56 protein-coding genes and 1 riboswitch (2 of these 57 cut by a window edge) are annotated in these 55,468 nt (G+C 63.3%); of the genes, 29 read left to right on the top strand and 27 right to left on the bottom strand.

Annotated elements, in window-relative coordinates; translation table 11 throughout:
• Positions 1-451 carry the start of a thiamine/thiamine pyrophosphate ABC transporter permease ThiP gene (gene thiP, locus ASD63_RS25020; protein WP_257785172.1) on the bottom strand. The gene continues 1,175 nt to the left of window position 1, outside the view, so the window shows 451 of its 1,626 coding nt (coding positions 1-451); it begins with the start codon at positions 449-451; its stop codon lies off the left edge, out of view.
• Positions 452-458: 7 nt separating this feature from the next.
• Positions 459-1,487 carry a thiamine ABC transporter substrate binding subunit gene (gene thiB / locus ASD63_RS25025; RefSeq protein ID WP_034802881.1) on the bottom strand — a complete coding sequence of 343 codons (1,029 nt, stop codon included), beginning with the start codon at positions 1,485-1,487 and terminating at the stop codon, positions 459-461.
• A 51-nt stretch (positions 1,488-1,538) separates the two neighbouring features.
• Positions 1,539-1,657: riboswitch (TPP riboswitch) on the bottom strand.
• A 135-nt stretch (positions 1,658-1,792) separates the two neighbouring features.
• Here thiB and ASD63_RS25030 point away from each other — a divergent pair.
• The 5 genes from ASD63_RS25030 to ASD63_RS25050 all read left to right on the top strand — a co-directional run bounded on the left by ASD63_RS25030 (position 1,793) and on the right by ASD63_RS25050 (position 6,735).
• Entirely contained in the window at positions 1,793-2,278 is a 486-nt protein-coding gene (locus ASD63_RS25030) for a GNAT family N-acetyltransferase (RefSeq protein WP_034802878.1), read from the top strand.
• Between the two features lie 84 nt (positions 2,279-2,362).
• The gene (locus ASD63_RS25035) at positions 2,363-3,013 is read left to right on the top strand and encodes a thiamine diphosphokinase (protein ID WP_034803166.1); all 651 of its coding nucleotides are present in this window, start codon (positions 2,363-2,365) and stop codon (positions 3,011-3,013) included.
• 3 nt (positions 3,014-3,016) lie between these two features.
• Positions 3,017-4,843 carry an ABC-F family ATP-binding cassette domain-containing protein gene (locus ASD63_RS25040; RefSeq protein ID WP_034802875.1) on the top strand — a complete coding sequence of 609 codons (1,827 nt, stop codon included), beginning with the start codon at positions 3,017-3,019 and terminating at the stop codon, positions 4,841-4,843.
• Between the two features lie 159 nt (positions 4,844-5,002).
• Positions 5,003-5,506, top strand: coding sequence for a MarR family transcriptional regulator (locus ASD63_RS25045; RefSeq protein ID WP_034803154.1), 504 nt, complete (start codon positions 5,003-5,005; stop codon positions 5,504-5,506).
• The gene (locus ASD63_RS25050; protein WP_034802873.1) at positions 5,503-6,735 is read left to right on the top strand and encodes a multidrug effflux MFS transporter; all 1,233 of its coding nucleotides are present in this window, start codon (positions 5,503-5,505) and stop codon (positions 6,733-6,735) included. Before ASD63_RS25045 ends, ASD63_RS25050 begins: the two co-directional genes overlap by 4 nt.
• A 99-nt stretch (positions 6,736-6,834) precedes the next feature.
• Here the strand turns inward: ASD63_RS25050 and ASD63_RS25055 are convergent, their stop codons facing one another.
• On the bottom strand, positions 6,835-8,052 hold the full coding sequence (locus ASD63_RS25055) for an argininosuccinate synthase (RefSeq protein WP_034802869.1): 1,218 nt from the start codon (positions 8,050-8,052) through the stop codon (positions 6,835-6,837).
• A 171-nt stretch (positions 8,053-8,223) separates the two neighbouring features.
• Here ASD63_RS25055 and ASD63_RS25060 point away from each other — a divergent pair, with 171 nt between their 5' ends.
• Positions 8,224-8,865: a LysE family translocator gene (locus tag ASD63_RS25060; RefSeq protein WP_034802866.1), complete on the top strand. Its 642-nt coding sequence runs from the start codon at positions 8,224-8,226 to the stop codon at positions 8,863-8,865.
• 63 nt (positions 8,866-8,928) lie between these two features.
• Here ASD63_RS25060 and ASD63_RS25065 read toward each other — a convergent pair whose 3' ends face one another.
• From ASD63_RS25065 to ASD63_RS25095, 7 genes are all read right to left on the bottom strand, one after another.
• On the bottom strand, positions 8,929-9,723 hold the full coding sequence (locus tag ASD63_RS25065; protein ID WP_034802864.1) for an ABC transporter ATP-binding protein: 795 nt from the start codon (positions 9,721-9,723) through the stop codon (positions 8,929-8,931).
• Positions 9,720-10,598, bottom strand: a complete 879-nt coding sequence (locus ASD63_RS25070; protein WP_034802862.1) for an ABC transporter permease — start codon at positions 10,596-10,598, stop codon at positions 9,720-9,722. Before ASD63_RS25070 ends, ASD63_RS25065 begins: the two co-directional genes overlap by 4 nt.
• A 209-nt stretch (positions 10,599-10,807) precedes the next feature.
• Complete coding sequence (locus ASD63_RS25075; RefSeq protein WP_060529996.1) at positions 10,808-11,761, bottom strand: ABC transporter substrate-binding protein; 954 nt, start codon at positions 11,759-11,761, stop codon at positions 10,808-10,810.
• A gap of 139 nt (positions 11,762-11,900) precedes the next feature.
• Positions 11,901-13,136, bottom strand: coding sequence for a 23S rRNA (adenine(2503)-C(2))-methyltransferase RlmN (gene rlmN / locus ASD63_RS25080; RefSeq protein WP_034803143.1), 1,236 nt, complete (start codon positions 13,134-13,136; stop codon positions 11,901-11,903).
• 232 nt (positions 13,137-13,368) lie between these two features.
• Complete coding sequence (locus tag ASD63_RS25085; RefSeq protein WP_034803141.1) at positions 13,369-13,872, bottom strand: invasion associated locus B family protein; 504 nt, start codon at positions 13,870-13,872, stop codon at positions 13,369-13,371.
• Between the two features lie 397 nt (positions 13,873-14,269).
• On the bottom strand, positions 14,270-14,647 hold the full coding sequence (locus ASD63_RS25090; RefSeq protein WP_034802857.1) for a YkvA family protein: 378 nt from the start codon (positions 14,645-14,647) through the stop codon (positions 14,270-14,272).
• 86 nt (positions 14,648-14,733) lie between these two features.
• A complete protein-coding gene (locus ASD63_RS25095) occupies positions 14,734-15,051 on the bottom strand; it encodes a 4a-hydroxytetrahydrobiopterin dehydratase (RefSeq protein WP_034802855.1) in 318 nt (105 codons plus the stop codon).
• A gap of 85 nt (positions 15,052-15,136) precedes the next feature.
• Here ASD63_RS25095 and ASD63_RS25100 point away from each other — a divergent pair, with 85 nt between their 5' ends.
• Complete coding sequence (locus ASD63_RS25100; RefSeq protein WP_060529997.1) at positions 15,137-15,613, top strand: low molecular weight protein-tyrosine-phosphatase; 477 nt, start codon at positions 15,137-15,139, stop codon at positions 15,611-15,613.
• Here ASD63_RS25100 and thpR read toward each other — a convergent pair.
• Both thpR and ASD63_RS25110 read right to left on the bottom strand, forming a co-directional pair.
• The gene (gene thpR, locus ASD63_RS25105; protein ID WP_060521463.1) at positions 15,550-16,140 is read right to left on the bottom strand and encodes an RNA 2',3'-cyclic phosphodiesterase; all 591 of its coding nucleotides are present in this window, start codon (positions 16,138-16,140) and stop codon (positions 15,550-15,552) included. The genes ASD63_RS25100 and thpR overlap by 64 nt on opposite strands.
• A gap of 114 nt (positions 16,141-16,254) precedes the next feature.
• Positions 16,255-16,857, bottom strand: a complete 603-nt coding sequence (locus tag ASD63_RS25110; RefSeq protein ID WP_234798767.1) for an arylesterase — start codon at positions 16,855-16,857, stop codon at positions 16,255-16,257.
• 105 nt (positions 16,858-16,962) lie between these two features.
• On the opposite strand from ASD63_RS25110, the gene ASD63_RS25115 reads away from it, so the two are divergent.
• From ASD63_RS25115 to ASD63_RS25130, 4 genes are all read left to right on the top strand, one after another.
• Positions 16,963-17,688 (top strand): ABC transporter ATP-binding protein, encoded by a 726-nt coding sequence (locus tag ASD63_RS25115; RefSeq protein ID WP_034803135.1) that lies wholly within the window; start codon positions 16,963-16,965, stop codon positions 17,686-17,688.
• On the top strand, positions 17,685-20,237 hold the full coding sequence (locus ASD63_RS25120; RefSeq protein ID WP_051659631.1) for an ABC transporter permease: 2,553 nt from the start codon (positions 17,685-17,687) through the stop codon (positions 20,235-20,237). The genes ASD63_RS25115 and ASD63_RS25120 overlap by 4 nt, the downstream gene beginning before the upstream one ends.
• A 221-nt stretch (positions 20,238-20,458) precedes the next feature.
• Positions 20,459-21,205 (top strand): Bax inhibitor-1/YccA family protein, encoded by a 747-nt coding sequence (locus tag ASD63_RS25125; protein WP_034802850.1) that lies wholly within the window; start codon positions 20,459-20,461, stop codon positions 21,203-21,205.
• A gap of 123 nt (positions 21,206-21,328) precedes the next feature.
• On the top strand, positions 21,329-21,883 hold the full coding sequence (locus ASD63_RS25130; RefSeq protein WP_034802847.1) for a GNAT family N-acetyltransferase: 555 nt from the start codon (positions 21,329-21,331) through the stop codon (positions 21,881-21,883).
• A 118-nt stretch (positions 21,884-22,001) separates the two neighbouring features.
• Here ASD63_RS25130 and ASD63_RS25135 read toward each other — a convergent pair whose 3' ends face one another.
• The 3 genes from ASD63_RS25135 to acnA form a co-directional block, all read right to left on the bottom strand.
• On the bottom strand, positions 22,002-22,406 hold the full coding sequence (locus ASD63_RS25135) for a DUF2794 domain-containing protein (RefSeq protein WP_034802844.1): 405 nt from the start codon (positions 22,404-22,406) through the stop codon (positions 22,002-22,004).
• A gap of 314 nt (positions 22,407-22,720) precedes the next feature.
• Complete coding sequence (locus tag ASD63_RS25140) at positions 22,721-23,494, bottom strand: thioredoxin family protein (RefSeq protein WP_034802841.1); 774 nt, start codon at positions 23,492-23,494, stop codon at positions 22,721-22,723.
• A gap of 205 nt (positions 23,495-23,699) precedes the next feature.
• Positions 23,700-26,390, bottom strand: a complete 2,691-nt coding sequence (gene acnA, locus ASD63_RS25145; RefSeq protein WP_034802837.1) for an aconitate hydratase AcnA — start codon at positions 26,388-26,390, stop codon at positions 23,700-23,702.
• Between the two features lie 271 nt (positions 26,391-26,661).
• Between acnA and ccmA the strand changes: the two genes are divergently transcribed.
• The 5 genes from ccmA (at position 26,662) to ASD63_RS25170 (ending at position 29,748) form a co-directional block, all read left to right on the top strand.
• The gene (ccmA, locus tag ASD63_RS25150; RefSeq protein ID WP_034802834.1) at positions 26,662-27,312 is read left to right on the top strand and encodes a heme ABC exporter ATP-binding protein CcmA; all 651 of its coding nucleotides are present in this window, start codon (positions 26,662-26,664) and stop codon (positions 27,310-27,312) included.
• Positions 27,313-27,375: 63 nt separating this feature from the next.
• Positions 27,376-28,035, top strand: coding sequence for a heme exporter protein CcmB (gene ccmB / locus ASD63_RS25155; protein ID WP_034802831.1), 660 nt, complete (start codon positions 27,376-27,378; stop codon positions 28,033-28,035).
• Positions 28,036-28,199: 164 nt separating this feature from the next.
• Complete coding sequence (locus ASD63_RS25160) at positions 28,200-28,970, top strand: heme ABC transporter permease (RefSeq protein ID WP_034802828.1); 771 nt, start codon at positions 28,200-28,202, stop codon at positions 28,968-28,970.
• Entirely contained in the window at positions 28,967-29,143 is a 177-nt protein-coding gene (ccmD, locus tag ASD63_RS25165) for a heme exporter protein CcmD (RefSeq protein ID WP_082566526.1), read from the top strand. The genes ASD63_RS25160 and ccmD overlap by 4 nt, the downstream gene beginning before the upstream one ends.
• Positions 29,140-29,748 carry a DsbE family thiol:disulfide interchange protein gene (locus ASD63_RS25170; RefSeq protein WP_034802825.1) on the top strand — a complete coding sequence of 203 codons (609 nt, stop codon included), beginning with the start codon at positions 29,140-29,142 and terminating at the stop codon, positions 29,746-29,748. Before ccmD ends, ASD63_RS25170 begins: the two co-directional genes overlap by 4 nt.
• Positions 29,749-30,009: 261 nt before the next feature.
• Here the strand turns inward: ASD63_RS25170 and ASD63_RS25175 are convergent, their stop codons facing one another.
• The 6 genes from ASD63_RS25175 to ASD63_RS25200 all read right to left on the bottom strand — a co-directional run bounded on the left by ASD63_RS25175 (position 30,010) and on the right by ASD63_RS25200 (position 36,462).
• A complete protein-coding gene (locus ASD63_RS25175) occupies positions 30,010-30,594 on the bottom strand; it encodes a DUF2585 domain-containing protein (RefSeq protein ID WP_034803129.1) in 585 nt (194 codons plus the stop codon).
• Positions 30,595-30,599: 5 nt separating this feature from the next.
• Positions 30,600-31,232, bottom strand: coding sequence for a septation protein A (locus ASD63_RS25180; protein ID WP_089044390.1), 633 nt, complete (start codon positions 31,230-31,232; stop codon positions 30,600-30,602).
• Between the two features lie 108 nt (positions 31,233-31,340).
• A complete protein-coding gene (ftsY, locus tag ASD63_RS25185; RefSeq protein WP_034802818.1) occupies positions 31,341-33,155 on the bottom strand; it encodes a signal recognition particle-docking protein FtsY in 1,815 nt (604 codons plus the stop codon).
• Positions 33,156-33,173: 18 nt separating this feature from the next.
• The gene (gene mtaB, locus ASD63_RS25190; protein ID WP_034802815.1) at positions 33,174-34,448 is read right to left on the bottom strand and encodes a tRNA (N(6)-L-threonylcarbamoyladenosine(37)-C(2))-methylthiotransferase MtaB; all 1,275 of its coding nucleotides are present in this window, start codon (positions 34,446-34,448) and stop codon (positions 33,174-33,176) included.
• Positions 34,445-35,356, bottom strand: a complete 912-nt coding sequence (gene dapF, locus ASD63_RS25195; RefSeq protein ID WP_034803126.1) for a diaminopimelate epimerase — start codon at positions 35,354-35,356, stop codon at positions 34,445-34,447. The genes mtaB and dapF overlap by 4 nt, the downstream gene beginning before the upstream one ends.
• Positions 35,357-35,448: 92 nt before the next feature.
• Positions 35,449-36,462 carry an MBL fold metallo-hydrolase gene (locus ASD63_RS25200; RefSeq protein WP_034802812.1) on the bottom strand — a complete coding sequence of 338 codons (1,014 nt, stop codon included), beginning with the start codon at positions 36,460-36,462 and terminating at the stop codon, positions 35,449-35,451.
• Positions 36,463-36,540: 78 nt separating this feature from the next.
• Between ASD63_RS25200 and ASD63_RS25205 the strand changes: the two genes are divergently transcribed.
• The 6 genes from ASD63_RS25205 to trmD all read left to right on the top strand — a co-directional run bounded on the left by ASD63_RS25205 (position 36,541) and on the right by trmD (position 41,007).
• Complete coding sequence (locus ASD63_RS25205; RefSeq protein ID WP_034802808.1) at positions 36,541-37,023, top strand: MarR family winged helix-turn-helix transcriptional regulator; 483 nt, start codon at positions 36,541-36,543, stop codon at positions 37,021-37,023.
• Positions 37,024-37,278: 255 nt separating this feature from the next.
• The gene (gene ffh / locus ASD63_RS25210; protein WP_034803123.1) at positions 37,279-38,844 is read left to right on the top strand and encodes a signal recognition particle protein; all 1,566 of its coding nucleotides are present in this window, start codon (positions 37,279-37,281) and stop codon (positions 38,842-38,844) included.
• Between the two features lie 14 nt (positions 38,845-38,858).
• Complete coding sequence (locus ASD63_RS25215; protein ID WP_034802805.1) at positions 38,859-39,194, top strand: chorismate mutase; 336 nt, start codon at positions 38,859-38,861, stop codon at positions 39,192-39,194.
• Positions 39,195-39,231: 37 nt separating this feature from the next.
• On the top strand, positions 39,232-39,594 hold the full coding sequence (gene rpsP, locus ASD63_RS25220; RefSeq protein ID WP_034802802.1) for a 30S ribosomal protein S16: 363 nt from the start codon (positions 39,232-39,234) through the stop codon (positions 39,592-39,594).
• Positions 39,595-39,739: 145 nt separating this feature from the next.
• A complete protein-coding gene (gene rimM / locus ASD63_RS25225) occupies positions 39,740-40,303 on the top strand; it encodes a ribosome maturation factor RimM (protein ID WP_034803120.1) in 564 nt (187 codons plus the stop codon).
• A gap of 11 nt (positions 40,304-40,314) precedes the next feature.
• A complete protein-coding gene (trmD, locus tag ASD63_RS25230; protein WP_034803117.1) occupies positions 40,315-41,007 on the top strand; it encodes a tRNA (guanosine(37)-N1)-methyltransferase TrmD in 693 nt (230 codons plus the stop codon).
• Here trmD and ASD63_RS25235 read toward each other — a convergent pair.
• Positions 40,989-41,735 carry a sulfite exporter TauE/SafE family protein gene (locus ASD63_RS25235; RefSeq protein ID WP_034803114.1) on the bottom strand — a complete coding sequence of 249 codons (747 nt, stop codon included), beginning with the start codon at positions 41,733-41,735 and terminating at the stop codon, positions 40,989-40,991. The two genes, trmD and ASD63_RS25235, sit on opposite strands and share 19 nt — an antisense overlap.
• Positions 41,736-42,062: 327 nt before the next feature.
• On the opposite strand from ASD63_RS25235, the gene rplS reads away from it, so the two are divergent.
• The 5 genes from rplS to ASD63_RS25260 all read left to right on the top strand — a co-directional run bounded on the left by rplS (position 42,063) and on the right by ASD63_RS25260 (position 46,669).
• Complete coding sequence (gene rplS / locus ASD63_RS25240; protein ID WP_034802800.1) at positions 42,063-42,581, top strand: 50S ribosomal protein L19; 519 nt, start codon at positions 42,063-42,065, stop codon at positions 42,579-42,581.
• A 126-nt stretch (positions 42,582-42,707) separates the two neighbouring features.
• Positions 42,708-43,517, top strand: coding sequence for a transporter substrate-binding domain-containing protein (locus ASD63_RS25245; RefSeq protein ID WP_034802798.1), 810 nt, complete (start codon positions 42,708-42,710; stop codon positions 43,515-43,517).
• Between the two features lie 9 nt (positions 43,518-43,526).
• Positions 43,527-44,348, top strand: coding sequence for an amino acid ABC transporter permease (locus ASD63_RS25250; protein WP_034802795.1), 822 nt, complete (start codon positions 43,527-43,529; stop codon positions 44,346-44,348).
• A 243-nt stretch (positions 44,349-44,591) separates the two neighbouring features.
• On the top strand, positions 44,592-46,001 hold the full coding sequence (gene leuC / locus ASD63_RS25255) for a 3-isopropylmalate dehydratase large subunit (RefSeq protein WP_034802792.1): 1,410 nt from the start codon (positions 44,592-44,594) through the stop codon (positions 45,999-46,001).
• A gap of 131 nt (positions 46,002-46,132) precedes the next feature.
• Positions 46,133-46,669, top strand: a complete 537-nt coding sequence (locus ASD63_RS25260) for a histidine phosphatase family protein (protein ID WP_034802788.1) — start codon at positions 46,133-46,135, stop codon at positions 46,667-46,669.
• 18 nt (positions 46,670-46,687) lie between these two features.
• On the opposite strand, the gene ASD63_RS25265 is transcribed toward ASD63_RS25260, so the two are convergent.
• Positions 46,688-47,236 (bottom strand): L,D-transpeptidase family protein, encoded by a 549-nt coding sequence (locus ASD63_RS25265; protein ID WP_034802785.1) that lies wholly within the window; start codon positions 47,234-47,236, stop codon positions 46,688-46,690.
• A 143-nt stretch (positions 47,237-47,379) separates the two neighbouring features.
• Here ASD63_RS25265 and ASD63_RS25270 point away from each other — a divergent pair, with 143 nt between their 5' ends.
• Together ASD63_RS25270 and ASD63_RS25275 are read left to right on the top strand one after the other, a co-directional pair.
• Entirely contained in the window at positions 47,380-48,063 is a 684-nt protein-coding gene (locus ASD63_RS25270) for a response regulator transcription factor (protein WP_034802783.1), read from the top strand.
• A 123-nt stretch (positions 48,064-48,186) separates the two neighbouring features.
• On the top strand, positions 48,187-48,642 hold the full coding sequence (locus ASD63_RS25275) for a cyclic nucleotide-binding domain-containing protein (protein ID WP_034802780.1): 456 nt from the start codon (positions 48,187-48,189) through the stop codon (positions 48,640-48,642).
• A 19-nt stretch (positions 48,643-48,661) separates the two neighbouring features.
• Here the strand turns inward: ASD63_RS25275 and ASD63_RS25280 are convergent, their stop codons facing one another.
• The 4 genes from ASD63_RS25280 to ASD63_RS25295 form a co-directional block, all read right to left on the bottom strand.
• Positions 48,662-50,845 (bottom strand): TonB-dependent siderophore receptor, encoded by a 2,184-nt coding sequence (locus tag ASD63_RS25280; RefSeq protein WP_034802777.1) that lies wholly within the window; start codon positions 50,843-50,845, stop codon positions 48,662-48,664.
• Between the two features lie 234 nt (positions 50,846-51,079).
• Entirely contained in the window at positions 51,080-51,886 is an 807-nt protein-coding gene (locus tag ASD63_RS25285) for an exodeoxyribonuclease III (RefSeq protein WP_034802774.1), read from the bottom strand.
• A gap of 180 nt (positions 51,887-52,066) precedes the next feature.
• A complete protein-coding gene (locus ASD63_RS25290; RefSeq protein WP_034803111.1) occupies positions 52,067-52,729 on the bottom strand; it encodes an outer membrane lipoprotein carrier protein LolA in 663 nt (220 codons plus the stop codon).
• A 206-nt stretch (positions 52,730-52,935) separates the two neighbouring features.
• A protein-coding gene (locus tag ASD63_RS25295; RefSeq protein ID WP_060529998.1) for a DNA translocase FtsK crosses the window boundary here: on the bottom strand, positions 52,936-55,468 show its 3' portion. The gene runs 125 nt beyond the window's last position; only the last 2,533 of its 2,658 coding nucleotides appear in the window; the start codon falls outside the window, past its right edge — the gene reads right to left on this strand; the stop codon is at positions 52,936-52,938.

Below are 55,468 nucleotides of genomic sequence, written 5' to 3' on the forward strand. Positions count from 1 at the left end.
GCGGCATGTTGAAGAAGACGTGGGCAAGCAGGATGCCGAACAGGCCGTAAATGCTGACGGGCTGCGCGAGGCCGAGCCAGCGCAGGCCGGAATTGAGGAAACCCTGCCGCCCCCAGATCTCGATCAGCCCGAGTGCGCCAACCAGAACCGGCAGTCCGAGTGGCAGCGCCATCAAGCGCAGCAGCCAGATGCGGCCGGGGAACTGCGGCCGTCGCGCCAGCGCCCGGGCGACGGGGATGGCAAAGAGCACCGACAGCAACGTCGAGAGGGTCGCCTGCAGCAGCGTGAAGCGGGTGACGCGCCAGATGTAGGCGTCAAACAGCGCATCGTCGCTTGCGCCGCCCGTCAGGCTCAGCAAGGCGACGATCGCAAGACCGACGAAAAGGACGAAGACGCCGAGGCAGGCTGCCCCGGCGACCACTGTCATGCGATTTTCGCGCAGTGCGAACAATCCGGCCTCAGTTCTTGCTCATGGCGGCAAGCCATTCGTCGATCCAGGCCTTGCGGTTCTTGGCGACTTCCTCCGAGGGCAGGAGGAAGGTGTTTTCCGGCTTGACCAGCTTATTGAAGGCGTCCGGCAGCGGCTCCTTGGTCGCTGCGACCGGCATCATCCAGTTCGTCGTCGGGATGATCGACTGGAAGTCCGGACCGGTCATGAAGGCGAGGAACTGCTTTGCCAGTTCCGGCTCCTTGGCGTTCTTGGTCATGCCGGCGACTTCGATCTGGATGTAGTGCCCTTCGGAGAAGGCAGCGGCCTGGTAGCGCTCGGTGTTTTCCGCGACCATGTGGTAGGCCGGCGACGTGGTGTAGGACAGCACCATCGGCGCCTCGCCCTTGGTGAAGAGGCCATAGGCTTCCGACCAGCCGGGGGTGACGGTCAGAACGCGGTCCTTCAGCTTCGTCCAGGCGGCACCCGCCTCATCGCCATAGACGGCCTTGACCCAGAGCAGGAGGCCGAGGCCCGGCGTCGACGTACGCGGATCCTCGATGACGATCTTCTGCGACGGATCGCCTTCCACCAGCTCCTTCAGGCTCTTCGGCGGCGTCTTCAGCGTCTCGGTGTCGTAGACGACGGCGAAGTGGCCGTAGTCATAGGGCAGGAACGTGTCGTCCGAGAAGTTGCCGGGAACGGTGACGCCGGTTGCCTCGACGCCGTGCGGCACGAAGAAGCCCGTTGCTTTGGCTTCCGCAACGAGGTTGGTGTCGAGGCCAAGCACGATGTCGGCCTTGGAAGCCTCGCCTTCGAGCTTCAGGCGGGTGAGCAACTCGACGCCGTCGGCCACGCCGACATAGTTGACCTTGCATTCGCAGGTCTTCTCGAAGGCTTCTGCGACCTTGGCGCCCGGGCCCCATTCGGTGATGAAGCTCTCATAGGTGTACACCGTCAGCGTCTTGTCGGCGGCGGTCGCGGCGCCGGAGAAAACAAGGCTCGCGGCCGTCGCAAGGGCTAGCCGGCTAAAGAATTTAAGTTGCGATGAATTGGACATGGCGAGGACCTCTCTCCCAAAGTTCGTTGTTGCATGGGAAAAGGGCGTATCGATCCGATCGCGTCTAATCCCTCCGCCGGTATGAGCCGGATCAGGTTCCGCGGGTTGGCGTTTTGACGCCTCTCAGCCTCCGGCCGCAATGCGGTCGGGAGGCACCCCGTTAGAGCGGCAAGAGATTTACCGCTGCCTCGGTCCCATGGCAAGCGATGTTTACGGCGAAGCAAGGGGACGCTTGGCCAGCACAATGGCTCGTGTTTGCGTATGCCGCCAACTGCGCTACACAACGGCAGCGAGGAGGAAATGTCATGCCCGATATGCTTGTTCGACTTTATGCCCTGCCGGCTGAACCTCAGTCGAAGCTTGGCCTTGGCATCAGCATTCGCCGCGCCATGGCGCCGGAGCGCCGCCTGGTTGTTTCCTGGATCGAAAGGACTTTCGGTGCCGGATGGGCGGGCGAGGCGGAAGCCGCCTTTTCCTCCACCCCTACGCGCATGCACGTCGCTGTCCATGACGGAAAGATCGTCGGCTTTTCCTGCCACGACGTAACGGCACTCGGCTTCTTCGGTCCGACCGGCGTCGACGAAAGCATGCGCGGGCAGGGGATCGGTGAGGCGCTTCTGCTTGCAAGCCTCACGGCGATGCGCGAGGCCGGCTATGGCTACGCGATTATCGGCGGCGTCGGGCCGGCGAAGTTCTACGAGCGGGTGGCCGGCGCCGTCGAAATTCCGGATTCGACCCCCGGCATTTATGCCGGCATGCTTTTCCCCGATCCGGTGCCCGAGGGGCATTGATGGTCTGACCAAAATATCGAGAACCGCTCGTTCGACGGTTTTCTTCGTTTTCCTTCGGCGGTCCTTTGCGCTATGGGCTTTGCCATGTCTCGATCGACCTTCACCATTCTGCTTGGCGGCGCCCTTTCGCTGACCGACCGGCTGGCTCACCAGCTGGCCGCAAGTCGCTTCATTGCGGCTGACGGCGGCATGCGCCATGCCCGATTGCTCGGCATCGTGCCGGATGTCTGGGTCGGTGATTTCGACTCGACCGAGGAAGCCCTTCTTGCGGACTACGCCTCCGTCCCGCGCGAGCCCTATCCGGCGGCGAAGGCCGCGACGGACGGGGAGATCGCGGTCGAGGCGGCGCTGTCGCGTGGAGCCGACCGCCTGATTTTCGCCGGCGCACTCGGCGGCACCCGCAGTGATCACGCCTTCATGCACCTGCTGCATGCTGTTGCCCTTGCCGAGCGTGGCCTTTCCGTGTTGATGACCTCGGGCGAGGAAGAGGCCTATCCGCTGCTGGCCGGCTCGCTCGACCTTGATTTGCCGAAGGGCTGCCTCTTCTCGGTGCTCGGGTTGACCGAGCTTACCGGTCTTTCGATCGTCAATGCGCGCTATCCGCTCGACGATTTCACCTTGCCGTTCGGCTCGTCCCGAACCGTTTCCAACGTTGCGGAGGGTCCCCTTCGCTTCACTCTCCAGAGCGGTCGCGCCATTGTTCTCGCCCGCCCCTATGATCTTTCCGGAGCCTGAGCCTTGGCGCCTCCCATTCTGAAACTCGACGACATCTTCCTCACCTTCGGTGGCGCGCCGCTGCTAGCCGGCGCCAATTTTCAAGTCGAACCGGGCGACCGCATCTGTCTTGTCGGCCGCAACGGCTCGGGCAAGTCGACGCTGATGAAGATTGCCGCGGGTCTGGCCGAGGCGCAGTCGGGCGAAATCTTCCGCCATCCCTCCGCGACCATCCGCTATCTGCACCAGGCGCCGGATTTCGACGGCTACGACACCGTGCAGGCCTATGCCGAGGCAGGACTCGGCCCGAGTGACGATCCCTATCGCGTCGCCTATCTGCTGCAGCACCTGGGGTTGACCGGCGAGGAAGACCCGAAGCGCCTTTCGGGCGGCGAAGCGCGTCGCGCGGCGCTTGCCCGTGTCATGGCGCCGGAGCCGGATATCCTGCTGCTCGACGAGCCGACCAACCATCTCGACCTGCCGACGATCGAATGGCTGGAAGACGAACTGATCCGCAGCCGTTCGGCGCTCGTTCTGATCTCGCACGACCGGCGCTTCCTGGAAAAGGTCTCGACCGCGACCGTCTGGCTCGACCGTGGCCAGTCGCGGCGGCTCGACCGCGGCTTTGCCCATTTCGAGGCCTGGCGCGACGAGGTGCTGGAGGCCGAGGAGCTGGAGCAGCACAAGCTCGGCAAAGCGATCGAGCGCGAGGAACATTGGCTGCGCTACGGCGTGACCGCACGACGTAAGCGCAACATGCGCCGCCTCGGTGAGCTGCAGACCATGCGGGCGACCTATCGCGGCCACAAGGGGCCGCAGGGAACGGTACAGGCGACGGCCGCCGACGCCAAGGAATCGGGCAAGCTGGTGATCGAGGCGGAGAAGGTCACCAAGGCCTATGGCGAGCGTACCATCGTCGCGCCGTTCTCGATCCGCGTGCACCGCGGCGACCGCATCGGTCTGGTCGGCCCGAACGGCGCCGGCAAGACGACGCTTCTGAAGATCCTGACCGGGCAGATCGAACCGGGTACGGGTACGGTCAAGCTCGGCACCAATCTCGAAATCGCGACGCTTGACCAGAAGCGCGAAGACCTCAATCTCGACGAAACGCTGGCGCACTACCTGACCGACGGGCGCGGCGACAACCTGCTGGTCAATGGCGAGCAGCGCCACGTCACCGGCTACATGAAGGACTTCCTGTTCCAGCCGGAGCAGGCGCGCACCCCGATCCGCGAGCTTTCGGGCGGCGAGCGCGCAAGGCTGATGCTGGCGCGCATCCTCGCGCGCGCAACCAACCTTCTGATCCTCGACGAGCCGACCAACGACCTCGACATCGAGACGCTCGACCTCCTGCAGGAGATCGTCGCCGGTTTTGCCGGAACGGTGATCCTCGTCAGCCACGATCGCGACTTCCTCGACCGCACCGTCACCTCGACGATTGCGCCGGCCAATCCGGAGGCGCCGGATGGACGCTGGATCGAGTATGCCGGCGGCTATTCCGACATGATGGCGCAGCGCAAGGGCGCGATCGAGGAGAAGCGCAAGGCCGAGAAGGCGGAAAAGGCCAAGGCCGAGGCGGCGGCCCCTGTCGCCGAAGCGCCGAAGGCTGCCAAGGGTAAGCTTTCCTACAAGCAGAAATTCGCGCTCGAAAACCTGCCGAAAGAGATTGCCAAGGCGGAAGCCGAGGCTGCCAAGCGCGAAGAAAAGATGGCGGACCCCAATCTTTTCACAAAAGATCCAAATGCTTTTGCGAAGCTGGCGCAGGAGCTGGAAAAGCTGCGTGCCGACCTCGCTCGCATGGAAGAGGAATGGCTGGAGCTCGAAATGCTGCGCGAGGAGCTTGAGGGCTGAGACACAACAAAGACGGTCCCGCGCGGGATTGCGAAGGTAATACGTTGAATCCTTGCGAGTTTTACCGTTAAACTGGCAAGGGAAAGATGGCCTTCCGCGTTGAACGTTTTCACAGGGTATGATAAGTAAAACTTATTATATCACCTGTGAACGATCATGATGCCCTTCAAGCTAGAATCCGAAACCATTGGAATGCTTCTGACCGATGTCTCGCGCCTCTTGCGCGGGGCCTTCGACCGCAAGGTTAATGCCATGGATCTGGGCATCACGCCTGGCGAGGCGCGCACGCTGATCCAGGTGGCGCTCACCGAGGGCATCAAACAGGCCGAAATCGCCACACGCATGGGCATTGAGCCGATGACGCTGTCGGCCTATCTCGACAGGCTGGAGGCGAACGGGCTCGTCGCCCGCGTTCCCGATCCGGCGGATCGCCGCGCCAAGAATGTCGTCATCACCGAAAAGGCCGGTCCGTTGTTCAACGAGCTGATGACCGGTCTTCGCGAAATGATGGATGCCTATACGGAAGGGCTGGACTCGGAAGCGCGCGCGCTTCTCTGTTCCAACCTGCGCATCCTGCGTGACAATTTGCGTCAGCTCGATCCGTGCCTTGCCGGTAAGGAGACAGCGGAGAAGGCCGAAGTCCGGGTCGGAGCCGCGCAATGACGCGTCGCATGAGCGAGCGGCGCACAAGCATCATCGGTGCCTTCCTGGTGGCGCTCGGCCCCGTTTCCATGGCGCTGTATACGCCGGCGATGCCTGAACTGGTGTGCGCCTTCTCCTCCAGCGAAGCGGCGATCAAGATGACGCTGTCGCTCTATTTCGCCGGCTTCGCCTTTGCCCAGTTGGTGTCTGGCACGCTCTCCGATGTCATCGGTCGCCGCCGCGCGACGCTGATCTTCATGGCGATCTACCTCGTCGGCAGCCTGATGGCGGCCTTTGCGCCTTCCGTCGCGGTGCTTTTGGCCGGCCGCCTGGTGCAGGGCATCGGCGCCTCCGTCGGGATGACCGTGGCGCGTGCGATCGTGCGCGACCAGTTCACCGGGACTGAGGCCGCACGCATCATGAACATGATCGGCATGATGCTGGCCCTCGGACCCGCCGTGTCCCCGACGCTTGGCGGCCTGGCGCTCGGTCTCTTCGGGTGGCAGTCGATCTTCTTCCTGATGGTCGGCTTTGCCGCCATGGCCTGTCTCACCGTGCAGTTTTTCATGGCCGAGACCGCGACCCCGGATCCGGCCAAGGGCCACCTGAAGCCCATCCTTGCGGCCTATCGGCGGTTGGTGAGCGACAGCCGCTTCGTTTCCTCGACACTTGTGATCGGCGGAGCGGTCGGCGCACTTTATGCCTGGGCGACCATGCTGCCCTTCGTACTGATCAATGCGGTGGGGCTGACACCGACCGAGTTCGGCGTCGGCATGCTGATGCAGTCGGGCCTTTTCTTTTCGGGAACCGTGGTGGTGCGGCTGCTGATGCGGCGTTTCACGCCGCAGGCGCTGGTGCCGGCCGGCCTCGTCTTCATCGGTGCGGCCAGCCTCGCGCTTGCCTACACCATGCACGTGCTGCCGCCGAGCTTCCTCTCGGTCATGCTGCCGATCGGGATTTATGCCTTCGGCATCGCCTTCGTCATGCCCTATATGATGACGGCGGCGATGGCGCCGTTTCCGGACATCGCTGGCACGGCGTCGGCAGTGATGGGTTTCGTACAGATGGGCTCGGGGCTGCTTGGTGGCGCGATCGCCGCTGCGGTCGGCGCTCCGGTGCTGGCGCTCGGCACGATCATTCCATGCTTCGGCCTCGTCTGCATCCTGAGCTATGTCTGGTATCGCCGCAACGTTCGCTCGCAGCCGCTCGCCGTGCCGGTCAAGGATCCGCTTTCGGAAGCGGCGGAGTAGAAATCTGGTGCGACATCGGCATCGATACCGCTTCGCCCTGCATACGAAAAAGCCTCCGCGAACGGGTCGCGGAGGCTTCTTTTTTCAAAACGCGTCGTCTTAGCGGTTGCGCGCGGCCAGCGTGCGCAGGCGCAGCGCGTTGAGCTTGATGAAGCCGGCGGCGTCCTTCTGGTCGTAGGCGCCCTGGTCGTCCTCGAAGGTGACGAGCTTGTCGGAGTAGAGCGACTTGTCGCTCTCGCGGCCGATGACCATGACGTTGCCCTTGTAGAGCTTCAACGTCACTTCGCCTTCGACATGCTCCTGGCTCTTGTCGATTGCGGCCTGCAGCATCTCGCGCTCCGGTGAGAACCAGAAGCCGTAATAGATCAGCTCGGCGTAGCGCGGCATCAGCTCGTCCTTGAGGTGGGCGGCGCCGCGGTCGAGCGTGATGCTCTCGATTGCGCGGTGCGCGGAGAGCAGGATGGTGCCGCCGGGGGTCTCGTAGACGCCGCGCGACTTCATGCCGACGAAGCGGTTCTCGACGAGGTCGAGACGGCCGATGCCGTTGTCGCGGCCGTACTCGTTGAGCTTGGCAAGCAGGGTTGCCGGCGACAGGCGTACGCCGTTGATCGAGACGGCGTCACCGCGCTCGAAGCCGATCTTGATGACGGTGGCCTGGTCGGGAGCGGCTTCCGGCGAGATCGTGCGCATGTGCACGTACTCAGGGGCTTCCAGTGCCGGGTCTTCGAGAACCTTGCCCTCGGAGGAGGAGTGCAGCAGGTTGGCGTCGACGGAGAACGGCGCTTCGCCCTTCTTGTCCTTGGCAACCGGGATCTGGTGCTTCTCGGCGAATTCGAGCAGGTCGGTGCGGCTCTTGAACGACCAGTCGCGCCACGGCGCGATGATCTTGATGTCCGGGTTCAGCGCATAGGCGGAAAGCTCGAAGCGAACCTGGTCGTTGCCCTTGCCGGTCGCGCCATGGGCGATCGCGTCGGCGCCGGTCTTCTTGGCGATATCGATCAGGTGCTTGGAGATCAGCGGGCGGGCGATCGAGGTGCCGAGCAGGTAAACGCCTTCATAGACGGCGTTGGCGCGGAACATCGGGAAGACGAAATCCTTGACGAATTCCTCGCGGACGTCCTCGATGTAGATCTCCTTGATGCCGAGCATTTCGGCCTTCTTGCGGGCCGGCTCGAGCTCTTCGCCCTGGCCGAGGTCGGCGGTGAAGGTGACGACTTCCGCGCCGAGTTCGGTCTGCAGCCACTTCAGGATGATCGAGGTGTCGAGACCGCCCGAATAGGCGAGAACGACCTTTTTCACGTCTTTATGCGATGCCATGGTTTCCGTCCGTCTGGTCTTGGGGAGGGCGGCGATGCCGCGTGCAAATCTGCGGCACTTTAGCCAGAACCTGCGGCGATACAAGCGCTAGAACGCTTGACGATGCGAATCCGCTGGCAAAAGCGCAGGCGCAGGATTACTGGAGGCGACCCCCGTGCCGAGGAAACGACGATGGACTTCATTCCCAGCCTGCCGACCCTCCTGACCTTTGCCGCTGCGACGCTGCTTCTGGCGGCCACACCCGGCCCGGACATGACGCTTTCGATCAGCCGGGCGCTCGCCCAGGGCAAGAAGGCCGCGCTCTTCGTCGTGCTCGGCACCAGCTTCGGCATCGTCGTGCATACGCTGCTCGTCGCGTTCGGCATCTCGGCGCTGATCACCGCCTCGCCAACCGCATTCACCATCCTCAAGACCGGCGGTGCCGCCTACCTGCTCTGGCTTGCGGTGCAGGCGATGCGCTTCGGCTCCAGCATTTCGGTGCAGAAGGTCGAGCCGACGGAAGGCAAGGCGCTTGCCAACATCTCGGCCGGCTTCTGGGTGAACCTGTTGAACCCCAAGGTCATCATCTTCTTCATGACCTTCCTGCCGCAGTTCGTCAGCGCCGATGATCCCTCGGTCACCGGCAAGCTTCTGTTCCTCGGCCTGTTCTTCATCACCATCGGCATGCCGGTGAACATGCTGGTCGTCTTCACCGCCGACTGGCTTGCCTCCTGGCTGCAGCGCAACAAGGGCGTGATGCGGGCACTTGATTTCAGCTTCGCCGGCGTCTTCTCGGTGTTTGCGGTGAAGATTTTCATGACGACGGCGCGGTAAACAAAAACAAAAAGCCCGGACATCTTGGATGCCCGGGCCTTGTTATGAATTAGTCTTCTGTACTCAGCCGATCAGCAGCGCATCGTCGTCGAGCGTCTGGCCGCGGATGCGGCGGAACATGGCGATCAGGTCCTCGACCTGCAGTTCCTTGCGGCTGTCGCCGGCGACGTCGAGAACGATCTCGCCGCCGTGGAGCATGATGGTGCGGTGGCCGTAGTCGAGTGCCTGGCGCATCGAATGGGTGACCATCATCGTCGTCAGCTTGCGCTCGGAGACGATCTTCTGCGTCAGGTTCATCACGAACTCGGCCATGCCAGGGTCGAGGGCTGCCGTATGCTCGTCGAGCAGCAGCACTTCGGAGCCTGCGAGCGTCGCCATGACCAGCGAGACCGCCTGGCGCTGGCCGCCGGACAGAAGGTCCATGCGGTCGCCCATGCGGTTTTCAAGGCCGAGGTTGAGCTCGGCGATGCGTTCGCGGAAATGTTCGCGGCGCTTGGGGCCGAGCGCGGCTGTGAGGCCGCGGGCCTCGCCACGTTTGGCAGCAAGCGCCAGGTTTTCCTCGATCGAGAGTGCGCCGCAGCTGCCGGTCAGCGGATCCTGGAAGACGCGAGCGACGAGTCCCGCGCGCGCAGCGGTACCCTTGCGGCTGACGTCTGTCTTGCCGATCGTCACCTGGCCGGCACTTGGCAGCACATCGCCGGCGAGCACGCCGAGCAACGTCGACTTGCCGGCGCCGTTGGAGCCAATGACGGTGACGAAGGAGCCCTGCTCGATCGTCAGGCTGACGCCGTTCAGCGCCTGCTTCTGCAGCGGCGTGCCCTTGCCGAAGATGACCTCGATGTTGTTGACGCTGATCATGCCGCACCTCCACGACGCAGACGGGGAAGGACGAGGGCGAAGGTGACGAGTGCCGCGGTCACGAAGTTGAGGTCGGAGGCCTGCAGCCCGAGCATGTCGGTCGACAGCGCCAGCTGGATCGCTATACGGTAGAGGATCGAGCCGAGCACGCAGCCGATCAGCGCAATCAGGATGCCGCGGGCACCGAGCAGCGTCTCGCCGATGATGACCGCCGCAAGCCCGACGACGATGGTGCCGACACCCGAGGTGACGTCGGCAAAGCCGTTGGTCTGGGCGAACAGCGCGCCACCGAAGGCGACGAGCGCGTTGGAGATCGCCATGCCGAGATAGATCTGGCGGTTGGTGTCGACGCCCTGTGCGCGGGCCATGCGGGCATTGGCGCCAGTGGCGCGCATCGCAAGACCGGCATCGCTCTCAAGGAAGCGCCAGACGATGATGACGGCGACGATCACGAGCACGCCGATAAACAGCGGCCGGACGTAGAAATCGCGCAAGCCGAGGCCGTAGAAGGGTGACAGCATCGTGTCGGCGTTGATCAGCGCGACGTTCGGCTTGCCCATGACGCGCAGGTTGACCGAGAACAGCGCGATCATCGTCAGGATCGAGGCGAGCAGGTTGAGGATCTTGAAGCGCACGTTAAGCATCGCCGTGACGATGCCGGCTGCGGCACCAGCGACCATCGCCACGCAGGCGGCAAGCCACGGATTGACGCCGGCGATGATCAGGACCGCGGTGACGGCGGCGCCCAGCGGAAACGATCCGTCGACCGTGAGGTCGGGAAAATCGAGAACCCGGAATGCGAGAAAGACGCCGAGGGCAACGAAGGCATAGACCAGCCCCAGCTCCACGGCTCCCCAGAAAGCAATTAGACTCAACCCCAGACCCTCTTTTCTACCTGTCGCGCCTGATTGTGCTTATGAGCGCGACGCTCCCGCTTGGCACATGGGGCGCACGGCCGGGCGCATGTGCGGCTTAGAAACTTGGAGCGGCCTCCGGTGTTCCGGGCCCCTCATAGCGAACCGCCCCCGTATGGAACGGAGGCGGGCAAAACGCAACAAACTTGAACCTGAAAAGGCCGAAAGCCTTATTCAACGACGCGGGTTGCGCGCTTTACGACACTTTCCGGAAGGGTGACGCCCATTTTCTCGGCGGCCTTCTTGTTGATCACCAGGTCGGAACCGGCAGCAACCTTGACACCGATATCACCCGGGTTTTCGCCCTTGAGGATGCGAACGACGATTTCGCCAGTCTGTTTGCCGACGTCGTAGTAGTTGAAGCCGAGGGCTGCGAGCGAGCCGCGGGCAACCGAGTCCGTGTCGGCGGTGAAGAGCGGCAGCTTGGCTTCTTCGGCGACGGCGACGGCACCTTCAAGTGCGGAGATGATCGTGTTGTCGGTGGGCACGTAAATCGCATCGGCGCGGCCGACGAGGGCACGGGCAGCACCCTGGACTTCAGCCGACTTGGTCGCGGCGGACTCGACGACGGTCAGGCCGGCCTTTTCGGCCTCGGTCTTCAGCACCGCGAGCAGCGAAACGGAGTTGGCTTCACCGGAATTGTAGAGGTAGCCGATCGACTTGGCGTTCGGCAGGATTTCCTTGATCAGGGCGACGTGTTCGGCAACCGGCGACATGTCGGAGAGGCCAGTGACGTTACCGCCGGGCTTGTCCATGTCCTTGACCAGCTGGGCGCCGACCGGGTCGGAAACGGCGGTGAAGACGACCGGGATATCGCGGGTCGAGGAGACGACCGCCTGGGCCGACGGCGTCGAGATCGGAACGATCACGTTCGGCGCTTCGCCTGCGAACTGGCGGGCGATCTGCGCGGCGGTCGCCGGGTTGCCCTGGGCCGACTCGTAGATGAATTTGAGGTTCTCGCCTTCCTTGTAGCCGGCGGCGGCCAGCGCGTCCTTCACGCCGTCGCGTGCCGCGTCGAGTGCCGGATGCTCGACGATCGCGGTTACGGCGACGGTCACCTCATCGGCACGGGCGGGCAGGGTGAATGCCACCGTGGCGGCAAGGGCGATGAGAAGTGAGCGCATGGGTTGTCCTCCAATTGATGTCCCGCTTTCTTAGGAAACCGATGACATGAAATCAATCGATAGGAACTGCATCACCCATCAAAGTTCTTCATCGATGGGTGATGGGCGAGGAACGAAGGACCCGAGGAGGCGCTTCGTCTCAATCTTCGCCGTGATTGGCGATCATCATCGCTTCGAAGGCGAGGCGGTCGACCTTGCGCATGCGTTCGGATTCCGACTTCAGCTGGCCGCAGGCGGCAAGGATGTCGCGGCCGCGTGGTGTGCGGATCGGCGAGGCGTAGCCGGCCTGGTTGATGAAGTCGGCAAACTTCTCGATGTGCTCCCAGTCGGAACACTGGTAGTTGGTGCCCGGCCAGGGGTTGAAGGGGATGAGGTTGATCTTCGCGGGCACACCCTTCAGGAGCTTCACCAACTGCTTGGCGTCTTCGAGGCTGTCGTTGACGTCCTTCAGCATCACGTATTCGAAGGTGATGCGGCGGGCGTTGGAAAGGCCGGGATAGGCGCGGCAGGCGTCCATCAGTTCCTTCAGCGGGTACTTCTTGTTGATCGGCACCAGCATGTCGCGCAGGTCGTCGCGCACGGCATGCAGCGAGATCGCCAGCATGACGCCGATCTCTTCGCCGGTGCGATAGATTTCCGGCACGATGCCTGAGGTCGACAGCGTGATGCGGCGCTTGGACAGCGACAGGCCTTCGCCGTCAGAGGCGATCAGAAGGGCGGTCTTGACCTGCTCGAAATTATAGAGCGGCTCGCCCATGCCCATCATCACGATGTTGGTGATCTTGCGGCCTTCGGCCGGCACGATCGCGCCCTGCGGGGTGTCGCGCTCCGGGAAGTCGCCGAGCCGGTCGCGGGCAAGCAGCAGCTGCGCGAGGATTTCCTCGGCCGTCAGGTTGCGCACCAGCTTCTGGGTGCCGGTGTGACAGAAGGAACAGGTGAGCGTGCAACCGACCTGGCTCGAAATGCAGAGCGTGCCGCGGCCTTCCTCGGGAATGTAGACGGTCTCGATCTCGACCGGTCGTCCGGCGCCGCGCGCCGGGAAGCGCAACAGCCACTTGCGGGTGCCGTCGCCGGAAATCTGTTCCTCGACGATCTCCGGGCGCGCGATGGTGAAATGCTGCTTCAGCATCTCGCGCATGTCCTTGGACACGTTCGTCATGTGATCGAAGTCGGAGACGCCGCGCACGTAGAGCCAGTGCCAGAGCTGGCTGACGCGCATCTTGACCTGGCGTTCCGGCACGCCCTTTTCGACCAGTGCCTTGGCCATGTCCTCGCGCAGAAGTCCGATCAGCGACGGCTTTTCCGCCTCTACGGCTGCGCGCACCTGCGGCGCCTTGGCGATTTCCACCCGGTTCAGAATTTCAGTGGCTGCCATGCTCATGATGTCCTGTCATACGGCGAGAGGCCGTCCGGAGAGCGGGTCCGGAAATCGTCCTGATGCGCGAATTGAAATCGGTCGAGCCATCGAAAGCGGCCTATCGGGGCGCGGAGGCTCTCAAGTTGGCCGCCCTTTAGCATTGTTTTGGCCGGGAGTCACGAGGCAGGCCCCTTGAACGCAAAAGGCCGGCTTTGCAGCCGGCCCCTACGCGTGACTTTCGGTCTCGCGATTACTTGCAGGCTTCGATCTGCTTCAGCGCAGCGGAGATGCCCGAGAGCGAGTAGGAGTAGGAGGTCGCGGTACCCTTGCGCGACTTGGCGTTGACCGACATGGCCTTGCCGTTCTTCATGGCGGCAACCAGTGCCGGCTCTTCGGCAGCATTTTCGACCCAGGCCGAATTGCCCTTGGTGAACATCACGAAGGTGCGGCCGTCGATGACGACGTTGACCTTGGAGTTCTCCTGCAGCGCATAGCCCATCATTGCCTGAGGCTCGTAGCTGATGTTCTGGCCGGGGCGCTGGGAAACGAGGAAGAAGATGTCGCCATGGTCGACGCCGGCCGGGCTCTTTTCCTTCGGAACCGAAAGGACGTAGCAGACCTTGCCGCCGCCGGCATTGTAGGAATAGGCGCCCCAGGCGTTGAACTGCTGGATGCGCGTCGGAGACTGGGCGGCAGCCATGCTGGCGGTGGCCAGAACGAGTGCGATTGCGGTTGCGATCTTTCTTACAAACATGAGGTCCTGCCGCTTTTCTTGCTTTTCGATCACCCGAAACAGGTCAGACGGGCGACGCGTAGTCATGATTTGATTTGTTTTGACTTAATTCAGGTTACCAAACCGTCAACGGTGGCCGAAAACCGCGGCTTTAGCCCCGAAATGGAGCGGTTTGCCCCATCGCACAGTGCCTTTCGACCGCCGATTCGCGCCTTCGCCGAACCGGGCTCGATCGAGGATGCGCGTTGCCTCGGAATGCCCGTTCCAGAAGGTTTCCTGCCCCAAGCCATTGCATGGCGTCAGCCGCACCAAAGCGCGCGACCAGCGTCACTTGCAGATCTATGCCACAAAGAATTAGGCAAGAGTTTGACTTTCGGGCGGGAATGCGGCGCCACAACCGGACAGGCGGCGTCCGGCGTCAGCTCTCCGGCGTATCGGCCAGCGTCTCGTCGGCCTTGGTATAGTGCGTTTCCTTGATCTGCCCGCTGATGGCAGCAAAGGCCGCGGTCAAGACGGCAACGTCATCGGAGAAGCCGACGACGGCCAGCACGTCGGGGATGATATCGATCGGCAGCACGAAGTAGGCGAGGGCTGCAAGCAGGATGCCGCGGGTGCGTGTCGGGGTCTTCGGATCGATGGCGCAGTAATAGGCGGCAACCAGGTCGCGGCTGAATGGGATCTGGCGGGCAGCTCGGCGAAAGGTCGGCCAGAAGCGGCGCTTCACGCGCTTTTCCCGCCGCTCCTGCTCGGATTCTTCGCCAGGCAAGAGAATTTCACCAATCTTGATGTCGTCCATCGTCCCGCTTCCGCTATATTCTCGGGCGCCAGGCGTTCTCGTGAACGCGCGGCGCTCCGGCGCTTTCAATATGGGAATTCCGCGTCCTATTTCAAATGATCGGGCATGCGGCCTGCCGCAGCCTTGTCCATGCGCGCCGCCAGCTTGAAGTCGAGTTCGCTCAATCCGCCGGCGTCATGGGTCGTCAGCGTTACGTCGACGCGATTGTAGACGTTGAACCATTCCGGGTGATGGTTGAGCTTCTCGGCGACGATCGCGCATTCGGTCATGAAGCCGAAGGCCTCGACGAAGTTCTTGAAGCGGAACGCCTTCCAGATCGAGTTGCCGTCTTCGGCCCGCACCCAACCTTCCATCTTGTGAAGGTTGTCGGCAATCGTCGCCTCGTCCAGTCTCTCCGCTGCCATTGCTTGTCTCCTCCCATGCGCCTGTTCGAAGCCCGAGCTGTCGCGTATAAGCGTCAACTGTCTCCAGCCTTCGAATCTGAATAGCATGAAACCAGTCAGAGTTCTTTTCGTTTGTCTCGGCAACATCTGCCGGTCGCCGCTTGCCGAGGGCGTGTTGCGCGCGTTGGCGGTGCAAAAGGGATTGGCTTTAGCGCTGGAGATCGATTCGGCCGGAACCGGCGCCTGGCATATCGGCGATCCGCCGGACCGGCGATCGATAGAGACGGCGCGGCGGCACGGCTTCGATATTTCTGCGCTGCGCGGACGCCAGGTGGCTGCGGCAGATTTCAGTGATTTCGACCTCATCCTCGGCATGGACGAGAACAATGTCCGCACGCTGAAAAGGCTCGCGCCGGATGGCACGGCGCAGAAGGTGCATCTCTTTCTCGATTATGCGTCAGGCGACCTGCGGGACGTGCCGGATCCCTATTACGAAGGGCGGGAAGCCTTCGAGGCGCTTTACCAGATGCTGGAGGCCGGATGTTCGTCGTTGCTCGAAAGGCTCGGCGAACGCACCTCGTGAAGCGGGAAAACCTCTTCCGTCAGGTACGGTCCGCCGCCGACTGAATCGCGCGACGAGAGCAGCACGAAGCGGGAGACCGTGAAGAGCGAGGTCATGAAGTTGCCGCGCCCCGAGAGGTACTCGACCACGTCTTCGACACGGCTGGAGCGCAGCCGCGCCAGCGTCACGTGCGGGGTGAACTTGCGCGGGTCCGGCCCCAGTCCGAGCCTTTGGCAGATGCGCTCGATTTCGGCCTGCAGCGCATACATTTCCGGATGGTTGGTAACGCCGGCCCAGACCGAGTGGGGCTTCTTCGAGCCGAAGGCGCCGGTGCCGTTCAGTTGCAGTTGGAATTCAGGACGTTCGATGCGATCGAGTTTGTCGATGATCTCGTCGGCGGTGCGCCAGTCGACGTCACCGATGAAGCGCAGGGTGATGTGGTAGTTCTCCACATCGATCCAGCGAGCTCCGGGAAGACCTCCGCGCAGCAATGAAAGACTCATTGCAGCATTGCGCGGAATTTCGAGGGCGGTGAATAGTCTCGGCATGGCGAGCTCCCCGAATCTCTTGCAGATGTCTTAGCGAATCACGCATCGCATCTGCACGCAACTGGTATTTGACGCTTCAGAATATTAACGTTGCCTTAACTGTGGACGATGTCATCACTCCGTCTTGTTCAGCGTTGCCAGAAACCGCTCGACGACGGGCAGGGCCTTCTCGACCATGACGCCGACGCCGTCGCCATTGGGATGCATGCCGTCTTCGAGCTTGAGCTTGGCCTCCGTCACCACGCCGTCGAGAAAGAACGGATAGAGTTCCAGCCCATATTTTTTGGCGAGTTCCGGATAGATCGGGTTGAAGCGGGCGGCGTAGTCGGCGCCCATGTTCGGCGGCGCCATCATGCCGGCGAGCAGCACGGCGATGCCGCGGTCCTTCAGCCGGGTGATCATCGCCTCGATGTTCTTGCGGGTCTCTTCAGGCGCGATGCCGCGCAGCGCGTCGTTGGCGCCAAGCTCGAGGATCACGCCCTTGGTACCATCCGGCACCGACCAGTCGATGCGGGCAAGACCGCCGGAACTCGTGTCGCCGGAAACGCCGGCGTTCGCGATCGTCACGTCGAAGCCCTTTTCCTTCAGCGCCTTTTCGAGCCGGGCCGGGAAGGCGTCCTCCGGCGGGAGCTGATAACCCGCCATCAGGCTGTCGCCGAACCCGATGAGGCTGATCGTCTCGGCGCGTGCGGTGCATGATAACGCAAATGTCATCATCAGTGCCAAGAAAACCCGTTGAAATCCTTTTAATGCCATGGGCCTGTTCCTAAATCCCGAATGCCGTTTCTGTTCCCCACTTCGTTTCATATAGGGTTGTTTCGCTTGGCCAGCACCATCATCGAACTTAAAAACGCGGATCTGACGCTGGGCGAGGCGGCCGCCTCGGTGCATGTGCTGAAAGGCATGAGCCTGACGATCAATGCCGGAGAATCGGTCGGCATCGTCGGCCCGTCCGGTTCAGGCAAGTCGACTTTGCTGATGGTGCTTGCCGGGCTCGAGCGGCTGGATCGCGGCGAGATCGTCATCGACGGCACGCCGCTGCACCGGCTCGACGAGGACAGGGTTGCGGACTTTCGCGGGCGCAACATCGGCATCGTCTTCCAGTCTTTCCACCTCATTCCCAACATGACGGCACTCGAAAACGTCGCCGTGCCGCTCGAACTGGCCAATGTCCCGGGCGCCTTCGAGATCGCGCGCAAGGAGCTTGTCGCCGTCGGCCTCGGCGAGCGGCTCAGCCATTATCCCGGCCAGCTCTCGGGCGGCGAGCAGCAGCGCGTTGCGATCGCCCGGGCGCTTGCGCCCTCGCCGAAGCTTCTGATCGCCGACGAACCAACCGGCAACCTCGACGCCGAAACCGGACGGCAGATCGCCGATCTGCTTTTCGCCGAACAGCGTGACCGCGGCATGACACTCGTGCTCGTGACCCATGACGCCGCCCTTGCCGACCGCTGCGCGCGGCAGGTGCGGGTGCGCTCGGGCGAGATCGTTGCCGGCGGCGCCGCGGACCCCGTGGCCGTGGCGCCGGTCCAGCAGGCGGCCTCGGCATGATCGGCGCGCCTTCGGTACGGCTGCGGCCGCTGCTTGCCCTGCGGCTGGCGCTGCGTGAAATGCGCGGCGGGCTCAAGGGCTTCTACATCTTCCTCGCCTGCATTGCGCTGGGTACGGCGGCGATTGCCGGCGTCAACTCGCTGTCGCAGTCGATCACAGCGACGATCGCATCGCAGGGTCAGGAACTGCTCGCCGGCGATATTCGCTTCGAGCTTAACAATCGTGTCGCAACGACCGAAGAGCGCGCCTATCTCGATGGTCTTGGGACCGTTGCGGTTTCCGCTGGCCTGAGATCTATGGCGCGGCTGCCCGACGGTTCCAATCAAGCCCTGGTGGAACTGAAGGCCGTCGATGCGGCCTATCCGCTCTATGGCACGCTGGAAAGCCAACCCGACAGGCCGCTGCACGACCTCATCGCACGCGACGGCGATGTCTTCGGTGCGGTCGTGGCGCCTCTGCTGCTCGACCGCCTGGACGTTAAGGTCGGAGACGAAATCCTTCTCGGCAACGCCCGTGTCCGGATCGCCGGCACGATCACGCGCGAGCCGGATGCGCTTTCCGACGGCTTCGGCTTCGCGCCCCGCCTGATGGTCTCGGACGAAGCCCTGGCGGCGACGGGACTGGTGCAGACCGGAAGCCTCGTCGAGCACACATACAAGGTGAAGCTCGCCGATCCGGCAGGGGTTGCGGCCGTTCGCACCGAGGCGGAGAAAAGCCAGCCGGCAGCCGGCTGGTCGATCCGCACCAGCGGCAACGCAGCACCGGCGCTGACGGCCAACATCACGCGTTTCTCGCAGTTCCTGACGCTTGTCGGCCTGACGGCGCTCATCGTCGGCGGCGTCGGCGTCGCCAATGCGGTGCGCGCCTATCTCGATGCCAAGCGCAGCGTGATCGCGACCTTCAAATGCCTGGGCGCCCCCGCCGCCTTGGTGGCGATGATCTATCTCGCACAGATCCTGATGATCGCCTTGATCGGCATCGTTATCGGGCTCGTGCTCGGAGCTCTGATCCCCTTTGTCGCGGCGCAGTTTTTGGCCGACCTGTTGCCGATTTCGACCGCCTTCCATCTCTATCCGGGCGCGCTCGGGCTTGCCGCCCTGTTCGGCGTGCTGACGGCGCTGACCTTCGCCATCCTGCCGCTCGGACGGGCGCGCGCCATTCCTGCGACCGCACTCTTCCGCCAGCAGGGTTTCGATCCCTCGGGTTTTCCGGCCTGGCCCTATCTGCTCGGCGCCGTCGCGTGTCTTGCCGCACTCGCCGGCCTGGCGATCTTTACGGCTTACGACCGCTATATTTCGCTCGTCTTCCTCGGCGCGATTGCCTTCGCCTTCATCGTGCTCAGGGCCGTTGCGCTCGCGATCGCCTGGCTCGCGCGCCGCAGCCCGCGGGTCAATTCGCCGGCTCTCAGACTGGCGATCGGCAACATTCACCGTCCGGGTGCGCTGACCTCCTCGGTGGTGCTGTCGCTTGGGCTCGGTCTGGCGCTTCTGGTGACGCTGGCGCTGATCGACGGCAATCTGCGCCGCGAACTCACCGGAAGCATGGCGGAGCGAGCGCCGAATTTCTTCTTCGTCGATATCCAGGGCAGTGAGATTGAAGGTTTCCGCTCGGTGCTGAACCAGGCGATCCCGAAGGGCAAGGTCATCGAGGTGCCGATGCTGCGCGGCCGCATCACCGCCTTCAACGGTGAGGACGTGAACAGCCGCAACGTGCCGCCTGCAGGCCAATGGGTGCTGCGCGGCGACCGCGGTATCACCTACGCCAAGAACAAGCCGGAGAATTCGACGCTGTCCGAAGGCGCCTGGTGGCCGGCCGACTACAGCGGCGAACCCCTGGTTTCCTTCTCGTCCGAGGAGGCCGGCGAACTCGGCCTGAAGATCGGCGATACGGTCACCGTCAATGTGCTCGGCCGCAACATCACCGCCAAGATTGCCAACTTCCGCAATGTCGAGTGGGAATCGCTGTCGATCAACTTCGTCATGGTGTTCTCGCCGAACACCTTTGCCGGCGCGCCGCATGCCTGGCTGGCGACTGTGATCGATCCGTCGGCGACGCCGGAAGAGGAGGCGGCGGTCCTGAAGGCCGTCACCAATGCCTATCCGACGATCACCAGCGTACGGGTGAAGGACGCTCTCGACATTGTGAATGGGCTGCTCGGTCAGCTGGCAACGGCGATCCGGGCGGCCGCGGCCGTGGCGCTCGTCGCCTCCGTGCTGGTGCTGGCCGGCGCGCTTGCGGCCGGCAACCGGGCGCGCGTCCATGATGCGGTGGTCCTGAAGACGCTGGGGGCAACGCGGGTGACGCTGATCAAGGCGTTCAGCTACGAATACGCGATCCTCGGTCTTGCAACCGCAGTTTTTGCGCTGTTTGCCGGCGGTATCGCCGCCTGGTTCGTCGTCAACCGCATCATGACGCTGCCGTCGAGCTTCCTGCCCGACGTGGCGATCGTGACGGTTGTGGCAGCGCTGGTGATGACGGTCGGCATCGGACTTGCCGGTACATGGCGCATTCTCGGGCAGAAGGCGGCGCCGGTCCTGCGCGAACTTTGACCGGGCCGAGTTAACCGTAAATCCCTATTGCGCCGGTCTGAATCGGTCCGGTGCAACGGAATCCGGGAGTGCCGGGTCTTGTGTGCAGCGGGTTTCGGCATCATATTTGTCCACAGGCATGCTGGAGCTCCGCAGCGGCGCCTGGGCGTGGAAGCTCATCTTCCAGGGCGATATTCGCCGCCCGACACCGTAACTTCCACCGGAGCTTGAATGAGGAAACAATGGCTGATCTGAGAAATTACCAAACCCGAATGTCGCCCGCCGGCGCTCAGGCGGGTGCCGTGATTGACGAAGGCCTTCGCGCATACATGCTGAAGGTCTACAACCTGATGGCGCTTGGTCTGGCGATCACTGGCGTCGCGGCCTACCTGGCCTTCCAAATGGCGTTTTCGGATGGCCAGCTGACTGCCTTTGGTGCTGCGATCTATACGAGCCCGCTGAAGTGGGTGGTGATGCTGGCGCCGCTGGCGCTCGTGTTCTTCATGAGCTTCCGCATCAATAGCATGAGCGTTTCTGCCGCGCAGACGACGTTCTGGATCTATGCGGCCCTGATGGGCCTGTCGCTGTCGTCGATCTTCCTGATCTACACCGGCCAGAGCATCGTTCAGACGTTCTTCGTGACGGCCGCCTCGTTCGGCGCCCTGTCGCTTTACGGCTACACCACGAAGAAGGACCTGTCCGGCATGGGCTCGTTCCTGATCATGGGTCTGTTCGGCGTCATCATCGCGTCGATCGTCAACATCTTCCTCGCCTCTTCGGCGCTCGCCTTCGCGATCAGCGTGATCGGCGTGCTGATCTTCGCTGGCCTCACCGCCTACGACACGCAGAAGATCAAGGAAATGTACTACGAAGCCGATGACAGCACCGTTGCCGGCCGCAAGGCGATCATGGGCGCGCTGACGCTCTATCTCGACTTCATCAACCTGTTCATGTTCTTGCTCCAGTTCATGGGCAACCGGAACAACTAAGTCTGAACAGCAGACGGAAAAGGCGGCTTCGGCCGCCTTTTTTGTTTGCTGAAGCAGCTTGAAAGCGTCCGGGCTCCGTGGGAGTGAAAGGACGACGAAACCTTGGGATCAAAGTCTTTAGCCATGTCCCTGACCCTGCGCGACGCCACCCTGGCCGATCTTCCCGTCATCACCGAGATCTATCGCGAATCCGTGTTGCACGGGGTTGCGACCTACGAGATCAACCCGCCATCCGAAAAGGAGATGCGGGCGCGGTTCGAAACGATCATCGGCAGCGGCTACCCGTACATGGTTGCGGTAGACGCGGGCGGGACGATCATCGGCTATGCCTACGCATCCGGCTTCCGCACGCGCACGGCCTATCGCTTCCTGGTCGAGGATTCCATCTACCTGGCGCCGGAAGCGCGCGGCAAGGGTGCCGGCAAGGCGCTGCTGGTCGAACTCGTCCGGCGTTGCACGGAACTCGGCTTCCGCCAGATGGTCGCGGTGATCGGCGGTGCCCATCCGGCCTCGATCGCCGTGCACCGGTCGCTCGGCTTCGAACTCCAGGGCACGATGAAAGCGACCGGCTTCAAGCATGGCCGCTGGCTCGACACGACGATCATGCAGCTCGCGCTCGGCGAGGGCCAGGCGACCGACCCGCCGGAAGACGTCTATCCGGACACCCTCTACCAGTGACCATCGCTTGCTGAAAAATGTCAGTCGGCGAAGCGCCTCGCAGCGCGCCGTAGGCAGGTCGTGCCGTTGCTGCCCGTGACGTCGGCGTGCGTCTCCTGATGGCACCCTTTCCCGCTGGTCAGGTTTCCACCAGCCTCAGCACCTTGTCGAATACCTTGAGCACCTGGGCGAGCTCGTGACCGCGCTTCAGGATCGTGCCGTGAATGTTCAGCACGCTATAGGCGCCCTGTTTCGCGGCCAGTTTCGGGTTCTTCTCGATCCGGTAGAGCGGCATTTCGCCCGAACGCTTGAACACTGAGAAGACCGCGCGGTCCCTCAGGTGGTCGATCGCGTAGTCCCGCCACTCGCCTTCGCCGACCATACGGCCGTAGACCCACAGGATCTGATCCAATTCGCGGCGATGGAAAGTGATGGGGGGAGCGTTCTTGGCGTTCTTGTATTCGTGAAGATCGACGACCACTTCGGAAGTGGTCTCGCGCTGATGGCGCGCCTCGCCTTGCGGCAAATCCGGCTCATCGGTCATCGGCAATCCGGCCTTCTGTTGTGACAGAACGATTACAGTGTGCCTGACACGAGCCGAAAAGCAAGCTGGAAGCCATGGGACGATGAGGTCATTTCTTGCCTCTGCCCCATTTCAGTCAAACCGGCGCCCCAATTCATCGCAAAACTCGCGGGCGCTGACGGACAGAGTCGTTGCCACCGTATGTCCGGTCAGATCGTCATGCTGCGGGAGTTCACCGAACGCAGTTATGGCCGGTTCGGTCCGGTAACTTCGAACCCTCAGCCCCAGCCCCTCGATGCTGCCGGGCCGAACCAACCCCTTGCGCTTCGCCGTCCCTACAATTTGCCCTGAGGGCCGGCGAGCACGGCCGCAGCGCCGATGATGGCACCCGGCGTTTCCTTGTCCTTCATCGATTGCAGCAGGATCGCGCAGCCGCTGTTTCCCGGGCGCTCGGTCAGCACCGTCGCCGGCAGCGTGAAGGACGCGGGCTGGCCGTCCCACATGCCGATCGTCTGTATGTCACGCACCGCATGCCAATAGGGGACTTCCTTGCCGCTGTTCTCCCCCTTCTCCATCTTCACGATCTTGGCGCGGTCGAAATAGACGACGACGACATTGGCCTTGCCGATGCCGCTACCGATGGTGATCTGGATTTCTTCGCCGAGGATCTTGGCGCCGACGGGAACGGCAAGCCCTTTGCCTTCCGCCTTCATCGTTTCCAGCCGCGTCTTGATTGCCTGCAAGTTGCCGCCGTTCAAGTGGTCGCGGCCGTTCAGGATTGCCTGGGGCGTGTAGACGCCGTTGCGCCCGAGCATGCGCGCATAGGCATATTGCCGCTCGGTGTTTTCCTTCGATGCCAGCGTGTCGGCCCAGCCGAGATAGTTCCAGTAGTCGACGTGATAGGCGAGCGCCACCACATCGCCTTCGTCGACCAGCGACTTCAGCGCCGCATCCGCCGGCGGACAGGACGAACAGCCCTGGCTGGTGAACAGTTCGACAACGCCCTTGACCGCCTGTTTCTCCTGCGCCCCGGCAGGGGCACCGGCGGCTGCGAGCAGCCCGAAAGCCAGTGCAACAGGGCGAATGAAAGAACGGTCTGCGGATGTCATGGCGTCACTTCGTTACCGGCCAGCGGCCTACTCCTTGTGGGGGAGTTCACTACATACGACGCCCCTGCATCAACGGGAAGTCACGTTGGAGTGAGGTGGCAAGTGAGCGCGATCCAGCACCCGATCGCTGGCCGGTGCACCTCAAAGAAAGAGCCGGGGCGCCTTTCGGCGTCCCGGCTCCAGAGCCTTGTATGCGCTCGCGCGATTAAGCGGCGAGGTCGCGCAGAACCGTCTGCAGGATGCCACCGTTGTTGACGTAGGTCACTTCATCCAGCGTATCGATACGGCAGACGAGCGGCACATCTTTCACGCTGCCGTCGCCGTAGGTTACCTTGGCAACGCGCTTTTCGCGCGGCTGGACATTGGCGAGGTTTTCGATCGTGACGATCTCATCGCCCTTGAGGCCCAGCGATTCCCAGGTCGTGCCTTCCTCGAAGACGAAGGGAATGACGCCCATGCCGACGAGGTTCGAGCGGTGGATACGCTCGAAGGACTGCGCGATGACGGCCTTGACGCCGAGCAGGTTGGTGCCCTTGGCAGCCCAGTCGCGCGACGAACCGTTGCCGTATTCGACGCCGGCGAAGATGACGAGCGGAACGCCCTCTTCCTTGTACTGCATGGCGGCGTCGTAAATCGACATCTCTTCCTTGGACGGATAGTGGATGGTGTAGCCACCTTCCTTGCCGTTCGGGCCGAGCATGTGGTTGCGGATGCGGATGTTGGCAAACGTGCCGCGCATCATCACCTCATGGTTGCCACGACGCGTGCCGTACTGGTTGAAGTCGGCAACGCCGACGCCGTGACCGATGAGGTAGGCACCGGCCGGCGAGGCCGCCTTGATCGAACCGGCCGGCGAGATGTGGTCGGTGGTGATCTTGTCGCCGAAGAGACCAAGCACGCGGGCGCCCTTGATGTCGGAGATGCCCGAACCGGACTTGCCCATGCCGACGAAGTAGGGCGGGTTCTGCACGTAGGTCGAACCGTCGTCCCAGGCATAGGTCTGGCCCGGAGGAACCTGAACGGCCTGCCAGTTTTCGTCGCCCTTGAACACGTCGGCGTACTTGGTCGCGTAAAGTTCGCGGGTGACGTACTTGAAGATGAACTCCTGGATTTCCTTGGAGGTCGGCCAGATGTCCTTGAGGAAGACCGGCTTGCCGTCCTGGTCTTCGCCGAGCGGCTCGTTGGTCAGGTCCTTCTGGACGGAACCTGCAAGCGCGTAGGCGACGACGAGCGGCGGCGAAGCGAGGTAGTTCGCCTGGACGTCCGGCGAGATGCGGCCTTCGAAGTTACGGTTGCCCGAGAGAACGCCGGCGGCGATCAGGCCCTTGTCGTTGATCGTCTTCGAGATCGGCGCCGGCAGCGGGCCGGAGTTGCCGATGCAGGTCGTGCAGCCGAAGCCGACGAGGTTGAAGCCGAGCGCGTCGAGGTCCTTCTGCAGGCCGGACTTGGCGAGGTATTCGCCGACGACCTGCGATCCCGGTGCGAGCGAGGTCTTGACCCACGGCTTGGACTTCAGGCCCTTGGCAACCGCGTTGCGGGCGAGCAGGCCGGCAGCGATCAGGACCGACGGGTTGGAGGTGTTGGTGCAGGACGTGATCGCAGCGATGGCAACGTCGCCATGGCCGAGATCGAAATCGGTACCTTCGACGGCATAGCGGTTCGAAAGCTGGCCCGGCTTCTTGTAGTCGCCTTCAAGCGAGGTTGCGAAGCCCGATGCGATGCTTTCGAGCGGGATGCGACCTTCCGGACGCTTCGGGCCAGCCATGGCCGGAACGACGTCGCCGAGGTCGAGTTCGAGGGTGTCGGTGAAGACGAGCTCGGAACCGTCACCGTCACGCCACATGCCCTGAGCCTTGGAATAGGCTTCGACCAGCGCGATGCGCTGCTCTTCACGGCCGGACATGGTGAGGTAGTTGATGGTTTCGCTGTCGACCGGGAAGAAGCCGCAGGTGGCGCCGTATTCCGGACCCATGTTGCCGATGGTGGCGCGGTCGGCGAGCGTCATGTTGTCGAGGCCCGGGCCGAAGAATTCGACGAACTTCGAGACAACGCCCTTCTTGCGCAGCATCTGCACGACCATAAGCACGAGGTCGGTCGCGGTGACGCCTTCCTTGAGCTTGCCGGTGAGCTTGAAGCCGATGACCTCAGGCAGGAGCATGGAGACCGGCTGGCCGAGCATGGCAGCTTCCGCTTCGATGCCGCCCACGCCCCAGCCGAGAACGCCGAGACCGTTGATCATGGTGGTGTGGCTGTCGGTGCCGACGCAGGTGTCCGGGTAGGCGGTGACGACGCCATCTTCTTCACGGGTCCAGACGGTCTGGCCCAGATACTCCAGATTGACCTGGTGACAGATGCCGGTGCCGGGCGGAACGACGCGGAAGTTCTTGAACGCCTGCTGGCCCCACTTCAGGAAGCGGTAGCGCTCGCCGTTGCGCTCGTACTCGAGCTCGACGTTGCGGGCAAAGGCGTTCGGGGTGCCGAATTCGTCGACGATGACGGAGTGGTCGATGACGAGGTCGACGGGAACGAGCGGGTTGATCTTTTCCGGGTCGCCACCGAGCGAGACCATGGCGTCGCGCATCGCCGCGAGGTCGACGACAGCAGGCACGCCGGTGAAGTCCTGCATCAGAACGCGGGCCGGACGATAGGCGATTTCGTTTTCAGCCGTGCCCTTGTCGTTGAGCCAGGCGGCAACGTTCTCGATGTCCTTCTTGGTGACGGAGCGGCCATCTTCGTTGCGCAGCAGGTTCTCGAGCAGAACCTTCATCGAATAGGGCAGCTTGGAAACGCCGGCGAGACCGTTCGCCTCAGCCTTGGGCAGGCTGTAATAGACGTAGTCGACACCGTTGACGGTGAGCGTGGAGCGACAATTGAAGCTGTCTAGGGATTTGGACACTGGATAATACCCCGTTCCGTCTGATCGCCAAAAACTGACGTACGAACGCCCGAGCGCCTGTGAAGCGCGAATTGGGATGCGGGTGCGGCCATTTCCGCTGTCCGTACGTGGAAATTCATTCCATGTTCGGCGCTAGGATGAAATTCACGCCGACCGCTGGCGTGTTGGCCGCCTTATAGATAATTTCTCCAAAACGTGCCAGAGCAACGAAGGTCGAAACGGGACTTTTTTTTGCCCTGCGACAAAGAGAGTGAAGGGAAGCTGAAAATTCATGCGCCTCATGGCTGAAGGGTTGAGCGCGAAGCGCGGTGAGGACCTGATTTTTAACGATATTTCCTTTATTCTCGACGCCTCGGAAGCCCTTGTCGTGACGGGTCCGAACGGCTCCGGCAAGTCCACTTTGCTGCGGGTTCTGGCGGGGTTGTTGAGGCCCGAAAGCGGGCACCTGAAACTTGAGAATGGCCCCCCGGAAATCGCCCATCCATCCGAGCTCAGCCACTATCTCGGACACCGCAACGCGATGAAGCGCGAACTGACCGTCGCGGAAAATCTTTCCTTCTGGCGAGACTTCATGGGTGATTCGCCCGGGGGGCGCGGCGCCACGCTCACCGAGGCGGTCGAAGCGGTCGGCCTGCCCGATATCGCCCATCTGCCCTTCGGTTATCTTTCGGCCGGCCAGCAGCGGCGCATGGCGATGGCCAAGTTGGTCATTGCCTATCGCCCGATCTGGATCCTCGACGAGCCGACCGCAGCGCTTGACGCCGGCGCCGACCGGCTGTTTGCCGATCTGGTGAAGGCGCATCTTGGCAAAGGCGGCATCGTCATTGCGGCGACCCACCAGCCACTCGGGCTCGACCGCACGAAGGAGCTGCACATGACGGGGTTCGAGCATCTGGCAGGAGATCACTGGCATGATGCATAGGGTCGCAATGCCTGGAAGCCCATTGTCGGAAAACGCGCGCGTGCCGATCCGGAGGTTGCCGCTATGATCGCGCTCTTTTTCCGCGATCTCAAACTGTCGATCCGCGCCGGCGGCGGGGCGATGATCGGCGTGCTCTTCTTCATGACTGTGGTGGCAGTCATTCCCTTCGGTGTCGGTCCCGACCTGAACCTGCTTTCGCGCATCGGTCCGGCGATCCTGTGGATCGGCGCGCTGCTCGCCTCGCTGCTCGGCCTCGACCGGCTGTTCCAGGCGGAGCGCGACGACGGCTCGCTCGACCTGATGCTGATGCAGGAAACGCCGCTGCTTTTCACCGTCTTCGTCAAATGTGCGGCGCATTGGGCGGCGACCGGCCTGCCGCTGGTGATCGCCTCGCCGCTGCTCGGCCTCTTCATGAACATGAGCGAGATCGCCATCGGCGCCACCATGCTGACGCTTCTGATCGGCACGCCGGCGATCACCTTCATCGGTGCAGTGGGGGCGGCCGTTGCCGTGTCGCTGCCGCGTGGCGGGCTGCTGGTTTCGATCCTTGTACTGCCGTTGGCGATCCCGGTGCTGATCTTCGGTGTCAGCGCTGTCTATGCGGCGATCGAGGATCCGGCGCCGTTCCTGCCACCTTTGATGATCCTTGCGGCAATCACCCTGTTCTTCGCCGTCATCGGCCCGGTTGCCGCCGCCGCAGCACTTCGGCACGCGTCCGATTGACGCAATCGGGCCAGAACGGGCGAAAGTGTTTGCGGCATTCCCATGGATTTGTCGCTAAGCTGTTCAGATCGATAACATTTATGATCCGCGTTCCAACTCGATCGTGATCGGGCGATTGACGCGGATCAATTGCAGGCGGGCGCCTTAAGCGCTAAAGAGCGACCATGAGCGAAAACAGCCTGGCCATCCGCAAATTCAGCGATCTCGCCAACCCGACGCGGTTCCTGGCGCTGGCCGACCGTTTGTTGCCCTGGCTTTCCGGGCTGACGGCGCTGTTCTTCGTTGCCGGCGTCTGGCTTTCCTTCACGACGGAAGGCGATTACCAGCAGGGCGAAACGGTGCGCATCATGTATGTGCACGTGCCCGCGGCCTGGCTGTCGATGATGTGCTATTCGGTGATGGCCTTGGCAGCTCTCGGTACGCTCGTCTGGCGCCATCCGCTTGCCGACGTCTCCTCGCGCGCGGCAGCCCCGATCGGCGCCTGTTTCACCTTCCTGGCGCTCGTCACCGGCTCGCTCTGGGGCAAGCCGATGTGGGGCACCTGGTGGGTCTGGGATGCGCGGCTGACCTCGGTCTTCGTGCTGTTCCTGATGTATCTCGGACTGATGGCGCTCAACCGCGCGATCGACGATCCGGCGCGGTCCTCCAAGGTTTCGGCCATTCTGGTTCTCGTCGGCTTCGTCAACATCCCGATCATCAAGTTCTCGGTCGAGTGGTGGAACACGCTGCATCAGCCGGCGAGCGTCATGCGGCTCGACGGACCGACGATCGATCCGGAGTTCCTGTGGCCACTGATCGTGATGGCGATAGCCTTCACGCTGCTGTTCTTCACGCTGCACATCGCCGCCATGCGCAACGAAATCCTGCGCCGGCGCGTCACGGCGCTCAGGCGCCTTGCGGCCCGTGCTGCCGGACGGGGAGCCCGCGCACAATGATGAGCCACGCCGCCTACGTTTTCACGAGCTATGGAATAGCCACGCTGACGGTCCTCGGTCTGATTGCCTGGGTCGTGCTCGACGGTCGTGCCCGCCGGCGTGAACTCACCGAACTCGAAGCCGCAGGCATCCGCCGGCGCTCGGCCGAACCGGCTTCCGGAGAAACACGATGAGCAGCGCACCCGCTCCGGGTAACGAGGAGCGCAAACCCGGCCCCATGCGTTTCGTGCTGGCGGCGCTGCCGCTCGTCATCTTCGCCGGGCTTGCGGCGATCTTCTGGAGCCAGCTCAATTCCGGCAAGGACGTGAGCGAAATCCCCTCCGCGCTGATCGGCACCAAGGCGCCGAAACTCGACATGCCGGCGCTCGAAGGTGCGACGCGCGATGGCCACCCGATGCCGGCTTTGACCGATGCGGCGATCAAGGGCAAGCTGACGCTCGTCAACATCTGGGCCTCCTGGTGCGTGCCTTGCCGGCAGGAGCATCCCTTCATCCTGGAACTGTCGAAGGATCCGCGGCTGACCGTCGTCGGTATCAACTACAAGGACCAGAACGAAAACGCGCTCAGGTTTCTCGGCGAACTCGGCAATCCCTTCTCCGCCATCGGCGTCGACCCGCGCGGCAAGGCGGCGATCGATTGGGGCGTCTACGGTATTCCGGAATCCTATCTCGTCGGCGCTGACGGCACGATCCTCTACAAGCGCGTCGGCCCGTTCGACGAAAACAGCGTGAAGACGGGTCTGCTGCCGGCGATCGAAAAGGCGACTGCGGGTTCGTAACCGCTCCCGGCATTAGCTCTCATTCGGATGGGAGGGATTTGCTCCTCATCCGCCTGCCGGCTCCTTCTGCCCGCAAGCGGGGCGAAGAAGACACGTAGCGCTCGGTTGCCCTAAACTCTCGCATCGCATCGACGGCGTAAAACCGTGCCTTCCCTGCCGGGCAGTCGTGGAATGAAGTGAGTGCCTCAAGTCCCTTCGCCCCATCTGCCGGAGAAGGTCGCGGATGCGGGATGAGGGGCTGCGACGGCGACCGAAGCCCGCTTAAATCCCCGCCTGCCAGTCCCTGACCGCATCAAGCGGCCAGACGAGCATCAGTACGTTGAGCGTGAGATTGTCGCGGATCAGCCAGCCGGTGAAGAGCTCGAAGACGATGGCGACCGTTACGGTCAGCCAGACGGGCATGCGGGCGGCAAACAGGAAGCCGGCGGCCATGGCCAGTGTATCCATCGTCGAATTCAAGATGCTGTCGCCGAAATAGTCGAGCGAAATCGTTGCCGAGCGGTAGCGGTTGATCACCATCGGCGTGTTTTCGGCGATCTCCCAGGCGGATTCGATCACGGTCCCAAGGAAGAGCTTTGCCGTCAGCGGCTTGCCGCGCAGGAGCAGATGGCCGAGGCCGTAGAACAGGAAGCCGTGGATGATGTGCGACGGTGTGTACCAGTCGGCGATATGCTGCGAGTTGCCGCTGGATTTGACCACGGGCTCGAACAGTTTGACGTAGCCGCATTCGCAGATCCAGAGGCGACCCATCAGATGTTGGGTGACCATCTGGATGATGAGAACAGCAAAACAGGCGGCGAGCCAGAGGAGTGCGTGCCGGTTGCGGCTGTCATTCTCCTCGAGCATCGTGCTCACTCGGCGTTCTCCTGGTCAAGCGAGTGTTTCATGATCAGCGGCATCTGGGCGAGCGTAAAGAGAATGGTGATCGGCATCGTGCCCCAGACCTTGAAGGCGACCCAGAAATCGGTCGTGAACGAGCGCCAGACCACTTCGTTGAGCACGGCGAGGACCAGGAAGAACAGGCCCCAGCGCAGCGTCAGCTTGCGCCAGCCGGCCTCATCCAGCTTGAAGGCGGAGTGGAAGACGTAGCCGAGCAGCGACTTGCCGAACAGCAGGCCGCCGAGCAGGATCGTGCCGAACAGCGTGTTGACGATCGTCGGCTTCATCTTGATGAAGGTGTCGTTCTGCAGCCAGAGCGTCAGCGCGCCGAAGACGAAGACGACGATGCCCGAAATCAGCGGCATCATCGGCAGGGTGCGGGTCAGCACCCAGGAGACGGCAAGCGCGATTGCGGTCGCGGCCATAAACAGGCCGGTGGCGATGAAGATCGGACCGCCGAGTTCGGCGAGCGCCGGAAAATGCCCGGCCAACCATTCGCCACGCGAATTGGCAAAGAAGAAGACCATCAGCGGCCCAAGCTCCAGCACCAACTTGAGCAAGGGGCTGACTTCCTTCTGCGGCTTGGCAGCCTCGATCGACGACATCTGGGGGTCCTGTTTCTGCATGTACCTGCTGCTCATAACACCAGCTTTGCGGCAAAACCATATCAAGGCAACGGGCCGGCGTAACTACGCGCAGGCCCGATCGTCCCGTCAGGCGGCAACGCCGGCGATCGCCTCGGCAAAATCCTTGGCTTCGAACGGCTCGAGATCGTCGATCCCTTCGCCGACGCCGATGAAATAGACCGGCAACTTGTGCTTGGCGGAGATGGCGACGAGGATGCCGCCGCGCGCCGTGCCGTCGAGCTTGGTCATGATCAACCCGCTGACGCCGGCGACGTTGCGGAAGATCTCGACCTGCTGCAGCGCGTTCTGGCCGGTGGTGGCGTCGAGCGTCTGCAGCACGGTGTGCGGTGCATCCGGATCGAGCTTGCCGAGCACGCGCACGATCTTTTCGAGTTCGGCCATCAGTTCCGCCTTGTTCTGCAGGCGGCCGGCGGTGTCGATGATCAGGACGTCGGACTTCTTCTCGCGCGCCTGCTGGAAAGCCTCATAGGCAAGGCCAGCGGCATCGGCGCCGAGTTTGGACGAGACGATTTCTGAGTTGGTGCGCTCGGCCCAGATCTTCAGCTGCTCGATTGCCGCGGCCCGGAAGGTGTCACCGGCGGCGAGCATGACTTTCAGGCCCGCGCCGGAAAGCTTGGCGGCGAGCTTGCCGATCGTCGTGGTCTTGCCGGTGCCGTTGACGCCGACCACCAGGATCACGTGCGGCTTGTGGCTGAGATCGAGTTCCAGCGGCTTGGCGACGGGCGAAAGCACCTTGGTGATCTCGCCGGCCATGATGCGCGACACGTCCTCGCCCGAGACATCCTTGCCGTAGCGTTCCGAGGCGAGCGTGTCGGTGATGCGCATCGCCGTTTCGACGCCGAGGTCGGCCTGGATCAACAGGTCTTCGAGATCCTGCAGCGTCGCTTCGTCGAGCTTGCGCTTGGTAAACAGGCTGGCGATCTGGCCGGTCAGTTGCGATGAGGTGCGCGCGAGGCCGCGGCGCAGGCGCTGGTACCAGCTGAGCTTTTCCTTCGGCGCGGCGACGGGTTCTTCCTTGGGCTTGCGCTCGGTGGCGGAGAAGCCCTTGGGCAAAGCGGGCGTAGCGGTGGGCTCGGCCTCTGCTGTCTCGGTCGGCGCGACGTCGGTGGCGGCTTCTGCTGCGTTGGCTTCTGCGGTCTCGATGCTTTCGCGGAGGGCTGCGGCTTCACCCCCGTCTGCCCTGCCGGGCATCTCCCCCACAGGGGCGGAGATCACGCTGGGCTCGCTCTCGAGTTCGGAAGCAAGCGTTTCGGTTGGCGTGACCTCGTCTGCTTCGGCAGTCGTGACGTCGCTTGCCGTGGGTTCGGCATCGTCAGCAGCTTCTTCGATTCTCTCGACGATTTCGGCCTCGCGGGAGGCTACGATGATCTCATCGGAGGGAGCAGGCGCCTTGTGCGCAACAGGCGCCGCAGTCTCGGTGGCAGCTGTTGCTTCCTCAGCTGTGGCCTTGGTCTCCGTCTGCTCTCCCGCCTTGTGGGGGAGATGTCCCGAAGGGACAGAGGGGGGTATCGCGGCTTCAGTCTCGGCCGGCGTTACCACAGCTTCGACCGGGGCGGCTTCGTCGCGCGCCAGCTCTTCGGCGTCGTCGGAGGCCGGGCCACCGGCCGTCTCGATCTCGGCCCCAAGCACCGGATCGTCGTCGGACAACGGCAGGGTCTCGATGTCGACAGGTGGTTCGAAGGCGGTTTCCGGGCTCTCTTCGACGATCTCTGCCTCGGCAACGGCGGCAGGCGGTTCGACCGCCTCGGAGCTCGGCTCCGGCTGCGCCTCGACTTCGGGCGCAGAGACGATCGTCTCCTCCGGTACACCTTCCGGCGGCTTCGTTTCCTCCACCGCGCCCTTGCCGAAGGTGAAGATCCTCTTGATGAAACCCATTGCCATTCAGGAATTCCGCATAAATCAGGCCGCAGCCATCTGTTTTACCTGCATCGTCAGATGCTTGCCATTGTGGCCGGTGATTGAGACCGGGACAAGCGCACGGGGCGTCAGGTCAGCCGCGTCGACGAGCGTGAAGTTTTGTGTGTGGGCAAGCCCGTTGTTCTCGACCAGGATCGTCTGCTCGCTGCCGACCATACCTTCGAGGTGGCGGGCGTAGAGCGTCGCGCCGACGGCGCGAAGCCGCGCAGCACGATCCTTGACGAGCGCCCGGTCGAGCTGCGGCATGCGTGCCGCCGGCGTGCCGGGACGCGGGCTGTAGGGAAAGACGTGCAGATGCGCGATGCCGCAGTCCTCGGCGAGGCTCGCGGCATTTTCGAACATCTCTTCGGTCTCGGTCGGAAAGCCGGCGATCATATCGGCACCGAGGCTGATATCGGGGCGCAAGCGCCGGACCTGATCGGCAAAGGCGCGGGCGTCGGCGCTCGAATGACGGCGCTTCATGCGCTTCAGGATCAGGTCGTCGCCATGCTGCAGCGACAGGTGCAGGTGCGGCATGAAGCGCGCCTCGTCGGCGATCAGGTCGAAGAGGTGTTTGTCGGCCTCGATGCCGTCGATCGAGGAAAGCCGCAGGCGGCGGATTTCCGGAACCTGTTTCAGAAGCGTCTTCGCGAGCAGCCCGAGGGTCGGCGTGCCCGGCAGGTCGGCGCCGTAGCTGGTGGCATCGACGCCGGTCAAGACGATCTCGCAATAGCCGCTCTCGACCAGCCTGCGCGCCTGGTCGACGACGGCGCCCATCGGCACGGAGCGGGAATTGCCGCGGCCATAGGGGATGATGCAGAAGGTGCAGCGGTGGTCGCAGCCGTTCTGCACCTGGATGAAGGCGCGCACGTGGCCATCGATGTGCTTGACCATCTGCGGTGCGGTGGCGCGCACGCTCATGATGTCGTTGACCCGCAGCTTTTCTTCCGCCGAGACGCCGAAATCCGGCAGTGAACGATAGGAGGCGCTCTTCAGCTTCTCCTCGTTGCCGAGCACGGCGTCGACCTCGGCCATTTCGGCAAAGGTCTCCTTTTCGGTCTGCGCCGCGCAGCCGGTGACGATGATGCGGGCATGCGGATTGTCGCGCCGGGCACGGCGGATCGCCTGGCGCGCCTGGCGCACCGCCTCGCCGGTGACGGCGCAGGTGTTGACGAGGATGGCGTTGTTCAGCCCCGCCTTTTCGGCTTCCGCCCGCATCACTTCGGATTCGTAGGTATTGAGACGGCAGCCGAAGGTTATGACCTCGACGCCGCTCAAAGCGCCCGGGCTCCGCCCGCTTCGGCCTCGTCGCGCTGCCAATTGCCGGTCGTCGGGTTCAGCGTGCCGGACCATTCCCATTCGGCAGGTCCCGTCATGACGACATGATCGTCGTGCTCACGCCATTCGATCGTAAGCTTTGCCGGGGCAGGGGCGGATGCGACGTCGATCGCCACCTTGCGGCCGGTGCGGCCGGTGCGCGCGGCGCTGACCGCAGCCGCGCAAGCCGCCGAACCGCAGGCAAGCGTCAGCCCGGCGCCGCGTTCCCAGGTGCGGGTGCGCAGCGACGAGGGCGAAAGCACCTGCGCCAGCGTGATGTTGGCGCGCTCGGGAAACATCGGATGGTTTTCGAGCAGCGGGCCGAAACGATCGAGATCGAAGGACATCGGGTCTTTGTCGACCCAGAAGACGGCGTGCGGATTGCCCATCGACATGGCCGAGGGCGAGTGCAGGACGGGATTGTCGATCGGTCCGATCTGCAGTTCGATGCGGCTCGTATCGGCAAATTCCTCGGCAAGCGGGATCTTGTCCCAGGCAAAGACCGGCTTGCCCATGTCGACCGAGATCGTGCCGTCCTCATGCTCGGTGGCGTTGAGGATGCCTGCAATGGTCTGGAAGGTGAAGGCCTTCTTGCCGGTTTCGGCGGCCAGTGCCTGGACGACGCAGCGCGTGCCGTTGCCGCAGGCCTGGGCCATGGAGCCGTCGCAATTGACGATATCGATCCAGGCGTCGGTGCCCTGAGCCTTGGGGTCGTGGATCGCCATGATCTGGTCGAAGGCGGTTGCCGGATCGGCATTGAGCGCGATCGCAGCGGCCGGCGTCACCCGATCCTTCCGACCGCGCATGTCAACGACGAGGATCTTGTTTCCAAGCCCGTTCATCCTGGCAAATTGCACGTTGTCGGTCATGTCGCGATTGTCCAAACGGGCCCGCTCCGGGCGGGCCATCCTTCATTCGGGCTGTATATGGCGGAAAAGCCCGGAAAATACCAGTGCCGCCTTTATTCGGCTCCCTCGCCGCCGGTCGGTACATCGAAGATTTCGCCGGGGCGAAGCGGCCGGAAGCGGCTGCGGGCGATGCCCGCCGCATCGAGCGCCCGTTCCAGCGCCTGTCGCGGCTCTTCGACGCCTTCGTCGGTCAGGCGAAACGTACCCCAATGGTGGCCGGCGACATGGGCGGCGGCGCAATCGACCATGCCGCGCACGGCTTCCTCCGGGTTCTGGTGCTGGTCCTGCATGAACCAGCGCGGCTCGTAGGCCCCGAAGGGCAGGTTGGCGAGGCGGAAGGCGCCGTGTTTTTCGCGGGCGGCGCGATAGTTGATGCCGTCGTGAAAGCCGGTATCGCCGACGTGGTAGATCTTGCCGGCCGGCGTCTCCACGACGAAGGCGGCCCAGAGCGCCATGCGCCGGTCGCGCGAGCCGCGCGCCGACCAGTGGTGGCAGGGCTCGGCGTGAAGAATGACGTCATCGCCGCAATCGAGCTGGTCGCCCCAGTCGACCACGTCGATCTCGACGTCGGGAACGGCGCGGCGGATGATCGTGTCGTTGCCGAGCGGCGTGACGATGCGGGGAGCATGTTCCTCGTGAAGGGCTGCCAGCGTCTCGACATCGAGGTGGTCGTAGTGATTGTGGGTGACGAGCACGATGTCGATCGGCGGCAGGTCGTCGAGTTCGATGCCGGGCGCGTTGCGGCGCTGCGGGCCGGCAAAGGCAAACGGGCTGGCGCGATGCGACCAGACGGGGTCGGTGAGAATGTTGAGCCCATGCACCTGGATGAGCAGCGTCGCGTGTCCGACCATCGTCACGCGCAGGCGATCGCCTTCGACGCTGAGTTCAGGCTTCACCGGCGCGAACGGGCTTGGATTGTGCGCGGGCCAGCGCACCTTGCCGCTGCCGAACTGCCAGCGCAGGAGATCTGCCGCGCCCTTGGGCGGTTTGCCGTCGGGATTGAAGAACCTGGTGCCGTCGAAATGATCGGTGACGGGACCTTGGTAATAGGGATTGCGTGTCTTCATCCGGGCGGTTCGCCTTGGTTGAAAGGTCAAGGTTTAATAAATTCTTGAAGACAGCAACTGGATTGCTATCGTGGTTCCATGCTCGTTCGATTCGACCCGCAAGAACGTCTCTACAAGACCCTGAAGCTGGTCCGCTCCATCCATCTCAATATGCAGCGCTCGGCAGAACATATGCTCGATGGTGCCGGCATATCAGTGGCGGAGCGGGCGGTTCTCGAACTTTTTTGCGAAATGCCGCTGACGGTGCCGGAAGCCGGACGGCGCCTGTCGATGAAACGGCAGTTCGTGCTCAGGGTCGTCAACGGGCTGATGGACAAGACGTTGCTGGAAAGACGGCCGAACCCGGAACACCGCAGCGCCTATCTTTGTGCGCCGACGGCGGCCGGGCGTGATCTGTTCGCGGAAATCCATCGCCGCGAGGTGGAGTTGCTGCATGCCCTGCTCGGCGATATCAACCAGACCGAAGTGGTGGCCGCACTTCGGGTGATGACGCGGGTGTCGACCGCCTTCGAGCAGCTGGCTGGCGAACTCGACGACGCCGGCAAGGACGAGGCGCTCTGAGCCGAAAGCGCCTCATTTGCCTGCCGTCCTTGACTTTTGCCGCGCTTTCCTGTTTATCCGCGCCAATTCCTTCGCAAGCTCAAGTCTTCGAAGCCACCGACCGGGTCCCGTAAAGGTATAAAGAGAACCCGGAGGTCAACACCCGACAGCGCGTGGCGCCCTCGGGTGGTTTTTGGCTTTGCGCCTTGTTTTCTGCGCGAAGGAACCCACGTTTCCGGCGAGTTGATCGCCACCGGAAACCAGAAGGAAGTGAGAATGTTCGAGAGCCTCCAGGACCGCCTTGGTTCCATATTGAATGGACTGACCGGCCGCGGCGCATTGTCGGAAGCCGATGTTTCCGCTGCGCTCCGCGAGGTTCGCCGTGCGCTGCTCGAAGCCGACGTCGCGCTCGACGTCGTGCGCTCCTTCACCGAAAAGGTTCGTGAAAAGGCCGTCGGCGCCGAGATCCTGAAGTCGATCAAGCCCGGCCAGATGGTCGTCAAGATCGTCCATGACCAGCTCGTCGAGATGCTCGGCTCCGAGGGCGTCACCATCGACCTCAATGCGCCGGCGCCGGTCGTCATCATGATGGTCGGTCTGCAGGGCTCCGGTAAGACGACGACCACCGGCAAGATCGCCAGCCGGATGAAGACCAGGGACAAGAAGAAGGTCCTGATGGCTTCGCTCGACACGCGTCGTCCAGCAGCCCAGGAGCAGCTGCGCCAGCTCGGCGTGCAGACCGGCGTCGACACGTTGCCTGTTATTGCCGGCCAGTCGCCGACCGATATCGCTGCGCGCGCCGTTCAGGCTGCCAAGCTCGGCGGCCACGACGTCGTCATTCTCGACACGGCGGGCCGTACCCATATCGACGAGCCGCTGATGATCGAGATGGCGGAGATCAAGCGGAAGTCCAATCCGCATGAAATCCTGCTCGTGGCAGATGCGCTGACCGGTCAGGACGCCGTCAACCTCGCCCGCAACTTCGACGAACGCGTCGGCATCACCGGCCTGGTGCTCACCCGTATGGACGGCGACGGCCGTGGCGGTGCAGCGCTGTCGATGCGTGCGGTCACCGGCAAGCCGATCAAGCTCATCGGCGTCGGCGAAAAGATGGGCGAACTCGAAGAGTTCCACCCCCGCCGCGTCGCCGACCGTATCCTCGGCATGGGCGACATCGTCTCGCTCGTCGAGAAGGCTGCCGAGAACATCGACGCCGAGAAGGCGGCCGCCATGGCCGCCAAGATGGCCAAGGGCAAGTTCGACCTGAACGACCTCGCAGACCAGCTCGGCCAGATGCAGAAGATGGGCGGCATGGGCGGCATCATGGGCCTGATGCCCGGCATGGCCGGCATGAAGGACAAGATGGCCGCGGCCGGCCTCGACGACAGCCTGTTCAAGCGCCAGCTCGCCATCATTTCGTCGATGACCAAGGCCGAGCGCGCCAACCCGGATCTGCTCAAGCACTCGCGCAAGAAGCGCATCGCCGCCGGTTCCGGCACCGATGCCGCCGACATCAACAAGCTTCTGAAGATGCACCGCCAGATGGCGGACATGATGAAGATGATGGGCGGTAAGGGCAAAGGCGGCATGATGAAGCAGATGATGGGCGGCCTTGCCAACAAGATGGGCCTTGGCGGCCTCGGTGGCGGCGGCATGCCTGATCTCTCGAAGCTCGACCCGAAGCAGCTCGAAGCCCTGCAGAAGCAGGCGGAAGCCGCCGGTCTGAAGCCGGGCGGTATGCCTGGCCTTGGCGGCGGTGGCCTGCCAGGTCTGGGTGGCGCCAAGCTTCCGGGTCTTGGTGGCGGCTTCCCCGGCCTTCCCGGCCTGCCGAAGAAGAAGTGAGGATCGCTTAAAAGATGATTGATCCCGAAATCAAAAAGGAATTGGCGGGCTACCGGCAGTCGATCGACAATATCGATGCCGCGCTCGTCCACATGCTGGCTGAACGCTTCCGCTGCACCCAGGCAGTCGGCGTTCTGAAAGCCAAGCACGAACTGCCGCCGGCCGACCCGGCGCGCGAAGAATACCAGATCGAACGCCTGCGCCGCCTGGCCAAGGATGCCAATCTGGATCCGGATTTCGCCGAGAAGTTCCTGAACTTCATCATCAAGGAAGTCATCCGGCATCATGAAGCCATCGCCGCCGATCGCTCGCATTCCGCGGGCAACGCCGGCACAAACCATTCCGCTTGAACCAAGCGGTCAAGAAAGCCTGCAAGGAGTTACTCAAATGGCACTGAAAATTCGTCTCGCCCGTGGCGGTTCCAAGAAGCGTCCTTACTACCAGATCGTCGTTGCCGACGCCCGCAGCCCGCGTGACGGCCGCTTCCTCGAGAAGATCGGCTCGTGGAACCCGATGCTCGGCAAGGACGACGAAAAGCGCGTCGAGCTCGACGCCGAGCGCGTCAACCACTGGATCGCCCAGGGCGCCCAGCCGACCGACCGCGTTCTGCGCTTCCTCGACCAGGCCGGTCTCGCAAAGCGCCCGGCTCGCAGCAACCCGACCAAGGGTGCCCCGGGCAAGAAGGCTCAGGAGCGCGCTGCTGAAGCCAAGCAGAAGGCTGAAGACGCCGCTGCTGCTGCTGCTGAATAACAGCCGGCGAACGGTCCGGAGAGTGATCGGCGGTCATCTGCCGACGCAGCTCTCCGGCTAGCCGTGGCTTAAGGAAACGGGTGGCATTTCCATGCCGCCCGTTTTCCGTTATGTGCACCGAGATATACCGAAACGGATGCGGACGATGAGCAAACTCGAAAACCCGGTTCTGATGGCGACGATCGGCGCGGCGCAGGGCCTGCGCGGCGAGGTCAGGGTCAAGTCCTTTACCGATGATCCGACGGCGCTCGGCGAGTATGGCAATCTGCACAGCGCAGACGGCCGTGTGTTCGAGGTGCTGGAGATTCGCGAGGCGAAAAACGTCGTCATCGTTCGCTTTCGCGGCGTCAATGACCGCAATGCCGCCGAGGCGCTCAACGGCCTCGACCTGTTCATCGAGCGCGACAACTTGCCCGATGACGATCTCGACGAGGACGAGTTCTTCTATGCCGATCTCGAGGGCCTGGAAGCGATCGACGGCAATGGCACGAGCTACGGCAAGGTCAGCGGTGTCTTCGATTTCGGCGCCGGCGATCTCCTTGAGCTGAAGGGGCCAGGCCGACGTCCGGTGCTGATCCCGTTTACCGAATGGTCGGTGCTGGAGATCGATCTGGAAGCGGGGCGGCTGCTGGTCGATCCGGTTGCGGCCGGCCTTACCGACGACAAGGACCAGGATCCGGGTAGTCCGTTTTCCGCGAAGCGCAAGTGAGCATCGCGGCCATGACGTTTCGCGCCACCATCCTGACGCTCTATCCCGAAATGTTTCCGGGCCATCTCGGCGCCTCGCTTTCCGGCAAGGCGCTCGAGCGTGGCCAGTGGTCGATCGAGCCGGTGCAGATCCGTGATTTCGCCGAAGACAAGCATCGCACAGTCGACGACACGCCGGCTGGCGGCGGCGCCGGCATGGTGCTGAAGCCGGATGTGCTCGCGCGCGCGATCGATCGTGTCTCGGAGAACGACGATCGGCCGCGATTGCTGATGAGCCCGCGTGGCCGACCGCTGACACAGGAGCGGGTGCGTGAACTCGCCGCCGGCCCCGGCGTCGTCATCGTTTGCGGACGCTTCGAAGGTGTCGATCAGCGGGTGATCGACGCCCGCGACCTCGAAGAGGTTTCGATCGGCGACTATATTCTTTCGGGCGGCGAGCCGGCGGCCCTCACGCTTCTCGATGCGGTGGTGCGCATCCTGCCGGGTGTCATGGGCAACGAGCTTTCGGGTGTGCATGAGAGCTTCGAAGGCGGGCTGCTCGAGCATCCGCACTACACCCGCCCACAGGTCTTCGAAGGCCGCGAAATCCCGGCAGTGCTGACCTCGGGTAATCATGGCGCCATTGCCAAATGGCGCGAGGCGGAGGCGCGGCGGCTGACCGCCGAGCGCCGGCCCGATCTTCTTAATCAACCCGTGAAGAAGTAATAGGCGGCAAGCAGCAGACCGACGGCGACGACCAGCGCGCGGATGACCGCCTGCGGCACGCGTCTTGCTGCCCAGACGCCGCTGTAGCCGCCAAGGGCGGCCCCTGGCACCATGATTGCCGCGTGCAGCCAGGACACGACCCCGCCGGCGGCAAAGACGACGATGGCGATCGCGGCAATAACGATCGAGATGAAGTTCTTGAGCGCGTTCAGCCGGTGATAGCCGCCGCCGGTCGCAAGTCCCAGCACTGCCAGCATCATGATGCCCATGCCGGCGCCGAAGAAGCCACCGTAAATGGAGGTGACGAACTGGGCGCCGATGCCGACCGGATTGATCGCATGCTCGTCGACGCGGGCCCTGGGCTTCAGGAGCGGCCCGGCAGCGAAGATCGCCGTCGCGGCCAGCAGCAGCCAGGGCACAAGCGCGCGGAAGGAGGCATTGGAGAGCGAGATGAGCAGCAGCGCGCCGGCCAGACCGCCAAGTGCGGAGATGACGCCGAGCAGGATCGCATAGCGCTTGTCGGCGCGGATCTCCTTGGCATAGGCGAGCGCCGAGGTGATGTAGCCTGGAAACTGGATGATCGACGAGGTCGCGTTGGCGACGATTGGCGAGAGACCGCCAAGCGTCATCGCCCCGAAGGTCAGGAAGGTTCCGCCGCCGGCAATGGCATTGACGACGCCGGACAGGAAGCCGGCCGCAAACAGCATGAGTATTTCGAAGATGTTCATGGTCTCCCCCGACCCCTCATGCTCGGGATAGCCGGTGGTTGTGCCGGCCGCAAGTCCGTTGCATCGGACAATGATCACGCGCGTGTTTGCGTATTTTCTGATAAATTCGGCTTTCCTGGCGCGGATGCCTTAGAAATTATGGCCTTCGGGGATGACAAGGCAGTGCGATTGGTGTAAGTGCCGCCCCGGTTCGGGTTGCATGCCCGTCGACCAAAACAAAGAATGGCGAATCCGCTCCTGCCGGTATCCGGCAAGACCTGAAGGCTGGCCCGACAGGTTCATCGAGAGCGCTCTGGCTGTTTCAGAAGAACTTGAAAGGTTAGACCGATGAACATCATCCAGCAGCTGGAAGCCGAACAGGCCGCCAAGATCGCCGCCAAGCGCACGCTCCCGGAATTCTCCGCAGGCGACACGCTCCGCGTCAACGTCCGCGTTGTCGAAGGCAACCGTACCCGCGTCCAGGCCTATGAAGGCGTTTGCATCGCTCGTTCGGGCGGCGGCATCAACGAAAGCTTCACCGTTCGCAAGATCTCCTACGGCGAAGGCGTCGAGCGCGTATTCCCGGTTTACTCTCCGCTCGTCGAGAGCGTCGAAGTGGTTCGCCGCGGTAAGGTCCGTCGCGCCAAGCTCTACTACCTGCGCGACCGTCGCGGTAAGTCGGCTCGTATCGTCGAGAACACCGGCACGCGCGCCCGCAAGCTGAACGAAGCCGAGCGTCAGGCGTTTGCCGAGGAAAAGGCACGCATCGAGGCTGAAAAGGTTGCAGCAGCTCAGGCGCTCGCCGCCGAGAAGGCAGCAGCCGAAGCCGCCGAAGCAAAGGCAGCAGCGGAAGCCGCAGCAGAATAACATTTCAATCCCTAGGGATTGTTGGAAAGGCGGCCTCGGCCGCCTTTCTTTTTTGGTACTATCCGCTTGTCTTTTCGACGGAATTTGTGACATTTTCCGCTGCCACACTTTTCGGGAGCTCCTCCAATGACAATCCGTCGCCACGTGCTTGCGGGCATCGCAGCCGCACTTGCAGCACCTTTTGCGTTTTCTGCACCGGCGCTGGCCGCCGACCTGCCTGACCTCGGCGGCAAGACGGTCGTCGTCGTCACGGAGAACGCCTACCCGCCGCTGCAGTTTGTCGATCCGAAGTCCGGCGAAGCCAAGGGCTGGGAGTACGACGCGATGAACGAGATCGCCAAGCGGTTGAATTTCAAGGTCGAATACCAGAACACCAGCTGGGACGCGATGATCCAGGCGGTGCATGACGGTCAGTACCAGATCGGCATGACGGGCATCACCATCAAGGACGACCGCAAGGAAAAGGTCGATTTCTCGGACCCCTACATGCGCTCGCAGCAGTTCATGCTGGTGCGCAGCGACGAGGCCCGCTTCAACGATGGCAAGAGCTTCGGCGCCTTTGCCGACGGTCTCGTCGGCGCACAGCCGGGTACCTCGCCGTTCTACACCGCCGTCTACGAAATGCTCGATGGCAACGAGCAGAACCCGCGCATCAAGCTGTTTGAGACCTTCGGCGCGACCGTTCAGGCGCTGAAGGCCGGCGACGTCGACGTGGTCCTGACCGATAGCGTCGCCGCCAAGGGCTATGTCGATTCCTCCGAAGGCAAGCTCAAGGTCGTCGGTGGGCCGCTCGGCACCGAGGATTTCGGCTTCATCTTCCCGAAGGGCTCGGATCTCGTGGCTCCGGTCAACGCCGCGATCAAGGCGCTGAAGGAAGACGGTACCTTCGACGCCCTCGATAAGAAGTGGTTCCTCGAATACAAGATGGGCGGCTGATAGCAGGCTATGGCCGCTCCACAATCTTCAGACATGTCCGGCAAGGGCGACTATCCCTGGTGGTTGGTCGCCCTTGTTGTGATCGCTGTGTCGCTCGCCGCCGTGATCATCAGCAATGACATCTTCTCGGAAGTCTTCACCGTCGTCTTCAAGGGCCTTGGCGTCACCGTCTTCGTGACCCTCATGGGCTTCGTGCTGGCGACGACGCTCGGCCTCGGCATCGCGCTGATGGCGCTCTCCGAGCACTCGTCCCTTCGGCAGATCGCCCGCTTCTATACGGAAGTCATCCGCGGCGTGCCGATCCTGGTGCTTCTGTTCTACATTGCCTTCGTCGGCGCGCCGGGGCTCGTCGTCGCGGCCAATTTCATCTCAGCACCGCTGATTAGCGCCGGCTGGATGGAGCCGGTTGTCGTGCGCGACATCTCCTTGATGTGGCGGGCGATCCTGGCGCTGATGATCGGCTATTCTGCGTTCATCGCCGAAGTGTTCCGGGCGGGCATCCTCTCGGTAGACAAGGGGCAGGTCGAAGCCGCTAAGGCGCTCGGGCTTTCACGCTACCAGCGCTTTCGTCTCGTCATCTTTCCGCAGGCGATCCGCGTGATCCTGCCGCCGCTCGGCAACGACTTTATCGCCATGGTCAAGGACAGTTCGCTCGTCTCGGTGCTCGGCGTCGCCGACATCACGCAGATGGGCAAGGTCTATGCCTCCGGCTCCTTTCGCTTCTTCGAGACCTATTCGATCGTTGCCTATGTCTATCTCGTGCTGACCATCGGTCTGTCGCTGGGATTGCGGGGGCTGGAGCGGCGGCTCAGGCGCGCGGAGCAGCGCTGAGTCCGTTTCCGGCAATTGCCGACCTGTCAGAAAATTGATATGAACACGGCCATGGAATCCAAATTCGGATGTAGCGAGCAGAAAATCGTCGTGCTGCAGGACCACAAGCGCCTGCCGGCACGCTTCTTTGCGCGCGTCCACGGGGCGCTTACAAGCCGCCTATCCTGATCTCCTGATCAGTGCTTCCGGCCGCCTTGCCGCCGGCTTTCCTACTTTTTCTGAAAACTCGATGGATATACCGCCATGAGCGCACCGCGTACCCTCTATGACAAGATCTGGGATGATCACCTGGTCAACGAACAGGACGACGGCACCTGTCTTCTCTACATCGACCGTCACCTCGTTCACGAAGTGACGAGTCCGCAGGCCTTCGAAGGTCTGCGCATGGCCGGCCGCAAGGTCCGTGCGCCTGAAAAGACGCTCGCTGTCGTCGACCACAATGTTCCGACTTCGGCCGACCGTCACCTCGGCATCAAGAACGAGGAAAGCCGCATCCAGGTCGAGGCGCTCGCCAAGAACGCCGCCGACTTCGGCGTCGAATACTACTCGGAAAACGACAAGCGCCAGGGCATCGTGCACATCGTCGGCCCCGAGCAGGGCTTCACCCTGCCGGGCATGACCATCGTGTGCGGTGACAGCCACACCTCGACACATGGCGCCTTCGGTTCGCTGGCCCACGGCATCGGCACGTCGGAAGTCGAGCACGTGCTCGCGACCCAGACGCTGATCCAGAAGAAGGCGAAGAACATGCTGGTGCGCGTCGACGGCCAGCTGCCGCCGGGCGTCACCGCCAAGGACATCATCCTCGCCATCATCGGCGAGATCGGCACTGCCGGCGGCACCGGCCACGTCATCGAGTTTGCCGGCGAAGCGATCCGCTCGCTGTCGATGGAAGGCCGCATGACCATCTGCAACATGACGATCGAAGGCGGCGCCCGCGCCGGCCTGATCGCGCCTGACGAAACGACGTTCGCGTATATCAAGGACAAGCCGCGCGCACCGAAGGGTAAGGCCTGGGACATGGCGCTCGACTACTGGAAGACGCTGCACACGGACGAGGGCGCGCATTACGATCGCGTCGTCGTGCTCGACGCCGCCAACCTGCCGCCGATCGTCTCCTGGGGCTCGTCGCCGGAAGACGTCATCTCGGTTCAGGGCATCGTTCCCAATCCGGATGAGATCCAGGAAGAGAACAAGCGGGCCTCCAAGTGGCGCGCGCTCGACTATATGGGCCTGAAGCCGGGCACGAAGATCACGGACATCGCCGTCGACCGCGTCTTCATCGGCTCGTGCACCAACGGCCGCATCGAGGACCTCCGGGCCGTGGCCGAGGTGGTCGAAGGCCGCAAGGTCGCCTCGACCGTTTCGGCGATGATTGTTCCGGGATCCGGCCTCGTGAAGGAACAGGCCGAGGCCGAAGGCCTCGACAAGATCTTCCGCGAAGCGGGCTTCGACTGGCGCGAGCCGGGCTGCTCCATGTGCCTGGCGATGAACGACGACCGGCTGAAGCCTGGCGAGCGTTGCGCCTCCACATCGAACCGCAACTTCGAGGGCCGTCAGGGCTTCAAGGGCCGCACGCATCTGGTCTCGCCGGCGATGGCGGCAGCCGCTGCGGTCGCGGGTCATTTCGTCGATATCCGCGAATGGAGATAGGCCGGGTCTGAGCTTTTCCGGCGTCAATGGCCGCCCTTCGGGGCGGCCTTTTTTATTTGGCGCTCTCCCCGCCCGCGCGCCTGAAATGGGTTAAGCTGTGCGGGCCGAGGCACATTGGGGAGAACGATGGGATGAGCGACGATCTGCCTGTGCAACGCTACCGTCTGCTGCTGTTGCGCCATGCCAAGTCCGCCTGGCCGGACGGCGTTGCCGACATCAACCGACCGCTCGGCGAGCGAGGCCGCAAGGCGGCGCCACTGATGGGGGGCTATATGGCTCGGCATGCGCTCGTGCCGGATCTCGCCCTCGTCTCGACCGCGAAACGGGCGCAGGAGACCTGGACACTGGTAGCCGCTGCCTTGCCGCCCGGCATCACGGTCGAAAACACCCGGGCGATCTATGAGGTGGAGGCCGCCCAGATCCTCAGCGTGCTTCGTGCAACCGACCCGGCCATCAGGACGCTGCTGATCGTCGGCCATAATCCCGGCATGGAGGACCTGGCGCATGAACTCGTCGGCTCCGGCGATGCGGATCTGCGTATGCGCATGGCGGACAAGTTTCCGACGGCGGCGCTTGCCGTCCTTGAATTCGAAGCGACTGGCTGGCGTGAGCTTCTGTCCGGCGGGGCCAGGCTCGCGCGCTTCGTGACGCCGCGTTCGCTCGATTGAGCCGATCGGACGTCGAGGTCAGATTACCTTCACGACGGTGCCGCGGCGCATATGCGGGATCAGCCGACGCATCGCCGGCAGGCTGACGGCGACGCAGCCCTGCGTCGGCTCGTAGCCCGGCCGGATCAGGTGAAAGAAGATCGCCGAACCGGCATTTCGCCGGCGCGCGAGCAGGTTCCAGTCCATCACCAGGCAGATGTCGTAGAGCCCGTCGTCACGCATTAATTCCTCATGGCTCGGCTGGAAGGGTGCCTTGACCGGGCGATTGTAGAGCGCGTGGCGTGTCGCGTCGCACCACAGCATGCCCGTGCGCGTCGTCCGGGTCGGCAGCGGCGTCGACGGCAGGAGGAGGCGGTCGCGCCTGACATAGCCGCCGATCAGCTTCATCGCGGCGCGTGGCGTGGCGCCATCGCCCTCGCGCTTCAGGCTGGTAATGCCACTTCGCCCGATGGCGGCGTGCTCGACGCGGCCGTCGAACGAGACAAGTGCTCGCTTGCGATCGCGCGGTGCGGCGCGCACGGTGATGACAGATTTGGCTGGTCTTCTTCCCGACGTTTTCTTGAGCATCATTCTCACGGATTTTTGCTTTGCCCGTGATTTGGGGGGCACCATAAGCACGGTTACGGATATAAAGAGGTAGCAACGCTGGTTCGCTTGCCAACACAGGCATTTGAGCTAGTTTGAAAACGGAAGCAAACAGGAATTGTCCCATGGCGACCCGTACCATTCTTCTTGTCGATGACGACAATGACCTGCGCGAGACCCTGGTCGAGCAGCTCTCGCTCTACGAGGAATTCGACCTCATCCAGGAAGCGACTGCCGGCAAGGGCATCCAGACGGCGCGTGCCCAGCAGGTGGACCTGTTGATCATGGATGTCGGCCTGCCGGACATGGACGGTCGCGAAGCGGTGAAGCTGCTGCGCAAGGGCGGCTTCAAGGCGCCGATCATCATGCTGACCGGCCACGACACCGATTCCGATACGATTCTGGGCCTTGAGGCCGGCGCCAACGATTATGTGACGAAGCCGTTCCGTTTCGCCGTACTGCTCGCCCGCATCCGCGCGCAGCTGCGCCAGCACGAGCAGAGCGAGGACGCAACCTTCAGCGTCGGGCCCTACACGTTCAAGCCGAGCCAGAAGCTGCTGACGCTCGAAAACGGCCAGAAGATCCGGCTTACCGAAAAGGAAGCGGCGATCATCCGCTATCTCTACCGCGCCGACCAGAAGGTGGTGACGCGCGACGTGCTCTTGGAAGAAGTCTGGGGCTACAATTCCGGTGTGACCACCCACACGCTCGAAACCCACGTCTATCGTCTGCGCCAGAAAATCGAGCGGGACCCTTCCAATGCCGAGATTTTGGTGACAGAGAACGGCGGCTACAAGATCGTTCCGTAGCCGGGGTGCGCAGGGTGGCAATCCACTTCTCGCGCGTTCTCCGTAGACTGTTGTTTGCATGGGTCGCGTGCGCGATCCGGTCCATCGGGACCGGCACTGGCGTGACCGTGGGAGGTTAGCCGCTTGGCGCTCAACGACGATATCGTGCTTCTGTCCAACGTGCCGCTGTTTGCCGATATCAGCGAGGACAAGCTGAGGCTGATCGCCTTCGGCGCGGAGCGGCGCCGCATCTTCAAGGGACAGGAGCTGTTTCGCGAGGGGGCGCCGGCCGATTGCGCCTATGCGATCGCCAGCGGCAGCTTGTCCCTGTCGAAGGCCGGTTTCGACGGTTCTGAGACGACGGTCTCGACCGTCAGTCGCGGAGCGCTTCTGTCGGAACTGGCGCTGATCTCGATGGTCGAGCGTAAGTTCACGGCAACGGCCGAGGAAGACAGCGAAGTCATTCGCATCAATCGGCCGCTCTTCCGCCGCATGCTGGAGGAATATCCTGAAGTGGCCGAGCTCGTCGAAGCGCGCATCCGCGAAAACCTGCAGGCGATGATCCGCCGGGCCGGCGCGCTCGCCGGCCGTTTTGCTTGAACCGCGCTACGGTTTCCCGCTACCACCGATACTTCAGCGAACCGAGCACGGTGCGGCCCTGGCCGAAATAGCAGTAGCCATCGGTGCAGACCTCTTCGCGGCGATCGCCGAGATTGGTAGCGCTGACGGCGAGCGACAGTCCGTCGAGTTCGGGATTCTTGACGCCGAAGTCGTAGGCGATCGAGGCGTCGAAATAGACGGCGCCGCCGTTCTTGGCGGTGTTGGCATCGGACGTGTAGGAGCTTGACGCCAGCCGTACGCCGCCGCCGAGGCTGAGGCCCGCAAGCTGCTTGTCTTCGGGCAAAAGATAGTTCACCCACAGCGATGCGACATGGCGCGGCTTCGTCGACGGCACGTTACCGATCAGCGACGGATCGACGTTTCCGGTGATTTCAGCGTCGTTGTAGTTGTAGGCGGCGATGAAGCTCAGGCCGTTGTCGAACTCCCGGCGTCCTTCCACCTCGAAACCATTGGTCGTCACCTCGCCGGCCGACTTGTAGTAGTAGCCGACGGGAAGGGACGGGTCGGACACGTATTGCGGCGCGCCGCTTTCGACGATCCGGTAATAGGCCGCGCTCAGTGAATAGGCTTCGCCTTCCGGATGGTACTTCACGCCCAGTTCGACCTGCTCGCCGGTCGTCGGATCGAGCACGCGGCCATCGGCCGAAAGCTCTGTGCGCGGCACGAAGGAGGTGCTGTAGCTGGCATAGGGCGCGATGCCGTTGTCGAAGAGGTAGAGCAGACCGGCCTGCCCGGTGAGTTCGCCATCGTCCTTGCGATCGACGACGCCGGTGTTCTTGTTGGTGCTGGTCTGGTCGACCCAGTCGTAGCGAAGGCCACCAACGGCGCGCCAGTTGCCTACCTCCAGCTGATCCTGGACATAGATGCCCGTCTGCCGAAGGTCCCGCCCGCTGAAGCTGGTAAGTGCTGGCGTCGGACCGCCGACGCCGAAGGTCGGGTTGTTGAGATCGAAGCGATAGGCCGGATCGACGGCGCCGAAGCCGAGGCCGAAGTCCGAGGTGATCCAGGTGTAATCGAGGCCGGTCAGCAGCGTGTGCGAGGCCGCACCGGTGTCGAAGTTGGCTTCGAGCTGGTTGTCGATCTGGTAGGCGCGCTGGTCGTCCTTGATGGCGACGGGTGAGCGGTCAAAGACGCCGGGCGCGACCTCCGTCCCGAACTGCAGGTAACGGGCCTTGAGGTCCAGATCGCTGACGCGGCCGTGCTGGCGGAAGGTCAGGCCGTTGTCGAACTCGTGCTCGAACTTGTAACCGGCCTGGACCTGGCCGACCTTCTGGTAGTCATAGTCCGGGTCGCTGTAGCGCAGCAGCCGGCCGTCATGCTCGAGCACCCGCGGGCTGGCGTCGCTTTCGCCCTTCTGCGCCAGGCCATAGACCGTCAGCGACGTGCCTTCGTCCGGCTTCCAGGTGAAGGAGGGCTGCAGCAGGTAACGATCGTCGGCAACGTCGTAGTTGGTCTCGCCGTTTCGCAGAAGCCCGACGATGCGATAGAGGACGTCGCCGTCAGCCGTTACCGGTCCGCCGACATCGAAGGCGGCCTGGGCGCGACCGATCGTGCCATATTGCAGCTCGACCTCGCGGTGGGGCTCCTCCTCCGGCATCTTCGAGATGCGGTTGACGATGCCGCCGGCGCCGGCAGCACCGTACATGACCGAGACCGGACCTTTCAGGATCTCGATCCGCTCGAGGCCGTAGACCTCCGTCGGGAAGGTGCCGTAGTTCATGTAGGGCTGGCGCAGGCCGTCACGGAAATCGCCGGTCGTCGTCGTCTCGAAGCCGCGGATATAGATCTGGTCGAAACGCGGATCGAAGCCGAAGGCGCCGGTCGTGACGCCGGCGGCATAACGCGTTGCCTGGATCATGTCCTGCACGCCGCGTTCTTCGAGCTCCTTGCGCGTGACCACCGAGACCGAGCGGGGCGTTTCGATCAGCGGGGTGTCGGTCTTCAGCGCCGAGACGTTGCGTGTCGGCACGATCGTGTCGTTATCCTCGGCGATCGCCGCAGCTGCCTTGCCGGCCGTCGCTTCTATCTTTTCCAGACGGGTGGTCTTCTGGCTTTCGGCCGATTGCGCATGGGTCGCTGTCGGCGAAAGGATCACGGCGACAGCGCTTGCGGCGAGCACGGTGGTCGCGGACAGCGCGCGGCGCGAGGCGCGCAGGAAGGTGGTCGGCAAGGTCTTTGGCATCTCTGGCCCTCTTGCGGGCGCACGAAAACCCTCCGGCCAAAGCCAGAGCCAAGCACCCGAATATCAGTGAAAACGACGGCTGAGCGGCCATCGGAGGCGGTGTCCCCGCCGCCCGACAAGAGGGATAGTCCGTTTGGAAATGCGCATCAAGAAAAATATGATTCTTTTAGTCATGTTTTTCTTGATGGAACAGCGGGCGCCGAAGGTGCGTGCCGCCGCCCAGAAAATGACGTCCTAGATGTCGAAGTGCGCGATGACGGGCACGTGGTCTGAGGGGCGCTCCCAGCCGCGGGCTTCGCGCAGGATATCGACGTTCTTGAGCGCCGGCGCGAGGTCGGCGGACGACCAGATATGGTCGAGTCGGCGGCCACGGTCGGCAGCTTCCCAGTCCTTCGCCCGGTAGCTCCACCAGGTGTAGAGCTTGGTCGGGGATGGCGTGTGCTGGCGCATCAGGTCGACCCAGCCGCCGCCGTTCATGACCGTGGTCAGCCCCTCGGTTTCGATCGGCGTATGGCTGACGATCTTCAGGAGCTGCTTGTGCGACCAGACGTCGTCTTCCAGCGGCGCGATATTGAGGTCGCCGACGAGGATCGAGGAAATGCCGGCTTCGGCTTCGGCGTGCAGCAGCTTCATCTCCTCGACGAAATCGAGCTTGTGGCCGAATTTCGGATTGATGGTGCGGTCCGGCTCATCGCCGCCGGCAGGCACGTAGAAATTATGCAGCCGGATCTTCTTGCCGCCGGCCTCGAAAACGACCGAGAGATGGCGGGCGTCGCCGATGCCGCAATAGTCGCGGCGATCGCTAAGCTCATGCAGCGGCAGGCGCGAGATCGTCGCCACGCCGTGATAGCCCTTCTGGCCGTGCATCTCGATATGATTGTAGCCGAGCGCCTTCAGGGGCTTGGACGGAAACTGGTCGTTCGGGCACTTGGTTTCCTGCAGGCAGAGGATGTCAGGCTGCCAGGTCTGCAGCAGATGCTCGACCAGCGGCATGCGCAGGCGAACGGAGTTGATGTTCCAAGTGGCGACGGAAAGGGCCATGCGTCATTCCCTGATCGGCTGGGGCCGGACGCTCGCGAAGGGAAGGCCGGCTCGGGATGGATGTTTGACCCGAGCTTTAAGCAGGTCCGGCGCGCCGGGACAAGGAATGCCTGAACGAGGCCGCACTAAAAACCGCGCGTCCTATGGACGCGCGAAGGTCGGCTTGGCGCGTGATGTCGTTCAGCCGCCGCGCTTGTTGCGGACCTCGTCATAGGGGATCTGGAAGACCTTGTCGTCCAGCGCCATACCGGTCTTGACATTGAAGATCATGACCGAGGTGTCCTTCTTCTGCGCGTCGGTGATGGTCCACTGGCGCAGATCGTAGGTCTTCGGGTCGAACATCATGGTGATGGTCGAATCGCCGAAGATCGAACGGTCGCCAAGCACGATGGTGATGAGGTCGGACTCTTCCTTGACGTCGCGCACCATCTTGCCGGTCAGGTCGATCCTCTCGCTGAGCAGCAGGTTGAGCGGAGTCTTCGACAGCGGATAGATGTCCCAGGTCTTGAGCTTCATGTTGCCGATGACGACGGACTTGCCGTCGGCGATGACGCGCATCGGCGAGGGGGCCTCGTAGTTGAAGCGGATGCGGCCGGGGCGGCGGATATAGAATTTGCCGCCGGTCTGCTCGCCGCGCGGGCCGAACTGGACGAATTCGCCGGCCATGGTCTTCACCGAGGAGAAATGGTCGGCGATCTTCTGGGCAGCGCTCGGGGCCTGGGCGAAGGCCTGGCCGAGGTCGAGACCGGTGCCGCCGATGCCGCCAAGTGCCGCAAGCCCGCACACGAAGAGGCGGCGCGACATCACCGGGTGGTTGCGCTCGCCAGTCTTAGTCTCTGTCATCTCGGTCTCCTTCATTTACGAATCATCTGGAGCGCAAGTGCGGCGCCTTCAAGGCGCCATTTTCGAGCTTTTTCGCTCGCGCTCTCACATGACTGTTACCGGTTTGGCCCTTTATGCAGAGCCTCTGCCCGCATCCGCCGGGCGTCTTTTCTATCAATGCATTCGCCTCACGCGAATCTGCGGGAATTGCCCTGTGGTCCGGTGACTTACTCTTCGGTCGGAACGAGGATCTCGCGTTTGCCGGCGTGGTTCGCCGGCCCGATGATGCCTTCCTGCTCCATGCGCTCGATCAGCGATGCGGCACGATTGTAACCGATCCCGAGGCGACGCTGCACGTAGGAAGTGGAGGCCTTGCCGTCGCGCAGGACGACCGCAACCGCCTGGTCGTAAGGATCGTCGGAATCGGCGAGATTGGAGGTGCCGGCCGGGCCGCCGCCCTCGCCATCCTCGTCGTCATCCTCGGTGATGGCATCGAGATATTGCGGTACGCCTTGCGTCTTCAGGTAGGCGACGACTTCTTCGACCTCGGTGTCGGAGACGAAGGGGCCGTGGACGCGCTGGATGCGGCCGCCGCCGGCCATGTAGAGCATGTCGCCCATGCCGAGCAGCTGTTCGGCGCCCTGTTCGCCAAGGATGGTGCGGCTGTCGATCTTCGAGGTCACCTGGAACGAGATGCGGGTCGGGAAGTTGGCCTTGATCGTGCCGGTGATGACGTCGACCGAGGGGCGCTGCGTCGCCATGATGACATGGATGCCGGCGGCGCGGGCCATCTGGGCGAGTCGCTGCACGGCGCCCTCGATGTCCTTGCCGGCGACCATCATCAGGTCGGCCATTTCGTCGATGATGACGACGATGTAGGGCATCGGCGCCAGATCGAATTCTTCCGTCTCGTACATGGCTTCGCCGGTCTGGCGGTCGAAGCCGGTCTGCACCGTGCGGGTGATCTGTTCGCCCTTGGCAAGCGCCTGCTCGACGCGGCTGTTGAAGCCGTCGATGTTGCGCACGCCGATCTTCGACATCTTCTTGTAGCGCTCTTCCATCTCGCGCACCGTCCACTTCAGTGCGACGACCGCCTTCTTGGGGTCGGTCACAACCGGCGAAAGCAGGTGCGGGATGCCGTCATAGACGGAAAGTTCGAGCATCTTCGGGTCGATCATTATCAGGCGGCACTGATCGGGGCTCAGCCGATAGAGCAGCGACAGGATCATGGTATTGATCGCGACCGATTTGCCCGAACCGGTGGTGCCGGCGACGAGCAGATGCGGCATCTTGGCGAGATCGGCGACGACGGGCTCGCCGCCGATCGTCTTGCCGAGCGCCATGGCAAGGCGGGCCTTGGAGGTCTCGAAATCGCGCGAGCCGATGAGTTCGCGCAGATAGACGGTTTCGCGCCGCTGGTTCGGCAGTTCGATGCCGATGGCGTTGCGGCCGGGAACGACGGCGACGCGCGCGGCGATCGCGCTCATCGAGCGGGCGATGTCGTCGGCAAGGCCGATGACGCGGGAGGACTTGATGCCCGGCGCCGGTTCCAGTTCGTAGAGGGTAACGACCGGGCCAGGGCGAACGTGGATGATCTCGCCCTTGACACCGAAATCTTCAAGCACGCCTTCGAGCATGCGGGCGTTCTGCTCCAGCGCATCGGGCGAGAGCGAGGCGTCGCGGCCGACGTTTTTCGGCTCGGCAAGGAAATGCATCGGCGGCAGCGTGAAGTCGCCATCGTTGTCGTCGACGAAGGAGCGCTGGGCTTCGCGCTCGACGCGCTGGCCCGTCTTCGGGCGAGGAGCAGGCGTCGAACCGCGCGAGCCGCCCTTGGGCAGGCCCTGCTTCGGCGGTGCCGCCTTCGGCGCCCAGTCGGCGGCTGCATCGTAGTCTTCGTCGTCAGGCAGAATGCCGGCGGGGCGGCGCTCGTCAATGTCGAAGGGCAGGTCGTCATCCTCGTCGTCGGCCATGATCGGCGGCGGGGTGAGGATGCGGCGCTCGGAGCGGTCGAGCGAGGGCTCGATGCGGTCGCCGGCGGCCATCGGCTTCGGCCGGGCGGGTTCGTTCAGCGTGCCGAACTCGTCGTTGTTGAAATCATAGGGTTCGTCGTACTGGCGCTTGGGCGTGGCGCGGGTGCCGCTCATGCCGAAAATGCGGCGCATGCGCGCGTGCATGGTGTAGCGCATATGGGCAAAGGAGCCCATCAGCAGGGTGAAGGGGCCTTCGCTGTCGTCCTCGTCCAGTTCGTCGCGCACGGTGCGCGCCTTGCTCGGCGTCGGCTCGGCAATTTCCTCTTCCTCCTCCTCGTCGCTGACGCCGATCAGGCCGGCGCTATAGACCAGGCACCAGGCGGCGGGGACGGCGAAGATGCAGGCAAGAATGGTCGCAAGCGTGCCGGTCGGAAAGGCGCCGGTAAAGAGCGCGGGGAAGCGCAGGATCATGTCGCCGAAGACGCCTCCAAGGCCGTTGGGCAGCGGCCAGGTGATGGGGGCGGGAACACAGCTGAGTGCTGCGCCGGCTAGGACGGAACCGACGAACCAGAGACCGAGGCGCTTGAAGACCTTGTCGAAACGTTTGCCGCCGATCAGCACCAGGGCCCAGGCGACGGCCGGCAGGAGGGCGACGACGCTGGCCAGCCCGAAGAACTGCATGAAGATGTCGGCAAAGGCAGCACCCGTGTAACCGAGCACGTTGGTCGGCGCTTGTGACGTAGCGTAGGAGAAGCTGGGATCGGCGACGTTCCATGTCGAGAGCGCTGCG

Origin of the sequence: Ensifer sp. Root558, assembly GCF_001427045.1 — a bacterium.
GTDB classification, from domain to species: domain Bacteria; phylum Pseudomonadota; class Alphaproteobacteria; order Rhizobiales; family Rhizobiaceae; genus Ensifer; species Ensifer adhaerens.

Bases quoted from the DNA above. Each gene is read 5' to 3' on its own strand.
- thiB (WP_034802881.1), bottom strand. From the start codon at position 1,487: ATGTCCAATTCATCGCAACTTAAATTCTTTAGCCGGCTAGCCCTTGCG.
- ASD63_RS25030 (WP_034802878.1), top strand. From the start codon at position 1,793: ATGCCCGATATGCTTGTTCGACTTTATGCCCTGCCGGCTGAACCTCAG.
- ASD63_RS25035 (WP_034803166.1), top strand. From the start codon at position 2,363: ATGTCTCGATCGACCTTCACCATTCTGCTTGGCGGCGCCCTTTCGCTG.
- ASD63_RS25045 (WP_034803154.1), top strand. From the start codon at position 5,003: ATGCCCTTCAAGCTAGAATCCGAAACCATTGGAATGCTTCTGACCGAT.
- ASD63_RS25050 (WP_034802873.1), top strand. From the start codon at position 5,503: ATGACGCGTCGCATGAGCGAGCGGCGCACAAGCATCATCGGTGCCTTC.
- ASD63_RS25055 (WP_034802869.1), bottom strand. From the start codon at position 8,052: ATGGCATCGCATAAAGACGTGAAAAAGGTCGTTCTCGCCTATTCGGGC.
- ASD63_RS25060 (WP_034802866.1), top strand. From the start codon at position 8,224: ATGGACTTCATTCCCAGCCTGCCGACCCTCCTGACCTTTGCCGCTGCG.
- ASD63_RS25065 (WP_034802864.1), bottom strand. From the start codon at position 9,723: ATGATCAGCGTCAACAACATCGAGGTCATCTTCGGCAAGGGCACGCCG.
- ASD63_RS25075 (WP_060529996.1), bottom strand. From the start codon at position 11,761: ATGCGCTCACTTCTCATCGCCCTTGCCGCCACGGTGGCATTCACCCTG.
- rlmN (WP_034803143.1), bottom strand. From the start codon at position 13,136: ATGGCAGCCACTGAAATTCTGAACCGGGTGGAAATCGCCAAGGCGCCG.
- ASD63_RS25085 (WP_034803141.1), bottom strand. From the start codon at position 13,872: ATGTTTGTAAGAAAGATCGCAACCGCAATCGCACTCGTTCTGGCCACC.
- ASD63_RS25090 (WP_034802857.1), bottom strand. From the start codon at position 14,647: ATGGACGACATCAAGATTGGTGAAATTCTCTTGCCTGGCGAAGAATCC.
- ASD63_RS25095 (WP_034802855.1), bottom strand. From the start codon at position 15,051: ATGGCAGCGGAGAGACTGGACGAGGCGACGATTGCCGACAACCTTCAC.
- ASD63_RS25100 (WP_060529997.1), top strand. From the start codon at position 15,137: ATGAAACCAGTCAGAGTTCTTTTCGTTTGTCTCGGCAACATCTGCCGG.
- thpR (WP_060521463.1), bottom strand. From the start codon at position 16,140: ATGCCGAGACTATTCACCGCCCTCGAAATTCCGCGCAATGCTGCAATG.
- ASD63_RS25110 (WP_234798767.1), bottom strand. From the start codon at position 16,857: ATGATGACATTTGCGTTATCATGCACCGCACGCGCCGAGACGATCAGC.
- ASD63_RS25120 (WP_051659631.1), top strand. From the start codon at position 17,685: ATGATCGGCGCGCCTTCGGTACGGCTGCGGCCGCTGCTTGCCCTGCGG.
- ASD63_RS25125 (WP_034802850.1), top strand. From the start codon at position 20,459: ATGGCTGATCTGAGAAATTACCAAACCCGAATGTCGCCCGCCGGCGCT.
- ASD63_RS25130 (WP_034802847.1), top strand. From the start codon at position 21,329: ATGTCCCTGACCCTGCGCGACGCCACCCTGGCCGATCTTCCCGTCATC.
- ASD63_RS25135 (WP_034802844.1), bottom strand. From the start codon at position 22,406: ATGACCGATGAGCCGGATTTGCCGCAAGGCGAGGCGCGCCATCAGCGC.
- ASD63_RS25140 (WP_034802841.1), bottom strand. From the start codon at position 23,494: ATGACATCCGCAGACCGTTCTTTCATTCGCCCTGTTGCACTGGCTTTC.
- ccmA (WP_034802834.1), top strand. From the start codon at position 26,662: ATGCGCCTCATGGCTGAAGGGTTGAGCGCGAAGCGCGGTGAGGACCTG.
- ccmB (WP_034802831.1), top strand. From the start codon at position 27,376: ATGATCGCGCTCTTTTTCCGCGATCTCAAACTGTCGATCCGCGCCGGC.
- ASD63_RS25160 (WP_034802828.1), top strand. From the start codon at position 28,200: ATGAGCGAAAACAGCCTGGCCATCCGCAAATTCAGCGATCTCGCCAAC.
- ccmD (WP_082566526.1), top strand. From the start codon at position 28,967: ATGATGAGCCACGCCGCCTACGTTTTCACGAGCTATGGAATAGCCACG.
- ASD63_RS25170 (WP_034802825.1), top strand. From the start codon at position 29,140: ATGAGCAGCGCACCCGCTCCGGGTAACGAGGAGCGCAAACCCGGCCCC.
- ASD63_RS25175 (WP_034803129.1), bottom strand. From the start codon at position 30,594: ATGCTCGAGGAGAATGACAGCCGCAACCGGCACGCACTCCTCTGGCTC.
- ASD63_RS25180 (WP_089044390.1), bottom strand. From the start codon at position 31,232: ATGTCGTCGATCGAGGCTGCCAAGCCGCAGAAGGAAGTCAGCCCCTTG.
- ftsY (WP_034802818.1), bottom strand. From the start codon at position 33,155: ATGGCAATGGGTTTCATCAAGAGGATCTTCACCTTCGGCAAGGGCGCG.
- dapF (WP_034803126.1), bottom strand. From the start codon at position 35,356: ATGACCGACAACGTGCAATTTGCCAGGATGAACGGGCTTGGAAACAAG.
- ASD63_RS25200 (WP_034802812.1), bottom strand. From the start codon at position 36,462: ATGAAGACACGCAATCCCTATTACCAAGGTCCCGTCACCGATCATTTC.
- ASD63_RS25205 (WP_034802808.1), top strand. From the start codon at position 36,541: ATGCTCGTTCGATTCGACCCGCAAGAACGTCTCTACAAGACCCTGAAG.
- ffh (WP_034803123.1), top strand. From the start codon at position 37,279: ATGTTCGAGAGCCTCCAGGACCGCCTTGGTTCCATATTGAATGGACTG.
- ASD63_RS25215 (WP_034802805.1), top strand. From the start codon at position 38,859: ATGATTGATCCCGAAATCAAAAAGGAATTGGCGGGCTACCGGCAGTCG.
- rpsP (WP_034802802.1), top strand. From the start codon at position 39,232: ATGGCACTGAAAATTCGTCTCGCCCGTGGCGGTTCCAAGAAGCGTCCT.
- rimM (WP_034803120.1), top strand. From the start codon at position 39,740: ATGAGCAAACTCGAAAACCCGGTTCTGATGGCGACGATCGGCGCGGCG.
- trmD (WP_034803117.1), top strand. From the start codon at position 40,315: ATGACGTTTCGCGCCACCATCCTGACGCTCTATCCCGAAATGTTTCCG.
- ASD63_RS25235 (WP_034803114.1), bottom strand. From the start codon at position 41,735: ATGAACATCTTCGAAATACTCATGCTGTTTGCGGCCGGCTTCCTGTCC.
- rplS (WP_034802800.1), top strand. From the start codon at position 42,063: ATGAACATCATCCAGCAGCTGGAAGCCGAACAGGCCGCCAAGATCGCC.
- ASD63_RS25245 (WP_034802798.1), top strand. From the start codon at position 42,708: ATGACAATCCGTCGCCACGTGCTTGCGGGCATCGCAGCCGCACTTGCA.
- ASD63_RS25250 (WP_034802795.1), top strand. From the start codon at position 43,527: ATGGCCGCTCCACAATCTTCAGACATGTCCGGCAAGGGCGACTATCCC.
- leuC (WP_034802792.1), top strand. From the start codon at position 44,592: ATGAGCGCACCGCGTACCCTCTATGACAAGATCTGGGATGATCACCTG.
- ASD63_RS25260 (WP_034802788.1), top strand. From the start codon at position 46,133: ATGAGCGACGATCTGCCTGTGCAACGCTACCGTCTGCTGCTGTTGCGC.
- ASD63_RS25265 (WP_034802785.1), bottom strand. From the start codon at position 47,236: ATGCTCAAGAAAACGTCGGGAAGAAGACCAGCCAAATCTGTCATCACC.
- ASD63_RS25270 (WP_034802783.1), top strand. From the start codon at position 47,380: ATGGCGACCCGTACCATTCTTCTTGTCGATGACGACAATGACCTGCGC.
- ASD63_RS25280 (WP_034802777.1), bottom strand. From the start codon at position 50,845: ATGCCAAAGACCTTGCCGACCACCTTCCTGCGCGCCTCGCGCCGCGCG.
- ASD63_RS25285 (WP_034802774.1), bottom strand. From the start codon at position 51,886: ATGGCCCTTTCCGTCGCCACTTGGAACATCAACTCCGTTCGCCTGCGC.
- ASD63_RS25290 (WP_034803111.1), bottom strand. From the start codon at position 52,729: ATGACAGAGACTAAGACTGGCGAGCGCAACCACCCGGTGATGTCGCGC.